Origin of the sequence: Microbulbifer harenosus, from assembly GCF_005771435.1 — a bacterium.
Lineage (GTDB): Bacteria > Pseudomonadota > Gammaproteobacteria > Pseudomonadales > Cellvibrionaceae > Microbulbifer > Microbulbifer harenosus.
This window is the reverse complement of sequence record NZ_VANI01000018.1, coordinates 1-57671: the sequence shown is the minus strand read 5'-3', so window position 1 is coordinate 57671 and position 57671 is coordinate 1. Positions and strand designations below refer to the sequence as shown.

The 57671-nt window shown below is 57.8% G+C and carries 36 protein-coding genes (1 of these 36 running past the window's edge); 21 read left to right on the top strand and 15 right to left on the bottom strand.

Going from position 1 to position 57671, the window contains the following annotated elements:
* Positions 1-1887: the 3' portion of an AAA domain-containing protein gene (locus tag FDY93_RS16075; RefSeq protein ID WP_138236786.1), read on the top strand. The gene continues 1380 nt to the left of window position 1, outside the view; the window shows 1887 of its 3267 coding nt (coding positions 1381-3267); its start codon lies beyond the left edge, outside the window; its stop codon occupies positions 1885-1887.
* Between the two features lie 114 nt (positions 1888-2001).
* On the opposite strand, the gene malT is transcribed toward FDY93_RS16075, so the two are convergent.
* From malT to FDY93_RS16050, 5 genes are all read right to left on the bottom strand, one after another.
* Entirely contained in the window at positions 2002-4728 is a 2727-nt protein-coding gene (gene malT, locus FDY93_RS16070) for an HTH-type transcriptional regulator MalT (protein ID WP_138236785.1), read from the bottom strand.
* A 113-nt stretch (positions 4729-4841) separates the two neighbouring features.
* Complete coding sequence (locus FDY93_RS16065; RefSeq protein ID WP_220446221.1) at positions 4842-6545, bottom strand: glycoside hydrolase family 43 protein; 1704 nt, start codon at positions 6543-6545, stop codon at positions 4842-4844.
* 302 nt (positions 6546-6847) lie between these two features.
* Positions 6848-8725 carry a glycoside hydrolase family 9 protein gene (locus tag FDY93_RS16060; RefSeq protein ID WP_138236783.1) on the bottom strand — a complete coding sequence of 626 codons (1878 nt, stop codon included), beginning with the start codon at positions 8723-8725 and terminating at the stop codon, positions 6848-6850.
* A 75-nt stretch (positions 8726-8800) separates the two neighbouring features.
* Entirely contained in the window at positions 8801-9784 is a 984-nt protein-coding gene (locus FDY93_RS16055) for an aldo/keto reductase (RefSeq protein WP_138236782.1), read from the bottom strand.
* Complete coding sequence (locus FDY93_RS16050) at positions 9781-11823, bottom strand: sialate O-acetylesterase (protein ID WP_138236781.1); 2043 nt, start codon at positions 11821-11823, stop codon at positions 9781-9783. Before FDY93_RS16050 ends, FDY93_RS16055 begins: the two co-directional genes overlap by 4 nt.
* A 182-nt stretch (positions 11824-12005) precedes the next feature.
* Between FDY93_RS16050 and FDY93_RS16045 the strand changes: the two genes are divergently transcribed.
* On the top strand, positions 12006-14696 hold the full coding sequence (locus FDY93_RS16045; RefSeq protein ID WP_138236780.1) for a glycoside hydrolase family 3 C-terminal domain-containing protein: 2691 nt from the start codon (positions 12006-12008) through the stop codon (positions 14694-14696).
* Positions 14697-14808: 112 nt separating this feature from the next.
* Here FDY93_RS16045 and FDY93_RS16040 read toward each other — a convergent pair whose 3' ends face one another.
* Both FDY93_RS16040 and FDY93_RS16035 read right to left on the bottom strand, forming a co-directional pair.
* Positions 14809-17625 carry a glycosyl hydrolase 115 family protein gene (locus FDY93_RS16040; RefSeq protein WP_246068615.1) on the bottom strand — a complete coding sequence of 939 codons (2817 nt, stop codon included), beginning with the start codon at positions 17623-17625 and terminating at the stop codon, positions 14809-14811.
* 292 nt (positions 17626-17917) lie between these two features.
* The gene (locus FDY93_RS16035; protein ID WP_138236778.1) at positions 17918-20563 is read right to left on the bottom strand and encodes an endo-1,4-beta-xylanase; all 2646 of its coding nucleotides are present in this window, start codon (positions 20561-20563) and stop codon (positions 17918-17920) included.
* A gap of 532 nt (positions 20564-21095) precedes the next feature.
* Here FDY93_RS16035 and FDY93_RS16030 point away from each other — a divergent pair.
* The 3 genes from FDY93_RS16030 to FDY93_RS16020 all read left to right on the top strand — a co-directional run bounded on the left by FDY93_RS16030 (position 21096) and on the right by FDY93_RS16020 (position 27246).
* Positions 21096-24314, top strand: coding sequence for a TonB-dependent receptor (locus FDY93_RS16030; protein ID WP_246068614.1), 3219 nt, complete (start codon positions 21096-21098; stop codon positions 24312-24314).
* A 132-nt stretch (positions 24315-24446) separates the two neighbouring features.
* Complete coding sequence (locus tag FDY93_RS16025) at positions 24447-25946, top strand: tryptophan halogenase family protein (RefSeq protein ID WP_138236777.1); 1500 nt, start codon at positions 24447-24449, stop codon at positions 25944-25946.
* Between the two features lie 130 nt (positions 25947-26076).
* Complete coding sequence (locus FDY93_RS16020) at positions 26077-27246, top strand: lytic polysaccharide monooxygenase (RefSeq protein WP_246068613.1); 1170 nt, start codon at positions 26077-26079, stop codon at positions 27244-27246.
* 74 nt (positions 27247-27320) lie between these two features.
* Here the strand turns inward: FDY93_RS16020 and manD are convergent, their stop codons facing one another.
* Positions 27321-28532, bottom strand: a complete 1212-nt coding sequence (manD, locus tag FDY93_RS16015) for a D-mannonate dehydratase ManD (RefSeq protein ID WP_138236775.1) — start codon at positions 28530-28532, stop codon at positions 27321-27323.
* 187 nt (positions 28533-28719) lie between these two features.
* Between manD and FDY93_RS16010 the strand changes: the two genes are divergently transcribed.
* The 15 genes from FDY93_RS16010 to FDY93_RS15940 all read left to right on the top strand — a co-directional run bounded on the left by FDY93_RS16010 (position 28720) and on the right by FDY93_RS15940 (position 46063).
* Positions 28720-30891, top strand: a complete 2172-nt coding sequence (locus FDY93_RS16010; protein ID WP_138236774.1) for an alpha-glucuronidase family glycosyl hydrolase — start codon at positions 28720-28722, stop codon at positions 30889-30891.
* Between the two features lie 348 nt (positions 30892-31239).
* Positions 31240-34311 (top strand): TonB-dependent receptor, encoded by a 3072-nt coding sequence (locus FDY93_RS16005; RefSeq protein WP_138236773.1) that lies wholly within the window; start codon positions 31240-31242, stop codon positions 34309-34311.
* A gap of 241 nt (positions 34312-34552) precedes the next feature.
* A complete protein-coding gene (locus FDY93_RS16000) occupies positions 34553-35302 on the top strand; it encodes a SapC family protein (RefSeq protein WP_138236866.1) in 750 nt (249 codons plus the stop codon).
* Positions 35303-35323: 21 nt separating this feature from the next.
* A complete protein-coding gene (locus FDY93_RS15995; RefSeq protein ID WP_138236772.1) occupies positions 35324-36352 on the top strand; it encodes a cupin-like domain-containing protein in 1029 nt (342 codons plus the stop codon).
* Positions 36353-36356: 4 nt separating this feature from the next.
* Positions 36357-37868, top strand: coding sequence for a tryptophan halogenase family protein (locus FDY93_RS15990; protein ID WP_138236771.1), 1512 nt, complete (start codon positions 36357-36359; stop codon positions 37866-37868).
* The gene (locus FDY93_RS15985) at positions 37865-38560 is read left to right on the top strand and encodes a DUF6445 family protein (RefSeq protein WP_138236770.1); all 696 of its coding nucleotides are present in this window, start codon (positions 37865-37867) and stop codon (positions 38558-38560) included. Before FDY93_RS15990 ends, FDY93_RS15985 begins: the two co-directional genes overlap by 4 nt.
* A gap of 131 nt (positions 38561-38691) precedes the next feature.
* A complete protein-coding gene (locus tag FDY93_RS15980) occupies positions 38692-39741 on the top strand; it encodes a LacI family DNA-binding transcriptional regulator (RefSeq protein WP_171019015.1) in 1050 nt (349 codons plus the stop codon).
* 413 nt (positions 39742-40154) lie between these two features.
* On the top strand, positions 40155-41045 hold the full coding sequence (locus tag FDY93_RS15975; RefSeq protein ID WP_138236768.1) for a hypothetical protein: 891 nt from the start codon (positions 40155-40157) through the stop codon (positions 41043-41045).
* 239 nt (positions 41046-41284) lie between these two features.
* Positions 41285-41935, top strand: coding sequence for an MBL fold metallo-hydrolase (locus tag FDY93_RS15970; RefSeq protein WP_138236767.1), 651 nt, complete (start codon positions 41285-41287; stop codon positions 41933-41935).
* A gap of 60 nt (positions 41936-41995) precedes the next feature.
* Entirely contained in the window at positions 41996-42577 is a 582-nt protein-coding gene (locus FDY93_RS15965) for a DUF2799 domain-containing protein (RefSeq protein WP_246068612.1), read from the top strand.
* 38 nt (positions 42578-42615) lie between these two features.
* Complete coding sequence (locus FDY93_RS15960; protein ID WP_138236765.1) at positions 42616-43047, top strand: hotdog fold thioesterase; 432 nt, start codon at positions 42616-42618, stop codon at positions 43045-43047.
* 20 nt (positions 43048-43067) lie between these two features.
* A complete protein-coding gene (locus FDY93_RS15955) occupies positions 43068-43772 on the top strand; it encodes a M48 family metallopeptidase (RefSeq protein WP_138236764.1) in 705 nt (234 codons plus the stop codon).
* Positions 43773-44225: 453 nt separating this feature from the next.
* Positions 44226-44594 (top strand): DUF2750 domain-containing protein, encoded by a 369-nt coding sequence (locus tag FDY93_RS15950; protein WP_138236763.1) that lies wholly within the window; start codon positions 44226-44228, stop codon positions 44592-44594.
* Positions 44595-44694: 100 nt separating this feature from the next.
* The gene (locus tag FDY93_RS15945) at positions 44695-45081 is read left to right on the top strand and encodes a VOC family protein (RefSeq protein WP_138236762.1); all 387 of its coding nucleotides are present in this window, start codon (positions 44695-44697) and stop codon (positions 45079-45081) included.
* A 49-nt stretch (positions 45082-45130) separates the two neighbouring features.
* Positions 45131-46063 (top strand): SDR family oxidoreductase, encoded by a 933-nt coding sequence (locus FDY93_RS15940; protein ID WP_138236761.1) that lies wholly within the window; start codon positions 45131-45133, stop codon positions 46061-46063.
* 10 nt (positions 46064-46073) lie between these two features.
* Here the strand turns inward: FDY93_RS15940 and hisC are convergent, their stop codons facing one another.
* From hisC to FDY93_RS15925, 3 genes are all read right to left on the bottom strand, one after another.
* The gene (hisC, locus tag FDY93_RS15935) at positions 46074-47168 is read right to left on the bottom strand and encodes a histidinol-phosphate transaminase (RefSeq protein ID WP_138236760.1); all 1095 of its coding nucleotides are present in this window, start codon (positions 47166-47168) and stop codon (positions 46074-46076) included.
* Between the two features lie 87 nt (positions 47169-47255).
* Positions 47256-48308, bottom strand: coding sequence for an FHA domain-containing protein (locus FDY93_RS15930; protein ID WP_138236759.1), 1053 nt, complete (start codon positions 48306-48308; stop codon positions 47256-47258).
* Entirely contained in the window at positions 48299-49660 is a 1362-nt protein-coding gene (locus tag FDY93_RS15925; protein WP_246068611.1) for a S1C family serine protease, read from the bottom strand. The genes FDY93_RS15930 and FDY93_RS15925 overlap by 10 nt, the downstream gene beginning before the upstream one ends.
* Positions 49661-51132: 1472 nt before the next feature.
* Between FDY93_RS15925 and FDY93_RS15920 the strand changes: the two genes are divergently transcribed.
* Positions 51133-54807 carry a S8 family serine peptidase gene (locus FDY93_RS15920; protein WP_171019014.1) on the top strand — a complete coding sequence of 1225 codons (3675 nt, stop codon included), beginning with the start codon at positions 51133-51135 and terminating at the stop codon, positions 54805-54807.
* Between the two features lie 288 nt (positions 54808-55095).
* On the opposite strand, the gene FDY93_RS15915 is transcribed toward FDY93_RS15920, so the two are convergent.
* The 4 genes from FDY93_RS15915 to FDY93_RS15900 form a co-directional block, all read right to left on the bottom strand.
* Positions 55096-55647, bottom strand: a complete 552-nt coding sequence (locus tag FDY93_RS15915; protein WP_138236757.1) for a hypothetical protein — start codon at positions 55645-55647, stop codon at positions 55096-55098.
* Positions 55644-56558: a hypothetical protein gene (locus tag FDY93_RS19805; protein ID WP_246068610.1), complete on the bottom strand. Its 915-nt coding sequence runs from the start codon at positions 56556-56558 to the stop codon at positions 55644-55646. The genes FDY93_RS15915 and FDY93_RS19805 overlap by 4 nt, the downstream gene beginning before the upstream one ends.
* An 88-nt stretch (positions 56559-56646) precedes the next feature.
* Positions 56647-57198, bottom strand: a complete 552-nt coding sequence (locus FDY93_RS15905) for a hypothetical protein (RefSeq protein ID WP_138236756.1) — start codon at positions 57196-57198, stop codon at positions 56647-56649.
* On the bottom strand, positions 57199-57671 hold a 473-nt coding region (locus tag FDY93_RS15900), incomplete at its 5' end, for a hypothetical protein (protein WP_138236755.1). It lies immediately after the preceding gene.

Genomic DNA, 57671 nt, shown 5'->3' with positions numbered 1-57671 from the left:
GATGAATTTGGCGAGATTGTGGGCACCTTATTTTCTACGAGCACCACAGCAGAGGAAAATAGTGGTGCAAGCGAAGAGTGCGGCGGTGGATTGTCAGAGGAAGACGGAGGACCGAAAGGGTTTCTCGGCTGGCTCAATGCATGCGCCGAGTTCAACACCACTCGTTCTTCGCAACAGCGGCAAGCCCTGTGGCAGAAAGCCATCTCCGAGTACGAAGCTGCCAAAGCCGAGGTGCGTAAGAAGTGCGCCGCTGCCAGTCGCATTAGTGAACTGATCCAGGCCCTCTGCAAGAAAAGAAAGCAGATTGCAGATCAGTCTGAAGCGCTACGCATTCTCGAAGAGAAGCTGGCCAACGTGATCGGTCAGCTTTCTCGCCTGGATGCCGAAGAGAGCCGCCCTGCCCGCATGGCGCTCAAACAGTGTCTGGATGCGCTGGCGGAACATCAAGCGCGCAAGCCGGGGTTATGGGAAAAAATCTTCAGTTTGTGGGGGGCGCAGCGAGACTGGAATACTACGCAGAAACTACTGGCAAGCCAGCACGATTTAGCCGATTCCGAGTTCAAGCGGATAGCACGCCTCGCCAAGCGATTGGATGTCTCACGCGAGAGTTTAGAGCAGCAGACCGCCGATATGCGGTGTGCACTTCAACGCATGCGTAGCCAATGCCAAATGCAAACGCAAGATGCCATCGACGTGGCAAGCGACAGCCAAGCCGAGCATCTGCTTGCCTGGCTGAAAGATGGTGTTATTGGCAACGGCGATGCGATTGAGCTGGCTGAGCCTTGGCGCATAGAGGGTTGGCGCCAAGCACGTGCTCGCGTCTTCATTCAGGCGCTCAAGCTCCACCGGGTGTTCTTTGAGTTAGAAGCGTCAAGGATGCGCTCCAACCTGTACCTCATTAACGGGATATTGACCGGTACCCGCTATCAAGGCTTTTCGCGTGACGCTATTCGGTCCGCCTGGGCGTCGCTGTTCATGGTTGTACCGGTATTGAGCAGTACCTTCGCGTCTTTTGCGCGCTCATTCGGTTCGCTCGGGGTCGGCGAAATTGGCTGGCTGCTGGTGGACGAGGCGGGCCAGGCTCCACCCCAGGCGGCGACTGGGGCGCTGTGGCGGTCCCGGCGCGCATTAATGGTGGGCGATCCCCTGCAACTCAAGCCGATCGCCACCATCTCCGATGCCGTGCTCGAACACATGCGTGCACGCTACCAGGTCGATACCCATTGGCTCCCCAATCGACAATCCGCACAGACACTGGCCGATGAGGCCACCTGTTGGGGGTGCATGGCTGGACCGGCCGGTGCCAAGACCTGGGTGGGATTGCCTCTGGTTGTACACCGCCGCTGCGACAAACCCATGTACACACTCGCAAACCGCATCGCCTATGACGGCGCGATGGTGTATGGCACGCTTGCGCCGCGCCCCCACAAGGAAACACCGGCCAGCCTTCCGACAGGATGGATTCAAGCCAGCGGGGTGTCGCAAGGCAACTGGGTGCCAGCCGAGGGAAAAGCCCTACAGGAACTGCTTAGAGTGCTTTATGAGGATGGTGTGGAGGCTCACGATATTTCTGTTATCACTCCTTTTAAAGCCGTGCAGAAGAATCTCAAGCGAATGCTCCGGGCCAAAATGATATCTGGCACGATCCATACCATGCAGGGTAAGGAAGCATCTGTCGTCATTATGGTGTTGGGCGGCAACACGAAGGGCTCAGGAGCGCGTGATTGGGTTGTCTCGGAACCGAATCTTTTGAACGTGGCAGCAACACGAGCCAAACGACGTTTCTACGTGATTGGCGACAGAAATGACTGGAAGAACCGGGCGTTGTTCAGTGATGTCATGGACTTGTTGCCATTACTAACCGTTCCTGAGCGAGTGCCCGGCTAAACAGCAGAGTGGATCTGGTTGCCGCCTTCGCCGCGAGTCCGTATCGGGATGTATAGCGAGTCTTTCATACGCTCTTTTTCCATCCGCTCACAGAGGAGAACTCCACGCTCCCGCTCAGGGCTTGTCCTGCACCGACCGCAGCAGCTGTTCCGCCAGCGCAATCGCTTCCTGGCGATCTTTCACATCCAGCTTTTGGTAAAGGCTGCGGATGTGGGTTTTGATGGTGCTGGGGGCGACCTTGAAGTGCCGCGCGATGCGTTCGTTGGAGAGGCCGGAGTGGATGGCGTTCAGCACCTGCCACTCGCGCGGGGTGAGGGGGGAGTGACGCAGGAAGTCGGGGATGGCGTCGCTGGCAAGTATCTCGCGCACGATGGTTTCGTCCAGCTCGATGCGAATGCCGCCGCCCAGTTCGGGCTGCTGCTGGGCGAGTCGGATCAGTTGCTGGGCTTTCTCCGTCTGCTGCTCGTTGAGTGCGAACTCTCCGGTTTCCTCCATCGCGGCTTTCAACAGCACGATCATGGGTTTGCCGACCTGTAGGAAACTCGCGCTCAGGTCGCTCTCCTGCATGATATTCAGTGCGGAGCGGAGATGCTCCAACGCCATTTCGCGGCGTTCCCGCAGCCACGCCAAGTGGGCGGCAAGTACGCGGTTGCGCAGCTTGTCAGTGATCAGTCCGCACTCTTCGGCTACCTGTTGCAGACGGCCTAAAAGACGGTTGGCATCCGACCAGCGGTGCAATGAAATGAGTGCGCGCACATGGTTGCGGCCGTGGCACTGTTCGAAGTGGTTGCTGGGGCGATCAGCCACCGGCTCTGCCTGCTCCTGCCAGGTGGCGATAGCCTCGGTATTTTCCAGCGCCTGCCAGACTCTCATTCTTGCGGCGTCCGCATTGGCGACCCAATCGCGGTGGTAGTGCTCACCGGCAAGCAGGTGTTCCACCCGCTCCAGCCACTCCAGGCTTTCGTCTTTGTCGCCGCGCGCCAGCGCGACTTTCAGTAGCAGGGTGTATTCCGGCAGCAACCAGCGTTCGCCCACCTTGCGGTTGATTTGCATACCGCGGCGGGCGGACTCTGCGGCGCCATCCAGATCGCCGGCCTCCCACTGCAGCTGGCCTTTCAGACGGTAAATGAATTCGGAGATGGGCAGGCCCACCAGGTGGTGTTCCTCAACCAGCCGCTGGGCGCGCGCCTGCAGCGCGGCGGCTTTCTTCAGCAGGCCGTTGGCGAACGCGATCTCGGACTGCTGGCACAGGGCCCAGGCGGCGTTGGGCAGATCGTGACGGGCGAGGGTGGCCTTTTCTACCGCTTCCATGTGGTGCATGGCCTGGTCCAATTCACCGAGACAGAAGCTGGTTTCGCCGATTACCAGCTGCGCGGCGATGCGCTCGTTTTCCTGGTCTCTCGGCAGTAACTCCAGTGCTTCCTGGGCGTATTCCTTGGCCTTGAGAATCTGGCCGCGGGAAACCGACACCTGTGCGCGCATTGCGGCGAAGGCACCCTCGAAGGCCTGCCACTGTCTGGGGTCTTCCCGCTGCAGCCAGCTCTCGGCGGCGGCCAGCAGTTTGTTGCAGCGCTCGTAGTCGAAGCTGTCGCGGGCAAGGCGCGCCGCCAGCAGGGTGAACGAGGCGTGCTGTTTGATCTGCTCTTCGCCCAGCCAGTTGAGACTGTCGTTCAGTACGCGGAACTGTCCCTCGCGCAGGAACTGCTCGCCCTGTTCGGCGATCAGGCGGTGCACCCGCAGGCGGTCCTGTGCTTTCAGCGCGTGGCGCAGGGCTTCCAGTGGCTGATGGAGTTCCTGCCAGGTGTCGCTGGCGGTCTGGTGAAGGCGGGTAAGCTCTTCGCCGTCGCCCAACTGGCGCTGCAGGAAACGCGCGAATACCGGGTGGAAGCGGAACCACTGGCGGCTGGAATCCTGCGCCTGCAGGAAGAGGCCGCGGCTGGCAGCGGTTTCCAGCTGCTGCTGGCCGCCGCTCTGACCGCTCAGGCGCTCAGCCAGCAGACCGTTGACGCGGGTGAGGATGGAAGTGCGCGCCAGCAGCTGGCGCAGCGCCGGCTCCAGACGCTCGAGAACTTCTTCTGCCAGGTAGTCGAGGATGTGTCCGTGGCCTTGTTCCAATTCGCCAAGATAGCGATCCACCTCCTCCCGGTCGCGGACCGAGAGCGCGAACATCTGCACCGCCGGTGGCCAGCCTTCAGACAAATGATGCAGCTGGGCCACGCGGTCGCTGCCGAGGGTAAAGGGCAGGCGCCGCGCCAGCAGTTGCGTGGTTTCGTCGATGGTCAGCGCCAGGTCTGCCGCGGTCAGTTCCAGCAGACGGCCCTGCAGGCGCAGGGCGCCGAGCCCCAGTGGGGGCTGGCTGCGGCTGGTGATGACCACGCCGATGCCGGCGGGGGCGTGGCGCAGCAGGAAGCGGGTGGCATCGTGTACGGCGGGATTGTCGATCTGGTGGTAGTCGTCGAGGACGATGCGCAGCTCGCTGGGGAGCTGGCGCAGTTCCGCCAGCATTTGACTGATAACCAAAGATGGGTCGAGACTGTGCTGGGCGGCGAGAATCCTGCTGGTCTCCGGTACACCATTGCCAGTGGCGCGGTGCACACTCTCGACCAGATAGCGGCAGAATTGACCGGGCTCGTTGTCGCCGCTGTCGAGGGAGTACCAGGCCACAGGGTGGTCCCGCTCCGCGGCCCAGGAGGTGACCAGGGTGGTCTTGCCATAACCCGCAGGGGCAGTGACCAGCAACAGCTGGTCACTCTGGCTTTGCTCCAGCAGCGACAGTAGCCGCGGCCGTTGCAATGTGTGTTCCGGGCAGTCGGGGAGGCTGTACTTGGAGGCTAGGAGCATGGCGTTGACCGGTCGCAGTGTGTAAGACGCACGTGTTCAGGCGCAATTGTACACTCTGAGTCTGCCAGCCCCCTATTTGCTCCGCGTCCTCCCCCGAAGGGGAGGAGCCTCCGTCATTCCATGCCGCGGAAGGCGTGAAGTCCGATCACCGCGCCGACGAAGCCCCCGGCGTTGCGCGTGCTCACGACACGGCCGTCCGCCGCCAGCAGCAATGGCTGCCAGTGTTTGCCGCTGTCGAGGCTGTAGTGGAAGTCGTATTCGGGGCCGCGGGTGGTGAGGCGCAGCTGGATATCGACTGGTTTGTCTGTAGCGGTTGCCAGGGGTCTGCGGGCAATGGTCTCTCCCTGAGGGGAGGTTCCGCCATCGCGGCGGCTGACGATCACCTCTGTGCCACCCTCGGCGTTGCCGGTGATACCGAAGAAGTAGAAGTGCTCACTGTTCTGGAAAACCGCCATCCCGGCGCGGTCGCTCTCCTGGCGCGGGCGGTAGTGCATCTGTGTGGTAGCGACGGCCTGCAGGTGCTGCTGGCGGCGGGCCACAAACGCGGGGTTGCCTTTATCGCCGAGGGCGGTAGCTGTAGGGGTGAGCTGCAGGCTTCCGGGCGTGTGCTCCAGGCTGTACCAAGGCTGCGGGGATGGATTGCGCAGCTGCAACCAGTGCAGAGGCAGCTGCGGTGAATCGAACTCGTCCCGCAGGGTGAAGTTACCGGTCGTGGGTATGGCGGCGGCGGCTTGTACTGGCAGTGCCGGACGTTTGGCCACGAATGGAATCCGCTGCTCGCCGCGGGTGATCACCGGCCAGCCGTCTTCCCAGGTCACCGGCATCAGGAAGGTCTCGCGCCCCGTGTTGTAGAAATCCCCCTCGTAGGGGCGGGTGCCCAAGAATACCGCCCACCAGTTGTCTTCCGCATCCTGTACGAAATCTGCGTGGCCCACGGAGGTGACGGGATCCGGGCGCGCTGGATCCAGGTGGCGCTGGGTGAGGATGGGGTTTTTATCCCAGGGGGTAAACGGCCCGAATGGCGATTCGCCTTTGAACACCACCTGCGAGTGATTCACACTGGTACCGCCCTCGGCGGCGGTCAGGTACAGCTGGCCATTCCGGCGCTGCAGATGCGGGCCCTCAATCCACACCGGTTTTGCCGCGAGGTCCACACCGCCGTTGACAATCAACTTGCGCGGCCCGGTGGTTTTCAGGTTCTTCGCATCGAATTCCTGGACCCAGATGGCGCGATGGCCATCGTACAGAGGCTCACCGATCGGCGCATCGTTGTTGAGGATATAGGCTTTACCGTCGTCGTCGAAGAACAGTGAGGGGTCGATGCCACCCACTTCCGGTAGCCACACCGGGTCCGACCAGGGACCCGCGGGATTCCTGGCGGTGACCACGAAATTGCCCCCGCAGTCCACACAGGTGGTGACGAGATAAAATGTCCCCTCGTGGTAGCTGATGGCCGGGGCAAAAATGCCGCGGGAAATACCGAGGTCGGAAAAATCCAGCTGCCCGGGGCGGTCGATCACATGCCCGAGTTGGGTCCAGCTCACCAGGTCGCGGCTGTGAAATACAGGGATGCCGGGGAAGTGGGCGAAACTCGAATTCACCAGATAATAGTCGCCGCCCACCTGCACGATGCTCGGGTCCGGGTAATAGCCGGCGAGGATAGGATTGCGGTATTCATCTTTCTCGATGGGTTGATCGAAAACAGCGTCTTCGCCGCGGTATTCGAACCAGTCGAAGGTAGCGGCGTTCTCGGTCTTTGCGTTTGCAGTAAGCGACAGCAAAAGTGCCGCGAACAAACCAGGTTTTATTTTTTTCATAGACTTCCTTTTGTGCCTCATTTTTGTAGGAGCCTGCCTGCAGGGCCGGATATCGCTCCAGGGATGGCTGCTCGGCCCAGGTACCAAATGTTCGCTTGCAAGCAAGCTCCTACATCAAGCTCCTACATCAAGCCTCTACAGCGTGGATTTCATCAATGCAGCGTCCAGTACACTGGCACCGGCAGTGTAGTGATACTCATCGCTCTGGCGTGATGGCTGCTCCGTTCTACCAGCTCGGGCAGCGCAGAGACGCTGACCAGAGGTGCCGCCAGCACGTCGTGGCAACCAGTGACTTCTGCTACTTATTCATGGTGATGTTCTTTCTGGTGAGACTTGTGTTGATTCTGTTTGCCGGCGTCGCCGCTCTGCGCATGATGTGGACAACCGTCACTGTGCTGACGTTCGATGGCATTCAACCCGTTAACCAGATAGGCCAGTGGCGCATTCCAGTTAATGGCGATTTCATTACTGGCGTAACTGCACACGTGATCGGTGTAGGACTCGTCGGCCACCTTGCTGGTGTACTCGCACCCGTCCTGCTGTGAAGGGTTGGGTCCACCCACCAGGAAGCCGGGCAGCGGTGGCATGTCGGGGTTGGCCGCCGCCAAGCGATGGTGGGGCTGTTGGGGCGTTTTGTGGCCGAAACCGGTGATGTAGGAAAAACCGGTCGCATTGCGGCCCAGCAAATAGTCCCGTGTGGCTTCGGCACTGCGCAGAAAGCCGCTGTCGCCAGTGATCCGGAAGGCCTCGAGAAACAAGATGCCCTGGTTGGCCGCCACGGCATTGCTGCCCCACACAAACAGATCGGGATCGCTCACCATAGGTACGCGATAGGCACTGCGCTCGCCGGCGCTGCGCAATTGCCGCGCGGCGACCGTGAGATTCTTCTCAAGCGCGCTGCGCCAGGGGCCGCTGTCCTGCGGCAATTTTTCTTTGTGGGCGAGCAGGCTGTAGTAGCCGAGCCAGCGCACACTTGCCCAGGTGGGCAACTCATATTCGGAGGGCGCGGAGCGGATCACTTTCCAGTAATTTGCGTCGTCGGTGGCGAGAAAGAGTTCCGCCGCCGCCCACAGGCGCTCGTCGTCCAGCTGCTCGTCGTTATAGGCGCCGGTGGTCACATCCGGGTCGAACTGGCGGTTGAGTTCGTCCTGCCGATACGTTACCGCTGGGTGTTTCTCTGCCCACTGCCAGGCGGCCAAGGCCGCCTGTAAATAGCGTTTACTTTCCTTTTCTCCGTAGGGCGCATAGACGCGCGCGGCCTGCGCCATCACCGCGGCAAAATCCAGTGTTGCGGCCGTGGTTTTCTGCACCATATAGCGCGGTTGCGTGGCCTCGTGCGCGGCAACCATCCCTTCAAAACCGGCGGTGGTGAGTTTGTGATAAACGCCGCCATCGGACGGGTCCTGCATGGCCGCGAGCCAGTCCAGGTTGTAGCGCACCTCGTCGAGAATGTCTGGCAGCGCATTTTCCGACTCAGGAATATTCAGGGACTGTGTGAGAAAGTACTCCGGATAGCGCTCGTAGACACTCATTAGAGTGCCCATGGTAATGCCGCTGTTGACCACGTATTTGTTGTAGTCACCAGCGTCGTACCAGCCTTTAGGGGCGGACACCAGGGTATTTTCCGGGCGCGTGTCGTCGGCGGCGGACGCGTGAATCAGTACCTTGTCGTCCGGGTGACCAGCGGCGCGGTGCCAGGGGCCCGCGTGGACTTCCTTGAGTTCCGTGGAGGCGCGCTGGTAATAGAACGCTTTGATACTGGCAGCGGCGAGGTCCTGGTAAATCTCTTGGTCTACGTCGAACGGTGTTGATCGAAGCACATCGGCAGCTTCGGTGCCGGTAATTTCCAGATAGTAGTGGCCGGGTGTTGCCAGGCCAGAGAAGTCCGCAACCAGTGTGCTTTTACCACTTAAGGTTTTCTCGTGGCCCGGTTTCAGTTGACCGGTCAGCATCGCCTCGCCGGTCTCGACGGCGCGCACTGCAAACTTTGGTGAAACTTCTGGAGAGTCTTGCGTGACAAGAACGGCGATCTTTTCCGACAGCGGGGAGAATCCCAACTGGTTGAAACGGAGATCACCGCTGACGGTCGGCTTGGCCTGTATACAGGGAGCACCGCCAAAGGTGGTGGCCAGTAACAGCGCGCAGCCGGCTGTGAATGTTTTGTTTTTTGACGCTGCCATGTTTTTCTCCAGTTTATTGGCACTCTTGCCGCTTATTGCTGCTCTTGCCGCGCCGTTTCTGTACCGCCTGTCGGTTCAGATCGCGCCGCGAATATACGGGCGCACCTGCTTTTGGTAGTACTCCGCCAGCGTTCGATGTGTAGATTCGGAAAGGGGGGCAAGGTCGGAAGCCGACGCGTTGTTGGCGATTTGTTGGGGACTCGATGCGCCGGCAATGACGGTGGAAACCGCCGGGTGATCCAGAATCCAGCGCAGTGCCTGTGTTGCCTGACCGCAATGCGCGCTATCTGGCAATAGTGCCCTGAGCCCTTCTGCCAGCTCTACCCCTTTTTCAAATGGAATACCGCCAAAGGTTTCGCCTACGGAAAAGGCGGCACCATCGCGGTTGTAGTTGCGGTGATCGCCCTCGGCAAAGCGGCTGTCGCGGGTAAATTTGCCGGAAAGCAGGCCGGAGGCGAGCGGCAGGCGCACGATAACGCCTACGTTTTTTTCCTTTGCCGCGTCCAACAGCGCCTCTGCCGCGTCCTGGCGGAAGAGGTTGAAGATGATCTGCAGGGTGGCGAGCCCCGGGTTTTCCAGGCAGGTAAAGGCTTCCCCAATGGTTTCCACGCTGGCGCCATAATGGCGGATTAGGCCTTCGTTCTGCAGTTCTTCCATCCAGGTGAAGATGTCACCCTGTTTCAACACTGCCGGCGGCACACAGTGCAGCTGGGCCAGGTCGATGGTGTGTACACCAAGGCGCCGGGCAGAGGCCTGCAGGCTCGCGCGTACCGCCGCGAGACTGTAACCGTCCGGGTACAGCGTTGGGTTGCGCCCCACCTTGGTTGCCACCAGCAGATTGTCGGGTTTGTGTGGGAAGTTGCCGATGCGCTGTTCACTCTGGCCGCCGCCATACACGTCGGCGGTATCCCAGAAGTTGATGTTATGTGCGGCAGCTGCGTCGAGAATCGCGTTCGCGGTATCGTCCGCTATAGGCCCAAAATCCCCACCCAGCTGCCAACAGCCAAGGCCGATTTCACTGACCCGGTAACCGGTTTTTCCCAGTTGGCGATAGTTCACTGTGCCACTCCTGCTGCTGTGGTGGGAGACTTCTGTTGAGAGGCTTTTCCGGTGTCTTTTCGATCCACCTGAAAGGGCGCCGCGGGCAGACCCGCGCGATTGTAAAGGTTGGCCTCTGCCGGATTATCGGCCCAGGCATAGCGTACGGAATGCGGTTGGCTCACCTGATCGCTCCAGACCTCGACGCTGTCACCGGAAATTCGGGTGTTGGCCCAGACATAGCGGCCGTCGCTGCCGGCAATGGCAAATTCAAACAGCGGAGAATCTGCTTCGCGATGACGGCAATCCGTATCGCAGGGTTTCGCTATCAGCTCGCCCTGGGCGCTTGAAAAACGCAGTACCGCTTTATCTCCGGTGAACGTCGCTGACGTCAGTTGTGGGCCGGAAGCAATGATGTTGTCATGGCGGTAGACCAGCTTTCTCGCCGCCAGTGCCAATCGTTGGCCCACCGTTTTTTTGTCCAGAGGGTGAATGTCATTCCACTCACCGGCATCGATGGTAACCGCCATGGCGGTATTGGGCAGTGCAAGCGCGCTAGTCTGAGCCTCGCGAAACTCCGCCCATCCGCTGTTGCCGGGTTTGTCCTGTGGCTCCAGAAAATTCGGCAGTTGTACAAACAGGAAGGGCAGTTCGTTGTTGCCGGTATTTTGTTTCCAACCTTCGCGCCAATCGCGGATCAGTGCCGGTAACAACCGTCTGTACTCGTCCGCACGCCCAACATTGGATTCGCCCTGGTACCAGAGCGCACCGCGGACAGAATATTTCTGCAGCGGGTGGAGCATGGCATTGTACAGGCCGGCGGGTTTCCAGCGCACAAAGGTCTGACTTCCCATGGGCTCCATGGTGGTACCCAGCTTGTAGTGCCATTCGCCGCGCAGATCAATGCGCTCGCCGGCCACCGTGAGTGCGTAGGGTTTGTCTTCGACGAAGCCGCCGCGGCCACCACCATTGGTCACGCGGATGGCAATGGTGTTTTCACCGGCTTTTAATAGTCCCTCAGGCACGCTGTAGCGCCGGCGAGGGTAGAGATAGGTGGTATTGCCCACTTTCTCTCCGTTGATCCAGGTTTCGTCTGCATCAACGATGCGGCCTAGCTCCAGCAGGCCGGATTTTCCGGCGAGTGTTTCCGGTAGGGTGATGGTTTTGCGGAACCAGACAACGCCGTTGGTTTTTCCCAGAGCCGTGTCGGCCCAGTAGCCGGGTACGGCCATGGTGGACCAATCGTCGACTTCCAGATCTTCCACGTGCCAGCGCTTGTAACCCCTGTCGTTGTGATCGGCTTCCCGGTGCCAGGCTTCGCTATGTTTGCGGTCCGAGCGTTCAATTTGTTCAATCAGTCCATCGTCCTTGAAACGCTGAAGCTCATTGAGGTGTTCGGGAAATTTTTTCAGGGTTTCCTCGCTGACCCAGGCCTCCGCCGGCGAGCCTCCCAGGCTGCTGTTGATGATGCCGATCGGCACCCTTTCAGAGTGCTCGATGTCGGCGGCGAAGAAGTAGGCGACCGCCGAAAAGTCCTGAATATTTTCCTGGGTAGCCGGCAGCCACTGTCCTGCCTCCAGATCCGTGCGGGGGGTATGGAAGTCGTAGGCCTGGGGCACCCGGAACTGGCGAATACGCGGGTTGTTGACCGCGGCGATTTCATCGGCGAAGCGGTGGACGATCCGGTTGATGGGATACTCCATGTTCGACTGTCCTGAAGCCAGCCACACATCGCCGATGAAAATATCCTTGAGCTCGATACGGTTTTCCCCGGCGATGGTCATTGTGTAGGGGCCGCCGGCCGGAAGCGATTTGAGCGTTACCGACCAGTTGCCGCTGTCGCCGGCCTCCGCTGTGTACAGCTGGCCCTGAAACTCAACTCGGACCTCTTCTCCCGCATCCGTCCGGCCCCAGATATTTACGGCGGCATCCCGCTGCAGCACCATGCCATCGCTGACGAGCCGTGGCAGACTGACCTCCGCGGCAGCCGGCATTGTAAGTTGCAGAGTGGTGATGAGTCCTAGGGTCAGACACACACGAGGGGACAGGCGGACTTGCATTGTTGCTTCCTCATCGCAGTGGTGCAGGTGGTTGTTATTCTTGCGCTTTACGCCAGCGGTCGCGTGCCGTCATGCGCGGATTCTGCACCCGTTAAGGGTAACGCTACCAATAAATGTAAACGTTTACAATATACAGGTACACTGGTTACACTTTTTGCCGCGATAGACTGAGGAAGATAACAATGAATAAAGCTCTCACCTTGCCGCTGTGCATCCTGCTGCTCACTGCCTGCAGCAAGGGGCCGGAAGGCACCACCGATCATGCTGATACCGGCGCCGCGCCGCAGGCGGCTACCGACAGCATGCCGTATCTAGACACTGCGCTTCCCCTGCCGCAGCGGGTTGACGACCTGGTGGCGCGGATGACGCTGTCGGAAAAAATCAGCCAGCTCTACAACGACGCCCCGGCGATTGAACGTCTGGGGGTCGCAAAATACGACTGGTGGAATGAAGCGCTGCACGGCGTGGCCCGCGCCGGCAAGGCCACGGTCTTTCCCCAGGCCATCGGCCTGGCGGCAACGTTCGACGATCAGCTGTTGGAGGAAGTAGCTACGGCGATTTCCGATGAGGCGCGGGCCAAGCACCATTACTTTGCCGACAACGGTATGGCGTTTCGCTATACCGGACTGACATTCTGGTCGCCTAATATCAATATCTTCCGCGACCCGCGCTGGGGCCGGGGGCAGGAGACCTACGGTGAAGATCCATACCTCACCGGGCAAATGGCGCTGTCTTTTATCAACGGACTTCAGGGCGACGACCCCCGCTATCTCAAAACTGCGGCGATGGCGAAACATTTCGCCGTGCACAGCGGCCCGGAAAAATCCCGTCACTCTGATGACTATACGGCGAGTAAGAAAGACCTGGCCGAGACCTATTTCCCTGCGTTCAAGACCGCTGTGGTGGACGCGGATGTGGAGGCGGTCATGTGTGCCTACAACCGCGTCAATGGTGAGCCGGCCTGTGGCAGCGATATGCTGCTGAAAGAAACCCTGCGGGACCAGTGGGGCTTTGACGGGCATGTGGTATCGGACTGCGGCGCAATCGCCGATTTCTACGACCCCGACGCCCACAACCTGGTCAGGGCCCCGGCGGAGGCCGCGGCCTGGGCATTGAAAGCCGGCACTGATGTGAACTGCGGCACCGGCCGCCTCAGCACCTTCGCCAGCCTGGGGTTCGCATTGCAGCGGGACATGATCGACGAAAGCGACATCGACACCGCGGTCAAACGCCTGTTTACCACGCGCTTCAAGCTCGGCATGTTCGACCCCGCCGAATCCGTGCCTTACACGCAGATTCCCATGTCGGTCGTGGGGTCTGAAGAGCACCTGGCGCTGACGGAAAAAGTCGCGGAAAAATCCATGGTGCTGCTGAAAAACGATGGCGTACTTCCCCTGGCGGAAGGCACCAAAGTTGCCGTTATCGGCCCAAACGCGACCAATTTCTCGGTACTGGTGGGGAACTACCATGGTTCTCCGATTAATGCGGTGACCCCACTTGCGGGGATTCGCTCGCGTGCAGGAGAAGGCAATGTGGTCCACGCGCCGGGCTCCGCACTGATTGCCGATCAATACGGACACTATGAAATCGTCAGTGCCGACAACCTGTTTCACCGCAATGAAGATGGTGAACTGCAGGCGGGCCTGAAAGCGGAGTATTATCCCGTTGATCTCGCACGGGGTAAGAAAGCGCGTGATTTCCGCTATATTCCGGCAACGACACTGGCAGAGTCACCGGCGTTCACCCGCGTCGATCCGGTGGTGGATTTCTACTGGACCCGCTCGCCCATTGACGACTCGGTGAATGGAGACTTTGGCGTTGTATGGAAAGGCGTACTGGTTCCGCAAGCATCGGGAAGCTACCTGTTCAAAACCGGTGGTGCGTTGTTGCTTGATGGTCAACCTGTTGGCGGTGCCGTGTCACTTATCGCCGGGCGGGAATATTCCCTGACCCTGTCGGACGTGTATCTACGCACGGTATCGGGCGACCCGTTGGAACCGGAAGTCCAGTTGACCTGGGTCAATACATCCCGAGATTACGCGGCCGAGGCGGTAGAAATAGCGCGCGGGGCGGAAGTCATCATTTTCACCGGCGGTATCTCTGCGGAGCTTGAGGGCGAGGAAATGTCGGTGCAGCTGGAAGGATTTGATCACGGGGATCGCACACATATAAAACTGCCTTCCGTCCAGCACGACCTGCTGCGAAAACTAAAAGCGCTGGGCAAACCTATCGTAATGGTCAACTTCAGTGGCAGCGCTATGGCGCTCAACTGGGAAGACAAAAACCTCAACGCGATCGTGCAGGCGTTCTATCCCGGTGAAGCCACCGGCACCGCGCTGGCGCGTCTGTTGTGGGGCGATGCAAATCCGTCTGGTCGTTTGCCGGTAACCTTCTACCGCAGTGTCGAGGATCTGCCGGACTTCAAGGGCTATTCGTTTGCCAATCGCACCTATCGTTATTTTACCGGCGATGTGCTCTATCCATTTGGCCACGGTCTGAGTTACACACAGTTCGCTTACAGCAATTTGAACGTTCCCGAGACCATTGCGCCGGGAGAGGAGCTTGCGATTGATGTGACCCTGACCAACAGCGGTGAGCGTGCCGGTGGAGAAATCAGTCAGGTTTACTTGAGCCTGCCGGACGCGCCGGTTGAGGTCCCGATTCGTGAGCTCAAGGCATTCAGGCATACGCAACTGGCATCGGGTGAATCGGCGAAGCTGCAGTTCGTCATCGAAAGTGACGATATCGCCTACGTGGACAATACGGGGATTTTCCAGCCTTATCGGGGCCGGGTACATCTCACGGTCGGATCGGGGCCGGGAGCCTACCTGACAGCGCCACAATTTGCAGAAGCAACCGTGGTTATTCGCTAGCCATCGTTGTTGATATCAAAACAAAAAAGCCCACCGTTGCACCGGTGGGCTTTTTTGTTTGCGGGGCCGCCGTGAAAATTTATAGGGGCCCCGCGAGGCAGAGTGATTCCGGTTATGGTGTGGCGCCAACTAGGCGGCTCTCGGGCGGCCCGAGATAAGAGGGTTCCAGGCCACCGGTATCCACCAGGATCTTCTGCAGTGTAACGCCGGGGTCCAGGGCATAGATACGCAGTCTGTGCTGCCCGGGCTTCGCGACCTGGTGTACGGATTCGGATTTACGCACGCCGTCTTTCACCGCCGTTTCCCACGCGTTTGGTGACAGATCGGCCAGGATATCCACCACCTGCGGCTCTGCGTCATCCAGCGCAATGGCATAGCGCATGCCGCGCCCAGGCCGAAAGTTCAGGCTGGGCGCAAACAGTCCCTGTATACGGATCTCTCCGGCAGTGAACAGCGTCAGATCGTACTCCACGAAGGGCGCCTGTTGCGGATTTTCAAACACCCGGTCGCTCGCGGGAAATACCGAGATGGACGAATGGGTGCGACCGTGCAGGGGAATTTCCTCCCAGGCTGCGCCGTCCGCATCCCGTTTGCGGCTGAAATTGGCCGCCTCAATCGCGACGTAGCCGCCCGCTTCCACGAAGCCCTTAATATTCTGCGCGGTATCCGCATCCGGTTTGAAGCTATTCACCCGCACGCGCGCGCTGCCCCAGCCCGTGCCCTTGATGTCGATAATTTCCTGGTGCCTCCCCGCGGGGGCGTTTTCCCAGTCGATGGATACGGACAGCGGCAGTGTATGCTGCATTACGGTACCCTCGGTTTTACTGACGTGAATCCAGGGCGCGCTTGTGGTTGCGGAAAAATCGAACGGTTTTGTCCCGCGGTTGAACAGCTCGATGGTGTGTCTGGCTTCGCCATAGGGGCTGAACTCTGGAAGAACCAGATTGCCGCTGGCCGGCCAGAATTGTCCGCTGCCTTCCACCGCGACACCCATGTCCGCTTCCCCGTGGGGCTGGTAACGGGCCAGTGCGGGCATAGTATTAGCCGGCGGGTTGTTCCAATGGGTATAGCCGATATGCGGCTGAGACATCATATGGTTCCACTTGCCGCCGTTGATATTGTGGAACTGCTTGCTCAGGCTGGCATCCAGCGCAAACAGGTCTTCCACTTTGTTCGCGAACGCATTGGTATCGGCCCGCCCCTGACTGGCGTAGAGGCGATTGCGGGCGGTGGCTGTATAGAGCTGAGAAACCACCGCACTGGCTTTGACTGGATAGAGCACCAGTTGAAAAAACGCATCCCGGTGCCGCGGGGGTATTTTCCGGTAGATGTCCTCCGCTCGCGCGACCATCTCCGCCAGTTCCGAATCAAGCCGACTGGCTTCCTGATAATGGTGTTGGCTGTAAGTGCCTGGCTCCAGCAGCTCCGGTTTGCGCCGGCCATTGTGGCGGCTGTATCCCTGGATCAATGCGGCAATTTCTTCTGCGTGTTCGGCGCCAAACTCGCGCGCGGCCCATAGTTCGCCGAATTCCGCTAATCGCTCCTTCGGCCAGGTCTCCGGATTCCATGCCATGCGCAAAAAGAATTCTGTGGGAAACTCCTGCGGCTTCAGGTCGCCCACATTCACCAGCCATATCCGGTCGGCGCCATAGGCATAAGCCAGATTCATCTGCTCCCACACTTTGGCAATAGGGGTGACATTGATCCAGCGGTAGGAGCGCGGCCCGCCAACGTAGTCGAAGTGGTAATAGACCCCGGCACCGCCACTGCGCTGCCGTTCTTCCGGTGTCGGCAGTCTGCGGATATTGCCCCAGTTGTCGTCCGCCCACAGCAGCGTCACATCCTCCGGCACCCGCATACCGCTTTCGTAGTAGCCTTGCACCTCTTTGTACAGCGCCCAAAGCTGTGGCACCTCGGTGAGCGGCTGATCGTCAAACACCTCTTCGAGAATTTCCCGCTGGTCTTTCACAATTTTTTCCAGCAGGCCGATATTCTGCTCCTCGCTCATGGGCGTATCCGCCTGTCCGCGCATTCCAAGGGTATAGATACTGTCGTACGGCTTGTTGCGCTCCGCCCCTTCCTTCCAGAAGTCGTATAGCCCATCCGCATTCACGGCGTAGTCCCACGCGCCTTTACCGCGGCCCGAACCGAAATTCTTCCCATACCGGTTCCATTCCTTGTCTGCCCGCATCATCGGCTCGTGGTGGGATGTTCCCATCACAATCCCGTACTCGTGCGCGCGCACCATATTCAGTGGATCGTCATCGTTGAAGGCATTGTTCCACATCGCCGGCCACAGATAATTCGCCTTCAGGCGCATCATCAGCTCAAACACTTTTTCATAGAATTGGTGGTTGTAATCCCCGTACTTCTCCTTGACCCAGTTCGTCAGTGCCGGCGCCTCATCATTGAGAAATATTCCCCGGTATTTGACCCGCGGCCAATCCACCACACGTTTATCTGCATCAATGTAAATCCGCTCAGCTTTGCGTACCGGCACATCTGCCCACCAGTACCAGGGTGAAACACCAATCTGTTCGCTGATCTCATAAATCCCGTAAGCCACCGCGCGTCGGTCGCTCCCCGCGATCACCAGCGCCTTATCCACGCCGGCTATTGGCCTATCCACCACCTGGATCAGATAGCCTTCCCACTTATCCGCTATCTCGCTCACATCAATCCGCTGCTCGCTGATCATGCGATCAATCAGTGCACTCTTGCCAATTTCACCGGCGATCACGGTATGGGTGCTGACGTCGTTCACTTTATTGAGTAGTACTGGCCTGGAACCGCTGACCCGCTCGATATCCGCCTGTAAATTCCGCATCGCCAGCTGGATCGCCGCATCTGCGTTCTTATCCACAAGCAGGTGCGCGGATACCTTGCGATCCACAAGTCGGAAATCTTCCGGAGTAGGGGATTTGGACACAAAGGATGGATTACCCAGCGCGAGGGCATGGGCAGCAAAAAGCACGGAGGTGAGGACAGTTGCTGCCCAATTCAATAAAACGTTCTTGAGCATGTTTATTCTATTTTCAGGCGTAGCCACCACTGGCTACGAAGTTAAAAACCACAAAGCGAAGGCGGGCCGCCGGTTGCGGGTATTCAGGAGCGTCGCAAACAGGATGTTTGCGCCGCAGCGCCCATGGATGGGTTCACTGCGGTCCTGAATACCCGCACCCGGCGGCCTGCCGCCACCGGACTAAACTACAAAGCCCAAATCACTGCGGAGTGACAGAGAACTCGTCGATGTAAAATGTCTCGACTTCCAGAGGCGTGCCCTCAAAATACAACCGCAGTTCATTCACGGTACAGCCCGCCGGCACCTCAAAACTACCGGTAAGGTCGTGCCACTCGCCCGCTGCGAGACTGATCGGGTTGCCCTCATTGTCCGTTCCGGCAACACCCGTATACGCATCATCCTCGCCTTCACAAGCCAGCTTCTGCGTCAACTGTACCGGTGCTGCATTGGGTCCCGAATGTCGAACAGACAGCGCAACATCATACGCAATACCCGCTTCCACCGTGGTGGTCAGATCATAGGAAGGGTTTGAATTTGCAGCGCGGGTGGAAACCTTCAGGCTCTGGCTGCCGGCCTGTGCCTGCTCCGTACTGAGCGCAAGCGTCGTACCGCTGGCGTACCAGGCACTCCAGGCAGCCGCCGGAACCACACCCTCAAAGCCACCGTCCTTGATCAGGTTATCGGTCTCCTCTTCCTCACCAGTGCTCGGCGGGATCACCTGCACACTGTCGAAGTAAACATCGGTACCCCCGGGCGTATTTTCAAAATACATCAGCGCCTCATTCACCTGGCAGTCCGCGGGTATTTCCAGCGTGCCCGCGAGCTTGGTCCAGGTCTGTGAGGGCACCGCGTCATTGTCGGAGATCCAGAGATACTGATCCCCCTGGCCTTCACACGCGAGCTTGGTAACCATCGTAATCTGTACCGGAGCGGCACCCGTGTGCAGGGCCCAGGCAATCATCGGGTAGCTGGTACCCGGTTCCACCAGCGTGGTCAGATCGTAGGTCGCGTAGGCGTCGCTGCTGAAACCCGAGGCCAGCAGGCTGCGGTTGCCAGTCTTGGCGTATTCCGCGGAGGTACTCAGTGCGCCGCCTCCCCAGCCCGCGCCCCAGCCATCCGCGCTCTGTTCGAAGTCGCCGTTGCTGATCAGGTTCGCCACCGGCTTGGCCCCCGCGACGCCAAAACGCAGCCAGTCGACATTGGCAACGCCGGAAACCTCGTTGAAGCGCACATACACATCGTGGCTGCCGGACACCGGTGCCCAGTCCACTGTGCTGGTCTGGAAATCGCTCCAGCCGTTGGTGGGCGGCAGCTGTACCTGCAGTGCATTGGCGTTTTCCAGGCTGTCGAGGCGGATCGAAATACTGCCGGTGTTGCCCGCGCCCTTGGCGTAATTCACGCTGAAACTGTCCCAGGCGTCCTTGAATGCCACGTCCTGAAACAGAATCCAGTCGCCTATGTCGGTGTGCGCCACCACGCTGCCGGCAGCCTGTACGCCATGGCCTTGGTCGTAGAGTTCCGCCTCCAGCGTGATCAGGTCGTCACTGCCACTCCAGCCGCCGGGAATATATTCCGGCACCAGGTGATCGCACTCTGTCTCTCCGGCGAGGTAACAGTTCACCCACTGCAGGCCCGCGCGCTCACTGCCATCGCTCGCCAGCAGCCAGGCTTCGCTGCGCCACATATGACCCTGGCGGTAGCCCCAGTGAGTGATACCCGCCACTGCCGGGTGCTCCCAGAACACCGTGAACAGCTCGCGCAGTTTATTGGCGTGGCGGGCGTCGTCGGCAAAATTGATGTCCAGTTCGGAGACGTAAATCGGCAGGCCGGTGGCGGCGAGGCGATCGAGGTTGCCTTTTATATCCGCTGCCAGGGACTGCTCGAGAAAGTGCGCCTGCACGCCAATACCGTCGATCAGCTCTCGCGCCTGCAGCAACTGGATCAGGGCGAGATAATCTTCGGTGGCGGCGTCGAGGCTCAGAATGTTGTAGTCGTTCAGGATCAACTTGGATTCGGGGAAGGCTTCACGGGCCAGTTCGAATGCCGTGATCAGCCAGTCCCAGCCGGTGTCGCCATCGCCACCCAGGGCCTCTTTATAGGCGGGTATTTCGTGCAGCGGTTCATTGACCACATCGATCATTTCAAGCTTTGGATAGCGGGTTTTTACCGCGGCTAACCACTCGTTGATTTCCTCAAGCTGCTCTTCCGCGCTCAGGTCGGCGAGCCATGCCGGCTGCTGCTGACCCCAGAACAGGGTGTGGTACTTGAAGCCGAGATCGTTGTTCCCGGCAAAGGTGTGGGCGGTATCGAGATCGGTCCAGTCCATGACGTCGCGGGTGGACTCCACCGTGCCCCACTTGCCCGCATTGCCGGGAGTGATTTGATCGAAGTAGGTGGTGAGCTGGGTGTAGTCGTCCGGGTGCTCGGTGGCGACGCCGAAGAATTTATCCAGCGCCGGCAGCACGGTGACGGTGACGGCATCCGCCGGGCTGCTGGCGCCGCCGTCATCGCTGACACGCAGCTCGAAGGTGAGGGTGACGGACGCCTCTGTGGCCGGCGCGGTAAAACTGGCGCTGCCACTGTCGTCTGTTGCCAGGGTAACGGCGGGTCCTGAAGATTGGCTCCAGTTGTAGCTGGTGATGCTGCCATCCACGTCGCTGCCGACACCCACCAGAGTGACGCTGCTGCCGGCGGTTACCACCTGGTCGGCACCGGCCTCTGCAACGGGCGCAACATTGTTGTCGGTGCCGAGCGTTGCGTCCGGACCTTTGATTTTTCTGTCGGTACAGCCCGCGGAAGCTATGGCCAGCGAAAGCACTGCGATTGGAAACAGAGAGGTTTTCATGGTCGTTACCCTTGCCGTTGGTCCGGTTTTCCGGACTTTTTTGTTGTTAATACGGTATGCGGGGCAGTGTTGATCTGCCCGCGGGCTGTTGACGCGGAACGGTTACACGGGGAGGGGTGCTGTCGCTCGGGTCATCGCTATTTCAAATTTATTTTTCTATTGGCTCAAACCGTGGGTGCACTTCCGCTGGAGAGGTGGCGCGGTTGGTTTGTGCGGGTCTGGTATTCCGGACACATATTTACGGTAACGCTACCATTCGATGTAAACGTTTACAATACATGGCGTTAAAATCTCTTTTTTGTCGGGCGGATCCAGTATTTTCGACGGGTAAAAGTGCTTGACAGCGGACGGCCGGCTGAATAATCCTTGAAATTGTTAGCGGTAACAAAACGTTAGAAAAATAAAACCGGGCGTTTATCCCCTGGTCATAAAACTCACAATAACAAGCCGCAGCAGCCGTCCCGATATCTCTGCCGATCTTTCGCGGAGAGTGTGCGGGTGCGCAGGCGCTACGCGAGATGGGAGCACTTCCGTGTTCGATAACAATAAATTCAAGAAAAGCCCGTTTAAGAAAAACCACCTGTCTGAAGTGATTATGGCGCTGGCGGCTACCGCGCTCAGTGCTCAACAGGTACTCGCGCAGGATACGCAAAAAACCGGGGATGCCGACAACGCGTCTCCCAGCGCCATTGAGGAAGTGGTGGTAAGCGGCGTGCGCTACAACCTGCAGAATGCGCAGGATATCAAGCGCGAGGCCGACACCTTCGTCGATTCCATCTCCTCCGATGATATGGGCTCGCTGCCGGACCGCAGTGTGCTGGAAGCCATGCAGCGCATGCCGGGTGTTTCCATCGAGCGGTTTGCCGGTGCCGATGATCCGGATCACTTCGGCGTGGAGGGTTCCGGTGCGGTTATCCGCGGCATGACCGCTACCCGTTCCGAATTCAACGGTCGCGATTCGTTTACCGCCAACTCCGGCCGCGGGCTCTCGTTCCAGGATGTGCCGCCAGAGCTGATGGGCGGAGTGGATGTTTACAAGAACCAGTCCGCGGATATGATCGAGGGCGGTATCGGCGGCACAGTAAGCCTGCGCACCCGCAAACCCTTCGACCTCGCGGAACAGACCATTTCCATCTCGGCGGATTATTCCCAGGGTGACCTGGATGAAGACGGTACCCCGAGCGTGTCGGCACTCTTCAGCGACCGCTGGACCACCAGCGCTGGCGAGTTCGGAGTGCTGTTCAACGTCGCCCACTCGGAACTGATGGGCACCTCCCACGGCATCCAGTCCGATACCTTTATCAAGTACGACGCGGAGGGCATCGCCGGGGCGGAAGGTTTCGACACTGTATGGGTCCCCAACGCCTCGAACTTTTTCAAAAAGAACGACGAACGCACCCGCAAAGGTTACGCGGCGGCGTTCCAGTGGGCGGATACCGACGAAACAATTCTGGCCACCGCGCAGTTCATGCGCTCGGACTCGCGCCTGTCCTGGACCGAAAATGCGGTGAAATACAATGGGGATGCCTACGATGCCGCGCGCACGGTCGGTCCGCTGGCGGGTACCGAATTCTCCTTCGACGACAACGGTGTATTCGAACAGGGCGCCATGGTTACCGAGGCCGGCTGGCGCGGCGGCTATGCGCCCGACGACGGACAGTACGGCTCCAAGTTTCAGACCGACACCCGGGTCAAAGACACCCACACGGTGGTGGACGATTTCGCCTTCAATCTGCGGTTTACGCCGAACGACAATTGGGAGTACGGCGTCGACTTCCAGTATATCCAGGCGGAAACCGCCGACGATGACCTGCAGGTCGCCCTCGGCCAGTGGATGGCGCAGGCGTACGATGCCAGCGGCGAGACACCTACCCTGGTCGTGGAAGACCCCAACGTCCCTTACGACGGCAGCAGCGATCCCAACAGGTTCAAAACTCCGCAGAATTACTGGTGGCGTTCCGCGATGGATCACTACGAGCGCTCCGAGGGGGAATCCTTCGCCACCCGCTTTGACGGCACCTATCACTTCAGTGAAGAACCACTGGGCCTGCTGCGCGCGGCCAGGTTCGGTGCGCGCCTGGCGGAACGCGACCAGACGGTGCGCCTGACCTCCTACAACTGGGGGACCATCGGTGCGGAATGGAATACCCCCTATTACCTCACTGACCCGGAAGTGGCGGGCCAGCCCTACGAATACGTGAGCTTTAGCGACTTCCACCGCGGCGGCGTTCTCTCGGTACCCGGCGGCGGTTTCCTGTTCCCGGATGCGGATTATGTGAAAGGGGTGGCGAAGGGGCATCGCGATCTGTTTATCTCTCCCTCAGGTGATCCGTGGGAACCCTACCCAACTCGCGATGACATCGTCGCCGAGGGCATTTTCCAGGCGCCCGAGGTTTTCGACACCACCGAAACCAACCGCGCCGCCTATCTGCGTCTTGATTTCGGCTCCGATGCAACTGCATTGCGCTTCTCCGGTAACGTCGGTCTGCGTTACGTGGAAATCGAACGCGAGGCGCTGGGCTCGGTGCAGTACCCGGATTTCGTCGGCCTGCCATACCCCGACGGCGCCCCGGTGGTACTGAACGACTACGACGCCATCAACAAGTGGGCCGTCCAGGCGGTATTGGATGGACGCTTCGCCACTGAAAAAGAGGCGATGGCCTATGCCCGCGATGCCAACAACTGGCTGACCCCGGAAGAGAAAGCCTTCGGCAACGACGCTTTCACTTTGGAGGAAGGCTGGAGCAAATACTCCACCGTGCTGCCGAGCTTCAACCTGAAACTGGAACTGCGCGACGACCTGCTGGCGCGCTTCGCCGTTTCCAAGGCCATTGCCCTGCCGGACATGTCGCAAGTGAAAAACCAGGCCGTGATCGGCGCGCGTCAGCTGGGTGTGGTGCGCGAGGACGGTCCGGTGGAACCGCCGGCAGACGGCGAGGAGACGGAAGACAACGGCACCAACATCGTGTCCGTCGCGCCGGTGGACTGGGTCGGCTCCGGTGGCAACCCCTACCTGTGGCCGATGGAGTCCATTCAGTACGACGCGTCCGTCGAATGGTACTTTGCCCAGGTGGGTTCCTTCACCACCTCCGTGTTTTACAAAGACCTGAGCGACACCTTTATCACCGGCGCCTTCCCGCGGGAATTCGCCAACCCGATCACTGGCCAAGTGCAGACCGTGGACTTTGAATCCACCGTAAACGGCGGCGACGGTTTTATGCAGGGGGTGGAGCTCGCCTATCAGCAGTTCTACGATTTCCTGCCGGCACCGTTTGACGGGCTCGGCCTGCAGCTGAACTACACCTGGATCGACTCCGGTCTCACCAACAGCGGTGTTGGCGGTGGCGCCGAGCCCGCCACCGGTGAGGAAGAAGAGGCCGACCGCTACCCGCTGCCGGATATCACCCTGCTGCCGCTGCGCGGTGTGTCGGAGCACACCTACAATATCGTCGGTATGTATGAAAAAGGGCCCTGGTCGGCGCGCCTCGCTTACAACTGGCGCTCCAAGTACCTGCTCACCACCCGCGATACCATCAGTAAATACCCGATCTTCAATGACGATGCCGGGTATATGGATGGCTCCGTGTTCTACAACTTCGACAACGGCGTAACCGTCGGGCTGCAGGTTTCCAATCTGCTCGATACCCAGACCGAAACCATCATGCAGCTGGACGACGCGGGCACTGAGGCCGGTCGCTCCTGGTTTATCCAGGACCGCCGCTTCGCCCTGATCGCCCGCGCAAACTTCTAACGCTTTCGCACGACGTCTTGTTGTGCCTTCTCGTCGGCGCACTGTGCAAGCAGTGCGCTCTTTTTTTTATTTGAAACCGCAAAGTGCGAGCGGTAAGTTTGACGCAGAAGTTCTGTCAGAGGCGGGTAAACAGTGAACAATAACAATATCCGTAAAGTCGTGATCGTCGGCGGCGGCACCGCCGGCTGGATGGCTGCGGCGGCGCTGTCCAAAGTGATGAAAAACCGGTTCTGCGATATCGAACTGGTGGAGTCGGAAAGTATCGGCACCGTCGGTGTAGGCGAAGCCACCATTCCACAGATCCAGGTGTTCAACCGCATGCTGGGGCTCAATGAGGACGAGTTCCTGCGCAAAACCTGCGGCACCTTCAAGCTCGGTATCCAGTTCGTGGACTGGGGCAGGAAAGGGGATTCCTATATCCACGCCTTCGGTGAAGTTGGCCGGGATATGGAGGGCATCCCGTTTTACCACTACTGGTTGAAAGAGCATCTCCGGGGCGGCAGCCAAGACATCGGCGAATATACCCTCACCGCGCTGGCGGCTCTGCGGGGGCGCTTTATGCGCTCGGTCGACGCCGGTAATTCCCCGCTCTCCAACATCGCCTACGCGTTCCATTTCGATGCCGGCCTGTATGCGCAGTTCCTGCGCGAGTACGCCGAGCAGCGCGGCGTCGTCCGCAGCGAAGGCGTGGTGACAAAAGCACAGCTGCACCCTGACAGCGGATTTATCGAATCCATACATCTCGACGATGGACGCATAATCGAAGGCGACCTGTTTATCGACTGCTCCGGCTTTCGCGGTTTGCTGATCGGTGAGACGCTGGGTGTTGGCTACGAGGACTGGCGCCACTGGTTGCCCTGCGACAGCGCCTGGGCAGTACCCTGTGAGGGCGACGGCAACCCTATACCCTATACCCGTTCAACCGCCCAGGCTGCTGGCTGGCAGTGGCGTATTCCGTTGCAACATCGAATTGGTAACGGGCACGTATTCAGCAGCCGCTTTATGGACGACGCGGACGCGCGAACGATACTTCTGCGCAATCTCGACGGTGCACCGCTGTCCGATCCAAAACTGCTGCGTTTCACTACCGGCAAGCGGGACAAATTCTGGCACAGGAACTGCGTGGCTCTCGGCCTCGCCAGTGGATTTATGGAACCGCTGGAATCCACCAGTATCCACCTGGTGCAGTCGGCGATCGCGCGCCTGCTGAGTCTGTTCCCCAACCGAAATTTCGATCGGGTCGACATCGACGAATACAACCGCCTAACGCATTTCGAGATGGACCGCATCCGCGACTTTCTGATCCTCCACTACTGCGCCACGGAACGGGACGACAGCGAGTTTTGGAACTACTGCCGCACCATGGAAATTCCCGATACCCTCGCACAGAAAATCGAGCAGTTCCGTGCAAACGGACGTATTGTCCGTGCCAATAGCGAACTGTTCAATGAGCTGAGCTGGATGGAAGTGATGTTGGGGCAGGGGGTAATACCGCGCGGTTACCACCCTCTTGTCGACGCCATGCCGGAAGAAATGTTCGTCGGTCGAATGCGGGAAATCAAATCGGTCATCGAGCGCTCGGTGGAGGCGATGCCATCACACAAAGCGTTTATTGCTAGTCACTGCGCCTAAATCCCCCCATTAGTTTGAATTTATCCACACTGTGACAATTTGTCGCAGGCGACAGGGGCCCGGTTTGGGTTCCCTCTCGTCTCGTTCTCAGCAGTAAACCGATAATAGGTAGAAAATGAGGACAACGATGATGAGAAATACTTCGTGGAAAAACGGGTTGTGGAAAAAAGGGCTCGGCCTGATCGGCCTGTCACTGGTGGCGGGGAGTGCGCTGGGGCACGGTCTTATAGTTGAGCCGCCGGCGCGCAATGCCCACTGCGGCATGAACGAAAAGCCTGATCAGGCCACTACCCCCGCCTGTGTGGAAGCCGCGCAGATAGACTTCAGTGGTGGCTACCAGTTTATGAGCGTGCTCACCCACGCCCAGGGACGCGCGCAGGCAGAGAGCACCAACGTGTGCGGTTTTGACAGTGAAACCTGGAACGGTGGCCCCACGCCCTGGGACCACCAGCTCGATTGGCCTACCAGTCCGATGAGCGGCGGTACCCAGACATTTACCTGGAATATCAGCTGGGGCCCGCACTGGGATGACACCGAGGAATTCCGCTACTGGATCACTAAGCCGGATTTCGTGTATCAGGTGGGAGGAACCCTGACCTGGGACGACTTTGAAGACGAAGCTTTCTGTGTGCTGAATTACGATGACAGCAATCCCACCGCCAATCCGAATGTGGTGGCAGAAAAGGCCAGCAGTCTGTTCCACACCACCTGTGAGGTGCCGGAGCGCGAAGGGCGGCACATCATTTACGGTGAATGGGGTCGCAACTATTTTACCTGGGAGCGCTTCCACGGTTGCGTGGACGTAGCATTTGATGGCGGCGGCTCCAGTGGAGGCTCGTCGTCCAGTAGCAGCTCCTCCTCGAGCAGCAGTTCATCCTCCAGCAGCTCATCTTCCTCGGGCGGCTCGTCTTCCAGCAGCTCGTCCAGCTCTTCCGGAGGCAGCGGTTCCTCCAGCAGTGGCGGTTCCAGTTCCAGCTCCGGCGGCAGCACCGGCAGCGGCGTGAACTGCGAATATGTGGTATCCAATGAGTGGAGCGACGGTTTCACCGCGGAAGTGCGCCTGACCAATACCGGCAGCGAGCCGGTGAGTGGCTGGGAAGTGCAGTGGGGCTACTCCGACGGCACCGCGCTGACCAACACCTGGAATGCCGTGGTCAACGGCATGGGGCCGTTTACCGCCACCAGCATGGGCTGGAACGACACCATCGGCGCCGGCCAGACCGTGAGCTTCGGTATGCAGGGCACCAAGGGTGGCAGCAGCGCCGAAGTGCCGGAGGTAACCGGAAATGTGTGTGAATAAACTTCCTGGTTGAGGAGCAGTACAACGAAAAAGCCAGCGGATTTCCGCTGGCTTTTTTTCACCTGCCGGGCGATTTACCAGTCGTGCATGCCGCCATCTTCCAGGCGGTTCACCGGTAGGAACGCACGCTGGTAGGGAAACTCCTTGGCCATTTCCTCGTCGATATCCACCCCGAGCCCGGGCTTGTCGCCGGGATACAGGTAGCCATCGTCGAAGCTGTAGGCGTGGGGGAACACTGCATTGGTTTCATCGGTGTGGTGCATGTATTCCTGAATACCAAAGTTCGGAATCGACAGGCCAAAATGCAGCGCCGCCGCCATGGTGACTGGCGACAGATCGGTAGCGCCGTGGCAGCCGGTGCGCACGTTATACAGCGCGGCCAGGTTGGCGATGCGTCGCAGGTGGGTGATACCGCCGGCGTGTACTACGGTTGCGCGGATATAGTCGATCAGCTGCTCTTCAATGAGTTGTTTGCAGTCCCAGATACTGTTGAACACTTCACCTACTGCAAGCGGTGTGGTGCTGTGTTGGCGGATCAGGCGGAAATTCGCCTGGTTCTCCGCCGGTACCGCATCCTCCAGCCAGAACAGGCGGTAGGGCTCCAGATCTTTAGCCAGGCGCGCCGCCTCGATGGGGGTCATGCGGTGGTGGGCGTCGTGCAGCAGGTGGATATCCCAGCCCAGTTCTTCCCGTGCCGCGGCAAACAGTTGCGGCACTATGCGCAGGTATTTTTCTGTGGACCAGATATTTTCCGTAGGCAGATCGGCGTCCGCCGGTTCGTAGCGCTCCTTGTCTTTGGTTACGCCGTAGGTTGAGTTCAGCCCCGGCACTCCACACTGCAGGCGCACCGCGCGATAGCCGAGTGCGATGTATTTCTTTGCCTCGGCAATGGTCTCATCGATGCTTTCGCCATTGGCGTGGGCGTACACCAGGTTGCCCTTGCGGCAGGCGCCGCCGAGCAATTGATACAGTGGCAGGCCGGCTACCTTGGCCTTGATATCCCACAGTGCCATATCCACGGCAGCAATCGCCGACATGGTCACTGGTCCACGGCGCCAGTAGGCGCCCTTGTACAGGTACTGCCAGATATCCTCGATCTGGTGTGCGTCGCGCCCGATCAGGCACGGAACAATATGGTCCTGCAGATAGCTTGCCACCGCCAGTTCGCGACCGTTGAGGGTGGCATCGCCGAGGCCGCAGATGCCGTCTTCGGTTTCGATTTTCAAGGTGATGAAATTGCGTCCGGGACAAGTGGTGATAACCCGGGCGGATTTAATCTTCAGCATGCGATGTTCCCTCAACTCCGATAAGCATGTTTTAGTGGCAGGTTGTGTCAACGTGTCAAACGCCGAGAAATTTTGTGTTATGGTCTTGTTTTGATAGCGCTACCATTTTAGCCTTGGGTACCGGCGTAAAGAAAGTCCCGCGGCTGCGGAACCAGTCGCGGAAATAATAAAAAACCTTGAGTTCACCATGTATAGCGATGTTTTTTCACTGACCAGAATCCTACTGCTATTCACTTTACTGCTCGGTGCGGCAACGGCGGCCTGGGCGGAAGACGGTTACGATCTCTGGCTGCGCTACCCGCCACTGGAGAAGGATATCCGGGACCAGTACCGACCGCAGCTGCAGCGACTGGTAATTCCCAAAAGTGAACAGTCACCAACCCTGAAGGCTATTGAGCGCGAGCTGGTGCGTGGTGTCGGCGGGTTGCTGGAGCGTAGGCCTGTGATTGAGGAGCGCATCAGTGGCGATGGTTTTGTACTGGTGGCCACACCGCAGTCCTCGCGCGATGTGCGCGCGCAGAATTTCCCACTGAAGGCGTTGGGGGAAGAAGGTTACCTGATCCGCGCCACCACTATCCGCGGCCACAAGGGCACAGTGGTCACCGCAAATTCCGAGCGCGGTTTGCTCTACGGCAGCTTTCATCTGCTGCGGCTGCTGCAGACCCGCAGCGCCCTTGAGGGTGTGAACATTGAAACTCGCCCGCAAATCGGCCTGCGTGTGCTGAACCACTGGGACAACCTCGACCGCAGTGTGGAGCGCGGCTACGCCGGCCAGTCGATTTGGGACTGGTGGAACCTGCCGGATATCCTCGACCCGCGCTACACCGACTACGCCCGCGCCAACGCCGCCATCGGTGTCAACGGCACGGTGCTGAACAATGTGAATGCCAGCGCCGACAGTCTTACCCCTAGGTATCTGGCCAAGGCCGCCGCGCTGGCGGACGTGTTCCGCCCTTACGGCATTCGCGTGTATCTGTCGGCCCGCTTCAGCGCACCGGTGGAAATTGGTGGGCTCGATACCGCGGACCCGAAAAGCTCCGCGGTGCAGCGTTGGTGGAATGAGAAGGCGGAGGAAATTTACCGGTATATCCCGGATTTTGGCGGTTTCCTGGTAAAAGCCAATTCCGAGGGGCAACCTGGCCCGCAGGATTACGGGCGCAATCACGCTGAGGGCGCAAACCTGCTGGCGCGTGCGCTGAAACCCCACGGCGGCGTGGTGATGTGGCGTGCATTTGTGTACCAGCAGGACAACCCCGAGGACCGCGCCAAGCAGGCCTACAGTGACTTTGTGCCTTTGGATGGTCAGTTCGATGACAACGTCATCGTGCAGGTGAAAAACGGTCCGATCGACTTCCAGCCGCGGGAACCCTTCCATCCCATGTTCGGCGCCATGCCGAAGACACCGCTGATGATGGAGTTCCAGATCACCAAGGAATACCTGGGGTTCGCCTCTCATCTCGCCTATCTCGGCCCCATGTACGAGGAGGTGCTGCGTGCGGACACCTTCGCCGCCGGGCCCGGGTCCACGGTGGCAAAAGTGATCGACGGCAGCCTGCACGGCCACAGGCTTACGGGAATTGCCGGGGTCGCCAATATCGGCAGCGATCGCGACTGGAGCGGCTCCACCTTCAATCAGGCCAACTGGTATGTGTTTGGGCGCATGGCGTGGGACCCGAGACTGAGTGCGGAAGAGGTTGCCCGGGACTGGCTGAAAATCACGTTCTCCGACAATCCGGTGCTGCTTGAAACCGGTCTCGACATGATGCTGGCCTCGCACCAGGCTGTGGTGGATTACATGACCCCGCTCGGCCTTGCACACCTCATGGCCACCGGCCACCACTATGGCCCGGGGCCGTGGGTGTCTGACCTGGCGCGCCCGGAGTGGAACCCGGCTTACTATCACCGCGCCGACAAATACGGCATTGGCTTTGACCGCACCCGAGAGGGCAGCAACGCGGTGGCTCAGTACGCACCCGCCGTGGCCGCGCGTTTTGCCAGCCGCAATGATGTGGGCGACGGTCTCCTGCTGTGGTTTCACCATCTGCCCTGGGATCACCCTATGCCGTCCGGACGCGATTTGTGGCAGGAGCTGGTGCACCGATACGACCGCGGAGTCGCCTCAGCACAAGCGCTGCAGAACCAGTGGCGGTCGCTGGAACCGCTGATAGATCCGGAGCGTTTCGATAAAACCGCGCGCCTGTTGGCGGTACAGGCCCGCGAGGCAAAGTGGTGGCGGGATGCATCCATTGCGTACTTCCAGTCGGTGTCTAAACGTGAGTTGCCGCGTGGTAGTGCAAAGCCCGAGCACAGTCTGGCGTATTACCAACAGTTGCAATTTCCGTGGGCGCCGGGGCATTGAACTCAGGCGTCGGGTTCGGCTCCCCGGGTCTCGCGGTTTCAGGCCGTTTCGCGCGGTTGTACAACTGCGCGGGCTGTGGCGCCTGTACGCTACCGCGCCATTGCTGCCGAATCAGATTGCCCGCGGTTTTTTGTCCGCGGGGGGGACTATCCCCATCGATCAATCGTCTTCCAGTTAGATAGGGCAGAAAACGCTTGACTCATCAGGTCGGCGGAGGTATCTCTATTATGGTAGCGGTACCATAAAAATCAGATTTCAAACAATAACCAATAAAAGTCGCCAAGTCCTTCCCGGAGTGGTCCAGCTGGGCAGCGTCGGCCGCGACAAAATGCGAAGAGGGAAATGCAAATGTTCAAACGCAAAAAACTGTCGGGCGCCGTGGTTGCGGCCATCGCCTCCATGAGCTGTGCCTCCGTGGCGCTGGCTCAGGACGCCACCCTGGAAGAGGTGACTGTTACCGGTATCCGCGCTTCCATGGAACGCGCCATGGATATCAAACGCGATTCTTCTGGTGTGGTGGATGCCATCTCCGCCGAAGATATCGGCAAGTTCCCCGATACCAACCTGGCAGAGTCCCTGCAGCGGATTACCGGTGTTTCCATCGACCGGGTTAATGGTGAGGGCTCTCAGGTCACCATTCGCGGCTTTGGTGCCGACATGAATATGGTCACGCTGAACGGGCGTACCATGCCCGGCGGCTCGGCCTTCGGTGGCGGCAGCGGTGCCGGCACCACCCGCGGCGGCCAGAGCCGCGCGTTTGATTTTGCCAATCTCGCTTCCGAGAGCGTCAGGGGCGTCGAGGTCTATAAGACCGGCAAGGCCGACATTGCCTCCGGTGGGATGGGCGGTACCATCAATATCAACACTGCCCGCCCCTTAGAGGATCCGGGTTTCAAACTGAGCCTCGGCGCCAAGGCGGTGAGCGATACCACTAACCTGAACGGCGACGACTATACCCCAGAAGTTTCGGGTATCTTTAGCTGGACAGACGATAGCGAGCGGTGGGGTGTTTCCCTCTCCGGCAGTGTCCAGGAGCGTGATTCCGGTTCGGCTGGCGCTACAGTCAACGACTGGAATATTGGTCGCTGGGGGCAGGACAACCTGTATAGCTTCACCGACGACGCGCAAATAACAAACGCCCCCGAACAGGGGCAGTTATATGTTCGTCCCAATGATATCCGATACACTTGGTCTGATCGCGAGCGCGAGCGTACCAACGCCCAAGCGACTTTCCAGTTCCGCCCGACAGATAACATCACCGGTACTCTGGATTACACCTACGCAGAGAACCGGCTGACCGAGTTCCGCAGCGAACAGACCCTGTGGATGGCCAACGGCAGCAGCGTCGCCGAAGTAGAGTTTGACGACAATACTGTGGCCACACCGTTGTTTGTTCGTGAGACCAACCTGACTGACAAGGATATGGGTTTCGAGCAGCAGTGGCGCGAACAGGAAGACACACTGAATTCTATCGGTTTCAACCTGGACTGGGAGGTGAATGACGCCTTCTCACTGGCATTAGATGTACACGATTCCAGTATGGAGAGCCTTCCCGTAGGACCAGGTAACAGCGGCTCTATCGATATAAGTCTCGGTGCTCCAGTTGTTGCGGGGCAGAGCTGGAATTTCGGGGGTGACGTGCCGGGTGCTAATTTCGACTTAGACGATTCCGGTAAAGCCAACGGCGGCAATACCCCGGGTCAGCTTGATGCTGGAGATTTCGGCAGTCAGGTGGCACGGGTCTGGTACGCATCCCAGAAGTCCGACATCTCCCAGTTCAAGCTGGACGGCAGCTACGAGTTTGACAACGGCCGTTTCGATTTCGGGATTGAGGATCGGAGTACGGAGTTCCTGTCGCGACAGTCGAACCGTCAGTGGACGCTCGGTGACTGGGGTATCAATGATGCCGGTGCCGCGGGACTCGCCGATTTGCTGGCGCCTTTCAGTCTCTCCAGCCAGTTTGACGACCTGGGTTTTGCCGGCGATGCCACCAATCTCGGCTTCCGCACTTCTGACCCGATGGGGCTGTGCAACTGGGCGGTGGAAAACTATCCGCGCGACGGCGACGCAGCCTGTTCGTACACTGATAACTGGAATTCCAACAATAAGGTTGAGGAAGACGTGCAAGGCGTCTATTTCCAGGTGGCTGTAGACAGTACGCTGGGCGACTTCCCAGTGAGCTATCTGACTGGTATCCGCTACGAGAGCACGACTTCCACCTCAACCTCAGAGGTTCTTAAACCGGCTCATTTGCTGTGGCAAGACAATAACGATTTCTCGAGAACAGATACCGACGAAAAAGTATCGCTCACCGTCGAAAATGACTATGACCACCTGTTGCCCAGCTTCGATTTCTCGATCGATCTGCGCGAGGACTTGAAGGGGCGCTTCTCTTACAGCAAGACGATCGCCCGTGCAGGTTTGGGCAGTCTTGCCGCTGTTCCGAGCGGTTGGGCAACCAACGGTTCAACCCTGAATGGTGCAAACCCTGCTGCAGACGAGACCAACCCGCTGCTGATACCTTTCGAATCCGATAACCTGGACCTGTCCATGGAGTGGTATTACGGCGACTCCAGCTACGTTTCTCTGGGTTTTTATGAGAAGCGGGTAGATAACTTCATCGGCAACGAAAAAGAGGACCGCACCTTCTTTGATATGCGCGATGTGACCGCCGGCCCGCGCGCTGAAGCAGCTATTTCGGCGCTGGAGGCTGACGGCGTTCCCATCGACGATACAACACTGTTTTCAGCGATGGTGGTTAAGCAGTACCAGGGACAGCCGGGTGTGACCTTCCCCTCGGAGTGTGGAGACCTGACATCAAGCCTGGCTGGCTTGGCGAATCCGGACTGCGGAGCGAAGATCGGCAGCCTCGAAGATGCTGATGGAAATGCACTGGATTTGAGTCCAAATAGCGACGACCCGCTGATGGTATTTGAAACCACCTTCCCCACCAACCAGAAGAGCGCCAGCATTCACGGCTTCGAGTTTGCCGTGCAGCATTTCTTCGGTGACAGTGGGTTCGGTGTTCAGGCCAACTACACCACGGTGCGTGGCGATGTCGGCTACGACGTCAATGCAGATCCCAGTGAAATCCAGTTTGCGCTTCCCGGCCTGAGTGATACTGCCAACGTCGTGGGCATCTACGACAATTTCGGTATCCAGGCGCGCCTGGCCTACAACTGGCGCGATGATTACCTGATGTCAATTACCCAGGGCGCTACCGACGCGCGCTTTGTGGAGGCCCACTCGCAGTGGGACCTGAATGTCAGCTACGAGGTCAATGATAACCTTGACGTATTTTTCGAGGGGATCAACCTGACCGAGGAAGATGTTCGCCACTACTCTCGCAATACCAGGCAGCTTTGGTTTGCCGAGGAACTGGGAGCGCGCTATCAGATTGGTGCCCGCTACGCGTTCTAAGTTTTTCGGGTGAAGCCGCTGCTCCGGAACACTCGGAGCAGCGGAAATCCGCCAATAAGCATTCTGGACAATTGTGTCGAGGTATGTGAAAGATGAAGTTTTTGCTGCTTTGACTGAATTGGCCGCTGGTTACAGCGGCCTTTTTTTTGCCGAGACTTTCATGTACTTTCGTCTGAAACAAAGATAAAACCGCAGGCGGTTACCAGTGTGGACCACCGCGCTGAATCCATTGGTGTTTGAAATGAGCAAACCGGTATTACTGGACAATGTGACGCACAAGGACTTGCGGGTCATTATTCGTTATGGAAAAGAGTTTGGAGATGGCGTCAACCAGGTGCCCGTATTCCCAACCGAGTACGCTGATGTGCAACGGGAGTATCCGATTCTATTGCGCAAACGCAAAGATAAGGGCGATGGGGAATATCAGTCTATAGCATTACTCGGTTTTTCCCGGGGGGAAAACCTTTTCCTGGAAGACGGCAGATGGAACGCGGGTTATATTCCAGGGGTCGTCGCGCGAGGCCCGTTCCTGATCGGCTTTCAGAAGCGAGAAGAGGGCGGCCAAGTTCTGCACGAGCCGGTAATTCATGTCGACATGGATAACCCGAGGGTCAGTGAGAGGGAAGGCGAACCCGTATTTCTTCCCCATGGCGGGAACAGCCCCTATCTGGAGCGTGTGTCCACTATCCTGAGAGGGATAAGTGACGGCATATCGGTTCAGCGCTCGATGTTCGAGGCTTTCGATGCTCTGGGTCTGATAGAGCCGGTGAAGATTCAGATAGAAGTACACGAGGACGAGAAGTACGATCTTCAGGGGCTCTATACTGTTAGTGAAGTAAAGCTCTCCAGTCTGGATGCGGAGTCGCTTGAGAGGCTTAATCGCGCGGGCTTCCTGCAGGGTGCATTTTTGTTGGTTGCATCGCTCGGCAATATCCAGAAATTGATCCAGATGAAAAGATGGCGACTTCTGTCCGCCTCCGAGCACGCTTAGTTAAGGCTCTGGGTGGTACTTATGGAAATACAGAGAAAAACAAAAGTTATTGATGGTATTTGCCCGGATAGTATTCCCTGGCAGAGTCTGATGGAAGATTGTCAGCCGGTTGTTCTGAAGGGGCTCGCAAGGAATTGGGCGTTGTGCAGGGCCGGTAAGAAATCAGCGCAAGAAGCGATAAACTACCTGAAATCATTTCACAACGGGAAGACCGTCTCTGCGTATCAGGGAGCGCCGGATATAAAGGGGAAATATTTCTACAATAAAGATATAAGTGGGTTGAATTTTGATAATCATCGTATCCTTCTGGATCAGGTTCTGGATCGGATCGGTGAGTATCTGGAAAACGACAACCCACCTTCTATTTATGTGGGGTCAACTACTCTGGATGCCTGTTTGCCGGGTCTTCGTGCAGAAAACGATTTGGTCTTCGATGACCCTATGTTTGAGTCCGGAGCGCCACTTACCAGCATCTGGATTGGCAATCGGTCAATCGCCTCCGCGCATTACGATGCACCCAATAATCTCGCTTGTTGTGTGGTCGGTAAGCGCCGGTTTACTCTCTTCCCACCAGATCAGATTGACAACCTTTATCCCGGCCCATTGGAGCCGACGCCCGGTGGTCAGGCGGTGAGCATGGTGGATTTCTCTAATCCGGACTTTGATCAATATCCCCGTTTTCGCGAGGCGCTTGCGTCAGCTCAGGTGGCGGACTTAGAACCGGGAGATGCTGTTTTCTACCCCAGCCTCTGGTGGCATCAAGTGGAGGCTTTTTCGCCGTTTAATGTGCTCATCAATTACTGGTGGAGCACCTCGCCGCAATATCTGGGAACACCCATGAATGTGTTGTATCACGCATTAATGAGTTTGCGCGACAGGCCGGAACATGAGCGGGCTGGTTGGAAGCATATTTTCGACTATTACATCTTTGGAGATCCGGAGCGCCCACGCGCCCACCTGCCAGCCCATGCGGAAGGTGCTTTGGGAAAGATGGATGATATGAAAGTGCGACAATTGCGAGCGATGCTGCTGCACAAGCTTAACAGGTAGTGAGATGAGTCAAGATAATAATAAAATCTCGAGAGTTGTGATTGCCGGAGGCGGAACGGCTGGTTGGATTGCCGCCGCGGCCCTGTCGAAGAAGTTGGGCGAATTGCTGGATATCACTCTGGTGGAGTCTGAGCAAATTGGAACCGTGGGTGTGGGTGAAGCGACAATCCCGCCTCTTCGTACTTTTCACAAGCTATTGGGCATTGATGAGAAGCAATTCATGCGCGCGACCCAAGCGACGGCGAAACTGGGCATAGCCTTTGAAAACTGGGGCAAAAAAGGCGATCGATATATCCATGCCTTCGGGAAAATGGGCGCCACCGCCTGGATGTGTGACTTTCACCACTTCTGGTTGCACGGCAGGGAAATGGGATTTGATTCCGACATTGGCGACTTTTGTCTGGAGTTGCAGGCCGCCAAGGCCGGAAAGTTTGCGACTTCGCCGAAGTCACCGGTTAATTTTGCTTACCACCTCGATGCGGGCAAGTACGCAAAGTTTTTGCGGACTTTTAGCGAGCGTTACGGAGTGACGCGGGTTGAGGGGAAAATCAGCGAAGTGGAGCAGAACCAGGAGACCGGCAATATCGAGTCTTTGGTATTGGAAGGCGGCCGAAGAATAAACGGTGATCTGTTTATCGACTGCACTGGCTTTCGGGCGCTTTTAATGCAAAAGACCCTGGGTGTCGGCTTTGAGGACTGGTCCCATTGGTTACCTTGTAACAGTGCTGTACCTCTGCAAACCGAGGCGACTGGTCCGGCGATGCCATATACCCGCTCGATTGCTCATGAGGCCGGTTGGCAGTGGCGAATACCACTTCAGAATCGGGTGGGGAATGGTCTTGTTTATAGCAGTCATTTTATGTCCGATGACGAGGCGATTGAGAAGCTGTTGCTCAATATTGAAGGTGAAATGATCACCGAGCCTCGAGTGATTCGCTATCAGACTGGGCGGCGACATCAAGCCTGGAGCAGGAATTGTGTCGCTCTGGGGTTGGCGAGTGGTTTTGTGGAGCCACTGGAATCTACCAGTATTCACTTGATTGTCACAGGCATCACGCGCTTGATGCAGCTCTTTCCTTTTGATGGCGTCTCTCCTTCACTTGTGGATGAATATAATCAGCAGACTCGTGAAGAGCTGGAAAAAGTGCGTGATTTTATTGTGCTCCATTATCATGTGACCGAGCGTGAAGACAGTGATTTTTGGCGCCATTGTAAAAATATGCAGGTTCCTGAAACCCTCGCTCGTCGTGTCGCGCTGTTTGAGGAACGAGCGCATGCCTATCAGGATGGCGGTGAGCTTTTCCGGGTGGATTCTTGGGTTCAGGTAATGCTTGGTCAGGGCTTAAAGCCTAAGGGTTATCATCCGCTACCGCGTTTGATGAGCGAGGCAGAAATGCAGAAATTTCAAGAGGGATTAAAATCCAGTATAAGAAGCGTTGTATCTGAACTTCCCGCGCACCAGGACTTTATCGACCAGTATTGTAGGTCAGCCGATCGGGATACATTGGTCCAATGAGTCTGCGTTTACACCCGAAAGTGCATATTCAAAAGCTGACGATTGGCAGCGAAAATGCGCCGCTTTTGGTATTGGATAATTGCATTGAAGATCCCGAGCGGATGGTGGAAAGGGCGGTGAGCAAATCCTTCGTGGATGGCGGACGCTTCTATCCCGGTATTCGCGCCAGGGCTCCATTGCAGTACAAGCAATTCTTGCTGGAGCAGCTGAGTGGATTGCTGGTTGATTATTTTCAGCTCGGTGGCATGCGATTGTCACTCTCCATGTGCCATTATTCAATGATAACCAAGCCCGCGCAGCAACTTGAGTGGATACAACGTATTCCGCATATTGACACGGTGCAATCCACCAGCCTGGCTTCTATCCACTACCTATTTCGTGAGCCTCACGGCGGTACGGCTTTTTACCGGCATAGATCCACCGGCTACGAGGTGGTGAATGAAGGCCGGCGACAGGATTATTTCTCCACTCTCCAGAAGGAGGCCGCTGATCCGAAGTTTACGGGAGGCGGTTATATCAATGGCGACACGCCATTCTTTGAACAGGTGCACGCCGAAGAGGGGCTCTTCAACCGCATGCTGATCTACCGCAGTAATTCCCTGCACTCTGGTTCCATCGGCGAAGACTTCGTACCCGACACAGATCCCCGCAGTGGTCGCCTGTCGATCAACAGCTTTATCGATGCGAAGTAGCGATCCGTTCCTTTGGAGGCCGCATTTTTATGCCGGTCCCTGTCAATAGGTTTGCCCCATACAGAGTTTTATCGTTACGTTTGAATCCGTTATACAATGCCGGTTCACCCGCTTGGCCGATCGAGAGTAACGTGAAGCAGAGACAGAGCCGCCGCCAGCGCAATGCGCCCACCATCAGCGACGTCGCCCGCGAGGCGGGCGTCTCGCCGATGACCGTATCCCGTGTGATCAACGGCGAGGACAATGTGCGGGCGAAGACCCGTGAGACCGTTGATGCGGCGATCAAGTCCCTTGGCTACACCCCCAACAGCGCCGCCCGCAGTCTTGCCGGCGGTGCGCAGATCAAGATTGGCCTGCTGCACAGTAACCTGAATGCTTCCTACCTCAGTGCCTTTCTAATCGGCGCGCTGGAGCAATCGAGCCGCTACAACATCCAGCTGGTGGTGGAGCACTGCGATGTGGCGCTGAATGCCGAAGCGGTGGCGGCGCGCATGCTGAGCGGCGGAGTAGAGGCGATGCTGTTGCCACCGCCGTTATCGGATCTGCCCACGGTGCTGGAAGTGCTGGAAAACAGCGATACCCCGGCGGTGCTGATTGCCTCGGAGCAGCCGCGCAGCAACATTTCCGTGGTCAAGATCGACGATTACCAGGCCGCCTACGAAATGACCCGGCATATTGCCTCCCTCGGCCACAAGCGTATTGGCTTCATTACCGGCGACTGCGGTCAGCAGGTTAGCCAGCGTCGTCTGGAAGGTTACAGGCAGGCCCTGAAAGACTCTGGACTCCCCGTGGCCGACGAGCTGATAGAGGAGGGGATTTTCACCTACCGCTCCGGCCTCAACGCTGCGGAGGGATTGTTGAACCTGAAGCGCCCACCCAGCGCTATCTTTGCCTGTAATGATGAAATGGCCGCCGCCACCATCTCCGTAGCCCAGCGCCGCGGGCTCGACGTGCCCAGGGATCTCACGGTTTGCGGTTTCGACGATACCGCCCTGGCGACCACCATCTGGCCGGAGTTGACCACCATTCACCAGCCTGTAGTGGACATGTCCCGTGCCGCGGTGGATCTGTTAGTGAAAAAGGTACGGGCCATGCGGGCTGGAGAGGCCGAACAGGGCCAGCAGGTGCAACTCGACTTCACCCTGATCCGCCGCCGCTCAGACGCTCCGCCTAGAACCTGATCGTACTTTTGCAGCCAGAAAAAAGCCGGCGCAAGGCCGGCTTCAAGCAGAGTTACGATGAGAGAGTTCGATCACGACGCGTTCACACATTGTGATCTGGGGGAACTGGTTACTTTGACGAGGTGCTGACAGGGAAGTTCCGCGGCACCCGCAAAAAGAGTCGGAGTTTCTTTTTTGCCCGAAGACTCGGCGTACGGTGTGGCGCAATTTACATCTTTTATGGCGTAAATCTTCCCATGCGCCTCATCCGGTGGTAGTTTCCCGTGATTGTGCTACTCGAGTCACAGCTTGTTTGTAGGCAGACCGCACAAATTCCACAGTGACACGATGCGCGGGAAAACCCCGGCGAGGTATTCGCATCCAATAAGCAAACCGAAAACAACGCGAAGAAAAACACTTGCGGGGAGCGAACAATGGCTGATCTGGTCATCCTGGCGGCACCGGGTATGGGGGCCGTGGACGAAGGCTTTGCCGAGCCGCTGTTTCAGGCGCTGAAAGACCATCTGGGGGCCGACTGGTCCCGTATTCACACCGACACCATCCTTTGCCAGGGTCACCTGCAACCCAATCTCGAACGGGTGTTCGAAGCCATGCAGAAGCGCGATATGGACTACCTGCGCGCGCGCAAATTCATGCTCTACGGCCTCGCCGAAGCCTCTGCGCAGATGGCGGACATCCACCAGCGCGGTGGCAACTACGAAAAAACACAGCAGGCCATCTACCAGACCTTCGAGCGCGCCGCTAAAGCCACCAGTGACAACGCCCCAGTTATCCTGCTCAGCCACTCCATCGGCTGCTGCATCCTCTCCAACTACCTGTGGGACGCCCAGCGCGCCACCATCAACCACGGTATCTGGCGCGACGGCGGCCCGAAAGGTGTCCACAAAGGCTCCGCCAAAGACCTCTTCCTGCGCGGCAAAACCCTTGCCCACTGGTACACCCTCGGCGCCAGCAACCCCCTGTGGACAGCCGGCCTCGCCCGCGACCAGATCCAGGCCGTCACCTCCGACACCCGCGGCTACAACTTCCGCTGGAAAAACTTCTACCACCCCGACGACCTCTTCGGCTGGCCCCTCAAACCCCTCAGCCCCTCCTACAACCAGGCCGTCTACCGCGACTTCGAGACCCGCCCCCTCGCCGACTGGAGCGCCGCCAGCTGGGGCCCGCAACTGGTATCCCACGACGGCTACTGGCAGAGCGAGATGGTGCTGAGGAATCTGGTCGAGGATGTCACCGAGGTGCTTAAAAAAACCACAGCACGCCGGCCGAGTCCCCTGCAACGCGCGACGGTGGCGGCCGTTTAAGCTTCGAAACTTTCTGCGAAGACGGCGATAGCGGGTACTCCCTTGCAAGACCTTCCGCGAGAGGGGCCTCGCGGAAGAGCCCCCAGGGATGGGTTGAGGGGGGCGCCTAGCTCGTGTCTTGCAAGGGAGTACCCGCTAGCGGCGACGCCACGAGACTGGGATTCAAAGCACCAGAGCCACTTTAGCCGGATTACGCCGCGAGCGTTATAATCGCACGCGAAGACTAAACAGGTACTCCCATGGCTTTGCAATTTCACTCGGTCCCCGTCACGCCCTTCCAGCAAAACTGCACCCTCCTGTGGTGCGACGACAGCAAGCGCGCGGCCGTGGTTGACCCGGGTGGCGACATCGACCGCATCCTCAAAGCCGTCGACGAGCGCGGCCTCAAACTGGAAAAAATCCTCCTCACCCACGGCCACCTCGACCACGTCGGCGGCACCGCCCCCTTGTCGCGCCAGCTCAGTCTTCCCGTGGAAGGGCCCCAACAGGCCGACCAGTTCTGGATCGAAAAAATCGCCGTCCAGGCTCAGATGTACGGCTTTCCGCCGGTGGAAACCTTCACCCCCGACCGCTGGCTCAACGATGGCGATACCGTCACCGTTGGCGACGAAGTGCTCGAAGTTGTGCACTGCCCCGGTCACACCCCCGGTCACGTCATTTTTTTCCATCGCGAAAGTAACCTCGCACTGGTGGGTGACGTCCTCTTCGCCGGTTCCATCGGTCGCACCGACTTCCCCATGAGCAACCACCAGGACCTCATCGACTCCATCACCAAAAAGCTCTGGCCCCTGGGCGACGCCGTAAAATTCATTCCCGGCCACGGCCCCATGTCCACCTTCGGCCAGGAGCGCCAGACCAACCCCTTCGTGGCCGACAAGCGCTTTGGCTGATTCAGCACAGGTTCACCGGCAAGAGCGTTCAATAAAGCCGTACAACCGGTGGATAACAACATGAAACTCTGGAAACGGCTCACCCTTATCGCGCTTCCCGCGTGGCTCGCCCTCGCCGGCGGCTGCGCCGTGATTTCCGAAAACGAATGCCAGGCAGGCCTCTGGTACGAGCGCGGCATCGAAGATGGCGCCCGCGGCCGCAGCCAGGCCACCGTCTACCAGATCGCCCAGAAGTGCCACGAATACGGCGTGCGTACCGACACTGCCGCCTGGATGCGCGGTCACGAAGCGGGTATCGAACAGTTCTGCACCCCGGAGAACGGTTTTGTGGTTGGGCGCCGCGGAAACAACTATGAAGGTGTCTGTACCGGCCCCACCGCCGACCTGTTCCTCGCCAACTACGAGCGCGGCCTCGCGGTATATCAGGCCGAGCAGCAGTATGCGGCGCTGGAGCGCCAGTATTACGAAGCGGAGCGCGAGGTCGCTCGGGTCGAGCACGCGCTGGAGGACGCCGAATCCAAGGAGGAAGCTCGCGCCCTGCGCAGCCAGCGCCGCGGCCTGCTGCGGGAAATGCGCCACCTGGAAGCTGAGATGATGCGCTTTGGCGGCTTTGGTGCTTTCAATCCGATGCTGTTTTACTGATATTGCGCTCAGTGTTATGAAATCAATCAGGTGATCAAATGGCAATCTGGCACGGCAACCCCACCATGGACGAAATCAATCAGAGCATGGGCAACTGCATGCCCGGCTACCTGGGAATGAAAATCACCGAAGTGGGCGACGACTACCTCGTTGGCACCATGCCGGTTGACGACCGCACCCGCCAACCTTTTGGCATCCTGCACGGTGGCGCCAGCGTGGCACTGGCGGAAACCCTCGGCTCGCTGGCTGCGAACATGGTGGTGGATAACAGCAAGTTTTACTGTGTGGGCCAGGAGATCAACGCCAACCACCTACGCCCCGTGCCGGAGGGCGTGGTTACCGCCAAAGCCAGCGCGGTGCATGTCGGCCGCAGCAGTCAGGTGTGGGAAATTCGTATCCACGACCCCAAGGGCAAGCTCAACTGCATTTCCCGCATCACCATGGCGGTGGTGCCGGTGCCTTCGCAGTAATTGCTGATTCTTAGTCTGTCGTGACCGCGGATCTGTTTACCTTCGAGGAAGTCTCCTACCGTCTGTCCCGCTCACCGCGGCGCAAGCGGTTGGGGCTGGTGGTGACGGAGAAGGGCGCGGAAGTGCGGATTCCCCAACGCTGCGCTGCGCAGCACGGTCACCAGTTCCTGCGCGACAATATCGCCTGGGTGCGAGATCAGCTGCGCGGGCTTGAACGCCGGCAGGCGCAGGTGCCGGAGCATCATTTTGCGTTTGGTGCGCGCTTTCCGTGGCTGGGCAATTCCCTCGAACTGGACCGCGCGGCCTGCGCGGGGGATGCGGGGATTCGCGATGGCTATATCCAGCTTTACTGCCGCAACCGCGAACCGGATGACGGGCAGATACAGGCTGCTCTGCAGAAGCTCTACCAGCGCGAAGCGCTGGATACCCTCACGCGAAAATCCCGCTATTTTGCCGGCCTTCTCGGTCTGGAATTTTCCTCGGTAAAAGTGCGGCGCACCCGCAGCAAGTGGGGGCATTGCACCATTCGCGGTGAACTGCAGTACAACTGGCTTGTCTGCCTCGCCCCTGAGCCTGTGGTGGATTACCTGGTGATCCACGAGGTCTGCCATCTGCGGCACCACAACCACAGCCGGGCGTTCTGGGATCTTGTAGCCAGTCTCTGTCCCGATTACCGGACGTTGCGGCGCTGGCTGAAGGAAAACGGGCATCGGTTGCAGCTTTAGGTTTCCAGCTTCGTTGTGGGCTCGAGGTTTGACTTCGTAGTGACCTCTGTGGCGCCGGAGCACTGGGTATTAGTTTTTGGAACCGCTGTGAACCCATCCCTGGGCGCTGCGGCGCAAACATCCTGTTTGCGACGCTTCCAAAAACTAATCCCCAGCACTCCGGCTTCGCGCTGAATCTCTTTACTTCGTAGCCGCGAACAATGCGCAGAACTCGATGCGAAGTTTGGGTGCCGGGTGAGGGTTTTCGAAAGCGTCGGCGACAGGGACGTCGCCGACGCAGCGTACAGGGATGTATTCACAGCGGTTTCGGAAACCCTCACCCGGTGTCCAAACGCCACCACACTCACTTAAGGGGTCCCCGATGCCGGAGCAACCCCACAACACTGCGCAAGTTTCTACTTATCCCGCCCAATCTGGCGTAAACTCCCCAAATCATTTTCAAGGCAAGCCGGTATGGAATTGGAACCACTCGGAGACGATTTTGAGGACAACTGTGAGCGCTTTCTGCCGGAAGCGGTAGATCAGGGGTGTGTGTGGGCGCTGGAAGGGGAAGAAGGGTTTGCCCTGTGCGAGTCGGAAACCCGCCCCGGCACCGACGTCATGCCCTTCTGGTCCCAGCGCGAATTCGCCGAAGCGCATATCGCCGACGACTGGGCCGAATACCAGGTCGTCGCCATCGATCTCGAAGAATTTATGGACGACTGGCTCACCGGCATGCACGATGACGTACTACTCGTCGGCATCAACTGGAACGACGATCTCGAAGGGGAAGAAATCGAACCCCTCGATCTGCTCGAACAACTGGAGCAGGAACTCGAATAGCGCCAAAGCGTTGTTCGAAAAGCATACAAAAATAAAGCGGTGACAACCAATCAGCAGTACATCGCAACGCAGGAAACAAATCTCCAAAAGGAGGTCTGAGGTGAGTCAGTTTTCAGGGATACAAAGCGTCATCTACGGCGTCAGTAATCTGGAAGAAGCCAAAGCGTGGTATACCACCCTGTTGGAAGTGGAGCCCTACTTTGAAGCCGAAAGCTACGTCGGCTTCAGTGTCGGCGGATTCGAGCTGGGGCTCGACCCAAATGCGCGCAATGTGATCAGCCGTGCCGACGGCGTCGTCGCCTACTGGGGCGTTGCCGATATCGCCGCCCAGGTCGAGCGTATGAACGGCCTCGGCGCGCGCCAGCACGGTGAAATTGTCGACGTGGGAGAGGGCATACTCATGGCCAGTTTCCTCGATCCCTTTGGCAACGTCTTCGGGCTGATTCAGAATCCCCACTTCCAACTGACACCAGCCCTGTCCGATTGAGTCGGATTTAGACACAGCGCAGTTTTGGACGCAGTTTGGGAATAGAAACGTGAGCAAGCCCCCCGCCAACCGGTTCCGCCTCTCTGATCAGAATTTCGCCGCCGAAAGCCTGGCGCAGATTGGCCGCGGCTATGTGGTGCCGGACCGGGTGGCGCTGATTACCGGTTGCTCCAGTGGTATTGGCCGCGAACTGGCGCTGGCGCTGCACGCGCGCGGTACCATCGTCATCGCCACCGCCCGCCGCGCCGAGGCCCTGCAGGAACTGGCGGATGTGGGCATCGCCACCGAGGCGCTGGACGTGAACAACCAGGCGGACATCAACCGCGTGGTGCACGCCATCAAGACCGCCTACGGGCGCTTGGATATCCTCGTCAATAACGCCGGCTACGGCCAGATGGGGCCGCTGTTGGAGCTGGATACCCGCGCATTGGAAGCCCAGTTCCGCACCAATGTGTTCGCGCCGATGGCGCTGGCGCGGGCCTGTGCGCCGCTGCTGAAATCCCGCCGCCACGGCGTGATCTGCAATATCGGTTCCGTCTCCGGCGTTATGCCGACACCCTTCTCTGGCGCCTACTGCGCGTCCAAATCCGCCCTGCACACTTTGTCTGATGTGCTGCGCCTGGAGCTGAAACCCTTCGGCATCCGTGTGGTCACGGTGCAGCCGGGGGCCATCGCGTCGGAATTTGGCCGTCACGCCGAGACTTCGCTGCGCGGCCTGCTGGCGCCGGACTCCTGGTACAAACGCAGTGAAGACCATGTGCGCGCCCGCGCCTTGGAATCCCAGCAGAACGCCACCCTGGCGCGGGATCTGGCCAAGCGCCTGGCGGCCGAGCTGCTGCGCAAGCGTCCGTCCACCCTGCTCAGGATCGGCAACAAGAGCAGCCTGCTGCCGTGGATGGCGCGCTGGCTGCCGCGCTGGCTGCGCGACCGCATCCTGTCCAAACGCTTTGGGCTGAAGCGGCTGCAGCTCACCAATCCGTAAGCGCGGCCACTTACAGTACTTCCCGGCAGGCCTCCACCAGCGCCGTCATCTCCTCATCCGTGCCGATACTGATCCGCAGGTACTCGCTGATGCGCGGCTTGTTGAAATAGCGCACGATAATGTTGCGCTCGCGCAGGGCCAGAAACAGCGCTTCCGCGGAAATTTTCGGCGGCTTGGCAAAGATAAAGTTGGCCGTGGAGGGAATAATCTCGAATCCCAGCTCGAGCAACTGTGCGCAGGTGTGCTCGCGCGTGGCGATCACTTTTGCGCAGTTGTCTGCGAGCCACTCGCGATCCGCAATCGCCGCCGTCGCCACCTTCTGCGCGATGCCGTCGATGGGGTAGGAGTTGAAGGAATTCTTCGCCCGGTTCAGCCCCTCGATCAGGTGCTCCTGGCCGAGGGCATAGCCAACCCGCAGGCCCGCCAGCGCGTGGGACTTGGATAGCGTGTGCACCACCAGCAGGTTGGGGTAGCGCTCAATCAGGGAAACCGCGCTGTCGCCACCGAAATCAATGTAGGCCTCGTCGATCACCACCACGCGCTCGGGGTGCAGTGCCAGCAGTTTTTCGATCTCCGCCAGCGGCAGGTAGCGCCCTGTGGGCGCGTTCGGATTGGGGAGGATCACGCCGCCAGCATTGTCGATCGCGTAATCCTCCACCGCGATGGAAAAATCCTCCCGCAGCGGCAGGGTGCGCGCCTCGATGCCATAGAGCTCGCAATACACCGGATAAAAGCTGTAGGTGATGTCCGGAAACAGCAGCGCTTCCGGGCGCTGAAAGAAGCTGTAGAACGCGTGCGCCAGCACCTCGTCGGAGCCGTTGCCCACAAATACCTGCGCCGGCGCCAGGCCAAACTGCGCGGCGATGGTCTCGCGCAGCTCGGTGGATTCCGGATCGGGATACAGGCGCAGGCGCTGTGGTAACTGCGGGTCCTGCAGCGCCGCCTGGGCCTTGGGCGAGGGCGGGTAGGGGCTCTCATTGGTATTGAGCTTGATCAGGCGTGCGGTGGTTTTCGGCTGCTCACCCGGCACATAGGGGTGGAGCCGGGCTACCGCCGGGCTCCAGTAGGGGTTGCCGGGGATCTGATCATTGGTGGGCTCGGTCATGGCATTCACTCCTTGGGCGCCGAGGATCATTGCGTTGCTGGATCGGCGGGCGGAGATTTTATGCCGTGTGCGCGCAGACTGCGATGGCTATTCGCCGCGAATTTCCTCGTCGTGCGTATCTTCTTCCGTCGAATCCTTGTTTGCGCTTTTCTTGCCTTTCTTGTCGTCCGACTTCTCTATCGGTATATCGAACAGCTCCGGCGCGTCGGCGAGGAATTTCTCCAGTGGTACCGGCGTACGGAACAGCCAGTCTTTCGATTTCAGCTCCGTGGACACCTGCGGTGATTCGCTGAATTCATCCATATTGCCGACCTCTACTGCCGCGGCGAAGCCGAGGAAGCTCCACGGCAGCAGCACCGAGCCCAGTAGTCGCCAGTGTGGGGCGACATTCAGCGCCAGATAGGTGGCACACCACAGCATCACCGGCAACAGCACCGCCAGCGCGAGGATATTGAGCAGCGGCAGTACCTGACTCAGGTTGAAGTTGAAGTTGAGCAGAGTGCCGAACCACTGCCAGCCCGCATAGATGAGGGCTGCAGCAGCCGCGATGGAAAGATGCGCGAGGAAATGCGCCTCGTGCTTCACCACCTTGCCGATAAATGCCCAGGCGGCGGCGTATATCAGCAGACCGATGACTGCATCGGTGAGCACCTTGACCGCGCCGGTCCACTCCAACTCGCTGCTGGTGCCGAGCCACGCGAGCCAGAGACTGAGGCCCGCCACCAACAGGCACAGTGTCGCTGCCACAAGCGGTGTCGCCAGGCGGTCGAACACCGTTTCCGCCGAATGCAGGGGGACGGCCGGTGCCACACTCATGTCGGTATCGATAAAACGCACCCGGCTCTTGCCGAGTTGGATTTCGTCGCCGCAGCGTATCTGGTGCTCGCGGATTGCCGCAGGCTTGATGGATTTGTCGCGAAAATTGCGCACCAGGCGCAGGCCATTCAGGCTGGACAGATCTCGCAGCACATAACAGCCGTCTTCATCCCTCACCACTTCCGCGTGTACTGGATCCACGTGGGGGTCCTCCAGCATCACCGCGTTGTCGTAACAGCGCCCGATGGTGGCCCGGTCACCATCCATGCGATAGCGGGCACTTACCCGGTGGGCACGATTGATTTCTTCGATAATCAGTGCCATTGAATCTCGCTCACAAACTTGTCGGTAAACGCACTGGCAGACTCTTTGGTGAATCCGGACAGGGTAAAGTGGCTTACCAGCGCGCGGTTGGCCTGGTCCACGGTAAGGCTTACGTAAAACACATCGTAGAGATCCGGAAATTCCTTATAGCGACGCACGCAAAAAGACGTGCGCGCAATGGCGGGCTCCGTGTTGCCATTGGCCCTGGGCGGCTTCTGTGTACTGCTGTCATCGGTGCTCTGGTCCGCACCGTTGCGCGGGTGGGTGGTGAACTGTTGCTTGCAGTTGAATTCGGTCACATCGTCTTCGCCGGCACTGTTACCCGGGTAGAAGCCGCTCATCTCGTCTTCATAGGCGCTGTAAAAACGTGAAGAGGCCAGTGTATCGTCGGATTCCAGCCAGAAGAATTCATACTCCACCCTCCCGGTATCAAAGGTCTCCGACAGGTACACCACGTCCTGGCCGGTACAGCCCTTGGCGACCTGCTGGATGGGTTCGTCCTCATCGTCGGTGGAGTTTCCCCAGCATTGTATCGCCGGCACGATTTCACCCACTACCAGCGCATCGCCCAGAGGACGCAGTTGCCAGTCGGCGTTCAGAATCTGGTCGATGATGCGCTGTTGATTATTGTGTAACTGACGGTTAATCACTGGCTGCAGGGCGATGGGACCATTACCCGCAGTCATTTCTTTGCGGAAATCCGCGAGCAGCGCAACCAACTTGTCCACTGGCACCAGGAAACTGATCTGATTGCCTGCCGTGGCCACATTGATCCCCACCACTTCCCCATTGCGATTGACCACCGGGCCGCCGCTCATGCCCGGATTGATGGAACCGGAAAAATGGATGCGGTCGTAAAAGCTGCCGGTAGCAATACCGTTGTAGGTGCCCGGCACAATGGTCATGCCGAGATCCAGCGGGTTGCCCATGGAAACGATGGTTTCTCCTCTGCTCGGTGGATTCTGCGCAAGGCGCAGGGAATCCGGTCCCGGCTCGCCCTTTTGACGCAGGATCGCCAGATCGTTGATCACGTCTACATCCAGCAGCTCAAGATCCCCTTTTTTTCCATCCACCGACAGGTATCTAAGAATGTATCGTTCCGGGTCGTGCACCGCCTCCGATACGACGTGGTAATTGGTGACAATCAGTCCATCAGGAGAAATCTGGAAACCTGAGCCCAGACCCGCCTTGGAATTGGAGGACTGTTCGATCAGGCGGATCTGGTACAGACTGCCGCGGTAATCGCTGTAAAGCTGCTCATAGCTTTGCGCATTGGCAAAACTCGCGATAAAAAGTAGCGCGATAACCGACATAATGGCGCGGTAATTGGGGCGCGTATAAATTCTCGACATTGTGGATAGGTCAGCGCTGTTTAATTTATGGACGAAACGGCCGCCGATATTACGGGATCGGCTGCGGCCCAACAAGCAAATGGCGGCCAGCACATAAACCAGCCGCGGTAAGTTAAGCACCAATTTTAAAGTGTAGTGAAAGCCCAAGCATCGCGTCGCGCCGCCATACCGGGTCTGATTCGATATCCGGCTCCCGCATCTCCCATCATGCCGGACCTGATCCGACATCCAGCTCCCGCATCTCCCGTCATACCGGACTTGATCCGGCATCCAGCCCCCGCAACACCCGTCATGCCGGACTTGATCCGGCATCCAGACTCCAGCACCTGGATCCCGGCATTCGCCGGGATGACGAGTAGAGCCGGCGCCATAACAACCTTCGTGTAATGACGTGTAATGGCGTGTGATCGACCTGTAATGGACTTCTGCGTAAATTGGGCTTCAAGGTTGAAGGGGACGCGATGCCCGGCCGTCACAGGAGTCGCGGCAAGGTGGATTGCAGTCACCCTGTTACCGGTGTCCATCATGGAAGGTGGAACAAACAAGGGAAGCGACGGAACTGCTTCCCTCACCGGCAACAGCACAGCGCCCTTCAGCCAGTTTGCCAAAGGATTGGTAGTTGCCCATTTCCCACAGAGCCAATAGGGAATGCCGGCAACAGATCAGGAAGACTTCGGCGCAAGCTGAACAGTCAGGCCGCCCGGTAACCACAGAGCCTAGGAAGCCGGGAATGTGGGAGGGCCTGGCAGAGGCACGGATGCCTCATTTCGCTCTTGATAGTGTTGTTGTAACCGTAGATGGCTGGGACCATCTGATTCATACCGGCAGTAAGGATGCTTACTGCCGGTTTTTTTTATATCCGCGGAGGCGCGGTAAATTATCCGCGATCGCGCCAACGGACAGCTCCATTTCATACATATCAGCAATGTGTGTAGGGATGCTCTGAAAGCTATCGACGCTCTACCTCCAGCTCAATTCGAAAACTCGTTTTATTAGTGTGCCAACTCAGTCGAAACTACGTGGCTCAAGCAAGTTGTCTCCGAGAAACGAGGAATGCTTCATATTTCACTCTCCGCCCCAAGAGGGGAGGAGGCACCCCCTTGGTATGAGTGTCAAAGTCTCGACCCGGTAGCAGGTTAGATTTTGAAGGGATGCTTCTATAGCTACGCTAACTGTATCAGCAGCTTAGGTATTCATAACCGCCCTTTTTACCTCTATGCCTTTCTCTGAAGGATCAGTAGTCAAGCAATAGGTATGGAAGCTAAACCCATCTTTTTCATCCTGATAAAAAGTATATTCATAATATTAGCGACTTCTGGTTATTAATATTTTTGAAACGCTTTTGTAAGAATTTTTTTACTTCTACCAAAAAACTACTTTTTGAAAGAGACTTCACTTCTTAGAGGGAATTTATGTTTTCTAGGTGTCGGTTCCGGATTAGAGCCAAAGCTTTGGCTACGGGGATTGTCGGTATGCTTGCATTTCCGGCCGCCTTTGCACAAAACGTCCAAAGCCCGTTGGGGGATGAACTTCAGTTCGTTCCTAACCAGGTAATTGTTCGGCTAAAAGGTGAACCGAACAAAAATGGAGCACAGTCTCCATCACTGAGGAGTAATTCAGCCATTGGCGAGCTTTCGCGTAAGTACAAAGCGAAGAGCAATGAAAAAGTGTTTAAAAACTTGCCAGGCAATGCATCGCGAGTAACATCCGCCTCCAGATCAGCAAAGTCGGCGCTGGAAAATGTATTCATTCTCAAATTTTCGTCTGACACCGACGTGCGAGAGATTGTTGATACCCTGCGTACAGAGTCGAACGTTGATTACGCCGAACCGAACTATATCTATACCACAAGTTATACTCCCAATGACCCTTACTTTGGCTCCTTCAACTCCTGGGGGCAAGGTTTTGACGATCTGTATGGGCTGAAAAAAATGTCCATGGAGAATGCCTGGGATAATTCTCAAGGCAATGGGGTTGTCACCGCGGTAATTGATACAGGGTTGGACTTTAATCACCCGGATATTCAGGGGCAGATTTGGATTAACACCGACGAAATCGCATCCAATGGCATAGATGACGATAACAATGGCTATATTGATGATGTCTATGGGTACGACTTCATCGGGGAAAGTATATCGAGCCCATTAAACCCCGGTGCCAACCCTGATAATGATCCCACCGATGGTCACGGCCATGGCACACATGTCTCCGGAACCATATCAGCTACCGGCAATAATGATACGGGCGTTATCGGCGTTGCCCCCGAAGCCAAAATCATGGTGGTCAAAGGATTGGATGACAGCGGCAACGGCCTGGCAACCAGCCTCGCAAACGCATTGATTTATGCCGCAGATAATGGCGCACAGGTAATTAATAACAGCTGGGGCGGGTACGGAGATTCCAGCTTAATTAATGACGCTCTCGAATACGCTTATGGGCAAGGCTCTGTATTGGTTGCAGCGGCGGGTAATGAAGACAGGCCTGCAGCATGGCCTCACCCGTCCAACCATCCACTGGTGATCTCCGTGGCCGCCGTTGATCAAAGTGACGTCAGGGCTGGCTTTTCCAATTGGGGAGCAAAAATTGACGTTGGAGCCCCCGGAACAAGCATACTCTCGCTGCTTGCCGCCGACTCTGGGTTTTCCCAGAGTGGAAATCGCGTGGTAGGCCAGAACTACCTGGAAATCGACGGAACCTCAATGGCTGCGCCCCATGTAAGCGGCCTTGCAGCCTTGTTGCTTGCACAGAACCCGTCACTCAATCAAGAACAAGTGCGGCATATCATTACTCAAACCGCTGACGACGTAATGAATCCTGGCTGGGATGCAATGTCTGGTCATGGTCGTGTTAACGCGGAGTCAGCCTTGAATTATGTGGGTACTCCGCCTGATATTTTCGTTCAGATTACCTCCCCCGAACCCTGGTCCGCCAAAGGCCATAGTCAAGAAGTGCGAGGCACTATTGTCGGAACCAACTTTTCTCATTATGAATTGGCGTACGCTCACTATACGCCGGATCATCAGCTGGCATTTGTAACTATCACCTCAGGTACAGCGGAGGGAGAAGATCAATTACTGAGCCAATGGGATATCTCCAGTCTGCCAAGCGCCCTTTATATTCTCCGCTTGCGCGCCTTCAATACCGACGGCCGATTCAATGAGTCGCGCGTGATGGTGCGTGTAGACAATCAACTAAAACCAGGCTGGGCTAAAGCTGTATCCGAAAACGGCCATAGCTTTGGACTTAGAATTAACCGAGCTATTGCCTTCGAAGATCTGGATAATGATGGAACCAAAGAAGTCATTACATTCGGAGATTTCACGGTAAATGTGTGGAATGCCAGCGGTCAACCGCGTCCCGGTTTCCCGGTCACATTACCTACCCCAGTGCTTGCCGGCCCTACTATTACAGATCTCAATAACGATGGCTTTAAGGAAATTGTGGTCAGTGTGTGGGCGGACGCCTCACAGGCCGGCCCAGTGTGGGCGTTCCAACACGATGGCAGTATCGCGCCAGGTTTCCCAGCGGGCCGCCCGGTACAGAATCAGGCGCCGACAGAACTATTTCATCAGGCCCCCGTTATCGCCTCTGATCTCGACGGCGATGGCCAGATAGAATTAATTTACAACATAAAATTCCAGCAACAAGACCCGGATCTTAATCGCAAGGGGCAGCATTGGCTGGGAGTCCTAAATGCCGACGGCAGCTCTAGATCCGGCTATCCACTACTTTTGGACGAACATCATAGTTATGAAACTGTGCACATGAGTGTGGTGGATATGGATCATGATGGTAAAAAGGAAATTATCGTAGGTGTCAATTCACCTCCAAGCCAGACCGGCTTCAGCGCTTACCGTTACTTACGCTACTACGATGTAAATGGTAACGTGAAACGCGAATTCACGTTCGATGATAAAGTATTTCATTTCCGCGACTTCCAAGTTGCCGACTTTACTCGAGACGGAAATTACGAAATTTTCTTTTCCGCCAGTGTGCGGCGTACCACCTCCGAAGAATCCTCTAGCCAAGGCTACCTGATTGACCGCAATGGCAATTTCCTGCCAGGTTGGCCGGTAGGCTATCCGGATATTCTGGATACGCAGAATGGAACCATAGCCGTAAATCTGGATGATGACCCACAACTGGAGATTGTCGAAGTTGTAGGTCGCAATACTATGATGGCATTCGAGACCGACGGATCTATGGTGAACGGCTTTCCCACGGAAGCTGTCAGCAAAGGCTTTCCCATCGACTTTGTTTCCGCCAATATCGCAGATTCTTCCGGCACTGTTCTTATAGGTAACGATACGCATTGGGAGGGAGGTCTGCATTTTTACGATAACCTCGGCAATGAAATTATCGACTTATATAAGGATGTGGATACAGGATTCAGCTCGCCAGCGGTTTCGGACCTGGATAACGACGGTCGCCTGGAGGTGGGCATAAATGCGTTGGACGGGCGTGTATACATATGGGAGCTGGATACACCAAGCGGTGTTGAAGAACCTACGGAGTGGCCGACCCTCTGGGGTGATAACCAGCGCACAAACGTGATTCCTACTGATGTGGAAATAAACCCATGGCAGCGTACGGTGGTATTTATTTACGGTGACACTCAATCCGGCCAGGATATGTTTGTTCTCGGCGGTATAGACCACAATTATGCCAACACTGTACTGGGCAGAAACTGTGATACCAGTAACTTCGAGTGCTCGATTCCTATTCGGCACTTAAATCTATTGAATACTACTACCGCCCCGTGGAAATCAGGCGACAATTATCTCGACTGGTATGGGCCCGAGCCCGCGCAAAGTACCCAAGCAATGGGTACGCCTTTGGATTGGACCACTAACCTGTGGCCGGATAGCTGGGGCACCAAGCGCACAGTAAGCGTAGACGGATTTGGTGAGACCCCACTTAACCGTTGGGGGCAACATTACTGGATGTTGGATGTAGAGATGGATTGCTCGAAAACGGTCAACGGCTGGTTTGAAGTAAAATCTTATATTTCTGGCGGACCCGGTTGGGAAGCCGACGTCGATCAGCCCGGCCGTCCCTGGGACTCCGGCAACCATTTCGCACAATGTGGCAAACTGAACGCTTTCCGCCTGGGCGAAAGCGCACCAGTGACAATTGAAGACCTGTAATTAACTCCAGTTTCGGAGCGCGATACGCCCCGGGGGGTAATTCTTAACAAGAATATCCTCCGGGCTACTCCGTATCGTCAGGAAATCCTCCAACTCACATGTTGATGCTACGGCCAACGTAAGGCGGTTTCTAGCGCGCGAGCCTTAAGTACATACGGAGGTATCAGGGCAGATCGGCGAGTTCCGTGGCGGGCTGGAGCTTTTCGCGGGTAATGGCGGTGGGGCAAAGTCGAGTACCTGCACGATTTCACGTTTTTGTCTCGCTACAGGTGATTCGCTTCCGACTCTTTACAGCTCGCCACGGCGATACTTTTCTCCCAGGTCTTTGATCAGATCCAGCAGGCCAGCCTCGTAGAGGAAGTTGTCGGCGAAGGTGATTTGCTGTGGCGAAAAGTGCTCTGCCCTAGGCACCAGGCGACTTTTTCTAGACCAGTTGACTATGGTATAGCCACCCACGCCCCGGCCTGCGTTCATGGCGCGTTCAATGCACAGCATCTCGCCCTCCACATCCTCGTCGGCGCTGGTCATAGCACCGGCGTGCAGGCCACCTTGGGCCGGCGGTTTGCGAAACTCGGTGAGGGCATCGGCGAACCAGGGTAAAACCCCCAAGGGGAAATCGGCCTGCGAGCATCGGTACTTGAGCGTACCATTTTTACGCAGCCAGCTGTCAGCCTTCAATATGCTCAGGTGATCTCTCTGCTGTACGAAGACAACGGTATCACCCTCGTTAGGTTCCGTTGTTCTCGCCAACTCCACGGCGCCATACGGCAGTTTTTCGTGGTGCTCGATTCTCGGTAGTTGTTCTTTGACCGGGTATTCCGGTTTTTGTATCCAACTCATTTAAACCCCTTGGAGACATAGGCAATAGCGCCGGCCTCTTCCAGTTGTTGCAAGTTGACCGGTTGCCGCTCGAAGTTCAGCGTTTCCATCGCGCCGTAGTGATTGCCGGACCCGGCGATCTTGTCCCGGGTCAGACCATTGCCCTCGTAGTACTGGTTGTTGCCCACGGTGCCCTGCATTTCCATGCGCTGTTTAAGGAGGTCTTTCTCTGCTTCGGAAAGACCGGTGGTATCCAGATACCTCCCAAACGCCTCCGTATTGGTAGACCACTTATTTTTCAGATCGCCACTGTCTACCGCCTCCTGGTAGTGCCACCCATACTGATCCTGAAACTCGGGCGTCATAACCGTGTCGGTAAATTCCTTAGGGAATTCCTTCGGCAACTCCCGGTTGGCAAACTCACTGACCTTGTCAAAGGTGGCCGGCACGCTTTTCACACCGGTGAGAGGCGCTGCCTTTTCGGTGTCGATGACAATCAGTGTGTACTCGGCGTTGGGATCGTAGTCGAGGCCAAGCTTGTCCGAAATCAGGCGCGCATTGGTATCGGCATCCTCCAACTGATCGAAGCTGGTGGACCAGTACTTGGCGCCGTTGCCGCTGACGCCTCGCATGGGCGCACCTAGCATGCCCGGTGCTCTGTTGTTGGTCAGGTGGCGGCTTTCCATAAAGCGGACCTGATAGCGTTCCTTCGAGATATCGCCGGTTTCGGCCAGAGCTTTCAGCTCGGCGTCTGTGTATTTGGGGTGGTAGCCGTTGCGGGCAATTTCATCCGCCATAGAGTTCAGGCGGCTGACGGCATCCTCGAGAGACGTGGGCGGGATGCCTTTGCGTTGGCTGAAATCGGTTTTCTCATGGGGTTTCGGTTTCTTCCGGGTATCGGGGACGACCTCGGCTGGTTTGGCAACCTCCACTTCTCCGAGACTTTCAAAGTCCTGGAGACCGAGCGCCTGAACGATTTCACGCTTTTTTTCCCGCTACAGCTGCTTCGTTCCCGAGTATTTACAGCTCGCCGCGACGATACTCTTCTCCCAGATCTTGGATCAGATCCAGTAGGCCGGCGTCGTAGAGGAAGTTGTCAGCAAAGGTGACTTGTTGTGGCGAAAAGTGCTCTGCTCTAGACACCAGGCGGCTTTTTCTAGACCAGTTGACTATGGTATAGCCACCCACGCCGCGGCCTGCATTCATGGCGCGTTCAATACACAGCATCTCGCCCTCCACGTCCTCGTCGGCGCTGGTCATGGCACCGGCGTGCAGGCCGCCCTGTGCCGGTGGCTTGCGGAACTCGGTGAGGGCATCGGCGAACCAAGGCAATACCCCGAGGGGGAAATCCGCTTGTGAGCATCGGTAGTGGGGCGTGCCATCTTTAAGCAGCCAGCTGTCGGCCTCCAATACACTAAGAAATTTTCCCTGCCGCACAAATACAACCGTATCACCTTCATTCGGATCTGTTGTTCTTGCCAGTTCCACGGCGCCATCCGGCAGTTTTTCGTGATGTTCGATTCTGGGTAGTTGCTCTTTTACCGGGTATTCCGGTTTTTGTATCCAACTCATTTAAAACCTCTTGGAGACATAGGTAATGGCGCCCGCCTCTTCCAGTTGTTGCAGGTTGACCGGCTGCCGCTCGAAGTTCAGCGTTTCCACCGCGCCGTAGTGGTTGCCGGACCTGGAGTTCTTGTCCCGAGTGAGGCCATTGCCTTCGTAGTATTGGTTGTTGCCCACGGTGTCCTGCATTTCCATACGCCGCTTAAGGAGGTCTTTCTCTGCTTCAGAAAGATCGGTGGTGTCCAGATAAACCTCGAAATCATTGACTTTCGTGGACCATTTACTCTTCAGGAATTTTTTATCCACGGCCTCCTGGTAATGCCACCCATATTGATCCTGAAACTCGGGCGTCATAACCGTGTCGGTAAACTGCTTGGGAAATTCCTTCGGCAACTCCCGGTTGGCAAACTCACTGACCTTGTCAAAGGTGGCCGGCACGCTTTTCACACCGGTGAGAGGCGCTGCCTTTTCGGTGTCGAAGA

What these genes read in the sequence shown, in the direction of transcription:
- malT (WP_138236785.1), bottom strand. Translation starts at nt 4,728, where the DNA reads ATGCTCCTAGCCTCCAAGTACAGCCTCCCCGACTGCCCGGAACACACA.
- FDY93_RS16065 (WP_220446221.1), bottom strand. Translation starts at nt 6,545, where the DNA reads ATGAAAAAAATAAAACCTGGTTTGTTCGCGGCACTTTTGCTGTCGCTT.
- FDY93_RS16060 (WP_138236783.1), bottom strand. Translation starts at nt 8,725, where the DNA reads ATGGCAGCGTCAAAAAACAAAACATTCACAGCCGGCTGCGCGCTGTTA.
- FDY93_RS16050 (WP_138236781.1), bottom strand. Translation starts at nt 11,823, where the DNA reads ATGCAAGTCCGCCTGTCCCCTCGTGTGTGTCTGACCCTAGGACTCATC.
- FDY93_RS16045 (WP_138236780.1), top strand. Translation starts at nt 12,006, where the DNA reads ATGAATAAAGCTCTCACCTTGCCGCTGTGCATCCTGCTGCTCACTGCC.
- FDY93_RS16035 (WP_138236778.1), bottom strand. Translation starts at nt 20,563, where the DNA reads ATGAAAACCTCTCTGTTTCCAATCGCAGTGCTTTCGCTGGCCATAGCT.
- FDY93_RS16020 (WP_246068613.1), top strand. Translation starts at nt 26,077, where the DNA reads ATGAGAAATACTTCGTGGAAAAACGGGTTGTGGAAAAAAGGGCTCGGC.
- manD (WP_138236775.1), bottom strand. Translation starts at nt 28,532, where the DNA reads ATGCTGAAGATTAAATCCGCCCGGGTTATCACCACTTGTCCCGGACGC.
- FDY93_RS16010 (WP_138236774.1), top strand. Translation starts at nt 28,720, where the DNA reads ATGTATAGCGATGTTTTTTCACTGACCAGAATCCTACTGCTATTCACT.
- FDY93_RS16005 (WP_138236773.1), top strand. Translation starts at nt 31,240, where the DNA reads ATGTTCAAACGCAAAAAACTGTCGGGCGCCGTGGTTGCGGCCATCGCC.
- FDY93_RS16000 (WP_138236866.1), top strand. Translation starts at nt 34,553, where the DNA reads ATGAGCAAACCGGTATTACTGGACAATGTGACGCACAAGGACTTGCGG.
- FDY93_RS15995 (WP_138236772.1), top strand. Translation starts at nt 35,324, where the DNA reads ATGGAAATACAGAGAAAAACAAAAGTTATTGATGGTATTTGCCCGGAT.
- FDY93_RS15990 (WP_138236771.1), top strand. Translation starts at nt 36,357, where the DNA reads ATGAGTCAAGATAATAATAAAATCTCGAGAGTTGTGATTGCCGGAGGC.
- FDY93_RS15985 (WP_138236770.1), top strand. Translation starts at nt 37,865, where the DNA reads ATGAGTCTGCGTTTACACCCGAAAGTGCATATTCAAAAGCTGACGATT.
- FDY93_RS15975 (WP_138236768.1), top strand. Translation starts at nt 40,155, where the DNA reads ATGGCTGATCTGGTCATCCTGGCGGCACCGGGTATGGGGGCCGTGGAC.
- FDY93_RS15970 (WP_138236767.1), top strand. Translation starts at nt 41,285, where the DNA reads ATGGCTTTGCAATTTCACTCGGTCCCCGTCACGCCCTTCCAGCAAAAC.
- FDY93_RS15965 (WP_246068612.1), top strand. Translation starts at nt 41,996, where the DNA reads ATGAAACTCTGGAAACGGCTCACCCTTATCGCGCTTCCCGCGTGGCTC.
- FDY93_RS15960 (WP_138236765.1), top strand. Translation starts at nt 42,616, where the DNA reads ATGGCAATCTGGCACGGCAACCCCACCATGGACGAAATCAATCAGAGC.
- FDY93_RS15950 (WP_138236763.1), top strand. Translation starts at nt 44,226, where the DNA reads ATGGAATTGGAACCACTCGGAGACGATTTTGAGGACAACTGTGAGCGC.
- hisC (WP_138236760.1), bottom strand. Translation starts at nt 47,168, where the DNA reads ATGACCGAGCCCACCAATGATCAGATCCCCGGCAACCCCTACTGGAGC.
- FDY93_RS15930 (WP_138236759.1), bottom strand. Translation starts at nt 48,308, where the DNA reads ATGGCACTGATTATCGAAGAAATCAATCGTGCCCACCGGGTAAGTGCC.
- FDY93_RS15925 (WP_246068611.1), bottom strand. Translation starts at nt 49,660, where the DNA reads ATGTCGAGAATTTATACGCGCCCCAATTACCGCGCCATTATGTCGGTT.
- FDY93_RS15920 (WP_171019014.1), top strand. Translation starts at nt 51,133, where the DNA reads ATGCTTGCATTTCCGGCCGCCTTTGCACAAAACGTCCAAAGCCCGTTG.
- FDY93_RS15915 (WP_138236757.1), bottom strand. Translation starts at nt 55,647, where the DNA reads ATGAGTTGGATACAAAAACCGGAATACCCGGTCAAAGAACAACTACCG.
- FDY93_RS15905 (WP_138236756.1), bottom strand. Translation starts at nt 57,198, where the DNA reads ATGAGTTGGATACAAAAACCGGAATACCCGGTAAAAGAGCAACTACCC.